The sequence below is a fragment of the Ralstonia edaphi genome, from assembly GCF_958350185.1.
Taxonomy (GTDB): Bacteria; Pseudomonadota; Gammaproteobacteria; order Burkholderiales; family Burkholderiaceae; genus Ralstonia; species Ralstonia edaphi.
Genome location: NZ_CATWHI010000003.1, coordinates 57,672 through 113,591 on the forward strand (window position 1 = coordinate 57,672; position 55,920 = coordinate 113,591).

Here is a 55,920-nt window from a genome sequence, read left to right on the forward strand (position 1 = left end):
GAACGGGCGATCTGCGCGACTTCGTCTTGGCCATCCGACGGCAGACGCTTGGTGAGGTCACCGCTGCCCGAGCCGATGTCGTCCATCGCATCGCGGATCATCGACAGGCGGCGGAACGCGCGTGCCGTCATCGCACCAACGATGAGTGCCGCAACGATGGCCACGCCCACCAGCGCGCCAATCGACGTCATGACCAGCGAGCGCATGCCGGCCGTGGCGTCAGACTTGTCCAGCGCCACAACCAGGCCCCAGTCGGTGCCCTTCACGCCCTGGCGGTAGAGCAGCTTGGCCGCGCCATCCACCGACACTTCCACCGGCTTCTCCGCCTGCGCCAGCGATGCCAGCGTGGCCTCGTTCAGACCGGCCGACAGATCGGTCGCCGGCTTGAGGGTGAGCTTGTCATTCGGATGCGCCACGATCTTGCCGGCCGCATTGACCAGGAAGCCGAAGCTCGCCTGCGTCGGATGAATGGCCTTGACGTTGGCGATCACGCTGTCCATCGCCACGTCGCCGCCGATCACGCCCTTGAGCGTGCTGCCTTGCAGAATGGGCACGGCGAAGGTCACCACGAGCTGGCCGGTGCTGGCGCTCACGTACGGCGGCGTCACCACGGGCTTCCCCGCATCCACCGCTTGCTTGTACCAGGGGCGGGCGGTCGGATCGTACGTGGGCGGAATTCCTTCGGGATTGGAGAATTTGTACGACTTGTCGGGGTAGCCGACATAGACGTTGATGAAGCCGCCCGCCTTGTGCACAGCCTTGAAGACCGGGATCGGATCGGCAGACACTGCCACGTCTTGCAGCGACACCATCATCTGCGTCTTCGATGCCACCCAGTCGTCGATGCCGGCGATGTGGCCGCGCGCGACGGACTGCAGGTTCTGGCGGATGGACTCGTCGTTGTACGAACGCGTCACGAGATAGTTGAGGCCGCCAGCGAAGGTCAATGCGCCGACCACGATGGCAACGCAGGTCAGCAAAATGCGAGTACGGATGGATGCAAGCACAGTATCGTTTCCTACGAAGTCCACGGCGGCGGTTCCGCCATGTAAGGCACGCGGCACATGGCCCTATCGGCCTGCCGTCGCACAAGAAACGGCCGTCATAAGGAAATCTGAAGTCTGATGTGCATGACATGACTTCGCTATCACGTTGCCGCAGCAGGCAACGTTCTACAATCGCCCTCCCTACGCTGCCCACGTCGGGCAGGCTCCACTTCAAGAAAAGGAATGCGCATGAAAACCAAAGCCGCCATCGCCTGGAAAGCCGGTGCTCCGCTCACCGTGGAAGAGGTCGACGTGCAAGGCCCGCGTGCCGGCGAAGTGCTCGTCGAGATCAAGGCGACCGGCATCTGCCATACCGACTACTACACGCTCTCGGGCGCCGACCCGGAAGGCATCTTCCCGGCGATCCTTGGCCATGAAGGCGCGGGCGTCGTGCTTGAGGTTGGCGCGGGCGTAACGTCATTGAAGGCAGGCGACCACGTGATTCCGCTCTACACGCCGGAATGCCGCCAGTGCAAGTTTTGCCTGTCGCGCAAGACGAACCTCTGCCAGGCGATTCGCGCCACGCAAGGCAAGGGCTTGATGCCGGATGGCACGTCGCGCTTCTCGCTCGATGGCAAGCCGCTGTTCCACTACATGGGTACGTCAACGTTTGCGAATCACATCGTGGTGCCAGAGATTGCGCTGGCGAAGATCCGCCCCGACGCGCCGTTCGACAAGGTCTGCTACATCGGCTGCGGCGTGACGACAGGCGTGGGCGCGGTGGTCTACACGGCCAAGGTGGAAGCCGGCGCCAACGTGGTCGTGTTCGGCCTGGGCGGCATCGGGCTGAACGTGATCCAGGGCGCCAAGATGGTCGGTGCCGACAAGATCATCGGCGTGGACCTGAACCCTGCGCGCGAGGCGATGGCACGCAAGTTCGGCATGACGCACTTCATCAACCCGAACGATGTGGAGAACGTGGTCGACCACATCATCCAGCTGACCGATGGCGGCGCGGATTACTCGTTCGAGTGCATCGGCAACACGAAGGTCATGCGCCAGGCGCTGGAGTGCACGCACAAGGGCTGGGGCCAGTCGATCATCATCGGCGTGGCGGAGGCCGGCGCGGAGATCAGCACACGCCCGTTCCAGCTCGTCACGGGGCGTGAGTGGAAGGGCTCCGCATTCGGCGGCGCGCGCGGCCGCACGGACGTGCCGAAGATCGTCGACTGGTACATGGAAGGCAAGCTCAACATCGACGACCTGATCACGCACACGCTGCCGCTGGAACGCATCAACGAGGGCTTCGAGCTGATGAAGCGCGGTGAGTCGATCCGCTCAGTCGTTTTGTATTGAACGTTGAAGACGGAGCCCAGCGATGACGATTCCCGTACCGCCACTTGAACTGCTCTCCGAGCATGCCTGCTTTGGCGGCGTGCAGCGCTTCTATCGGCATGCCTCGGCTGTGATCGGGCTGCCGATGCGCTTCTCGGTCTACCTGCCGCCGCAGGCGCTGGTCGCTACGCGGTGCCCTGCGCTGTTCTATCTGGCAGGTCTGACGTCTACGGAAGAGACGTTTGCCATCAAGGCCGGCGCGCAACGCGTGGCCGCCCGCGAGGGGCTCATCCTGATCGCCCCAGACACCAGCCCGCGCGACGCAAACATCCCCGGCGAAGCCGACCACTGGGATTTCGGCATCGCCGCCGGTTTTTATCTGGACGCGACGCAGGCCCCGTGGCGCGAGCACTACCGCATGGAAAGCTACATTGCCGACGAGCTGCACCACATCGCGCGCGTGGCGTTTCCCGTGGCAGCCGGACGCATCGGAATCTTTGGGCATTCGATGGGCGGCCACGGCGCGTTGACGCTGGCCCTGCGCCATCGAGAGCGCTTTGCTTCGGTGTCGGCGTTTGCGCCCATCGCGCATCCGTCGGTGTGCCCGTGGGGCATCAAGGCGTTTACCGGGTATCTCGGGGAGGACCGCACCGCCTGGGCGGCGCACGACGCTACGCAACTGATGCGGCTGGCCTCATGCCCGTTTCCGGGCGGCATCCTGATCGATCAGGGCGAAGCCGACAAAATCCTCGCCGAGCAGCTGTATCCGGAAGACTTTGCCGCCGCGTGCGCCGCAGCCGGGCAGCCGCTGCAACTGCGCCGCCACCCCGGCTACGACCACGGCTACTACTTCATCGAGACCTTCATCGAAGATCACCTGCTGCATCACGCAGCGCAACTGCGTTAGCAGCAGGTTAGCGGGCGGTTAGCGGCCGCACCCACCGCCGCTGCCGCCCGCGGCCCCGCCAGCGCCCCCGCTGCCTGCTCCGCCACCGACGCCGCCACCGACACCGCCCGAGCCGGCAGCACCGCCGCCATTACCACCGCCCGGCGCGCCCACCGAGCCGCCAGCACCAGGGGCGCCGACCCCGACCCCGCCCGACCCGCCGCCGGTCGTGCTGCCGGTCGAATCGTTTGCACTGCCGCCATAGCCGCCACTGGAACCCGAGCGCGACGATGTATTGCCGGAGCGCCCTTGCTTGCCGGTGGCATTGCGATTACGGGTGGCATCCCGGCCGCTGCCCGTCGAGCCGCCATTGACGGCAGCGCCCCCCGTGCCCGTGCCCGTGGCCGTTGCGTCGGTGCTGTTACCGCCGGCCGGAGACATGGTGCTGCCCCCCGCCGTGCTGTTGGATTGGGCCGCCCCCGTCTGGGCATACGCCGCCGCCGTACCGCCTGCCAGCGCCAGCGCGACTACAAGAGAAGATGCACGGAGATACGTCATGAATGGCTCCTTTGAGGTTGAGGATGTGCCCCTCCAACTCAGCAAGGGCCGTTCCGCCATCACCCGGCGCCATCGTCGAGCGCGCTGATTGGCGGGATATTTGCTTGTGACCGTGCGTCAAAATGCGGAAGGCGGCACTCAGCTATACATTCAACCCTGTATGTATAATCGCCTGCCCGACTGTCGGCGCCCCGCCGCGCCCTCAGCCACGATGGAGCTGTTAACGTGAAATTGCCCTTCCCGCTGCCCCGGTCATGGCGCGCAGCGGGTGACCACCTCGACGCCAAGGCTGCCCCGGTCGCCCAGCCGCTGCCGGGCGATCCGGATGCCTGGATCGCCTGCGAGCATTGCGACACCCTGCATCGCCACGAAGTCATTGCGCTGGATGAAGAGGCGCACTGCACGCGCTGCGGCGTCAAGCTGTACCGCAACCAGAGCGAGCGGCTCTCGGTGCTGCTGCCGCTGGTGTTGACGGGCCTCATCGTCTACATCGTCGCCAACATCTTTCCGATTGCCGAGATGAACGGCGGCGGCAACCGGCACGCCACCACGCTGTGGGGTGCCATCGTGGCGCTGTATGACTACGACATGCTGTTCGCTGCCGTGCTGGTGGCGCTCACCACGGTGTTTTTCCCGCTGATGTACATGTCGGTGCTGGCGCCGCTGCTCATCGCGCGATGGCGCGGGCGGCAGCATCCGGCCGCAGCGCTGGTGCTCCGCGCGGCGGCGTTGATTCGCCCGTGGGCGATGGTCGAGATCTTCATGCTGGGCGTGGTGGTGGCGCTCATCAAAGTCGCGCGCATGGTGTCGCTGGAAGCCGATGCGGGCTTGTGGGCGTTTGCCGCGCTCACCGTGTTCCTGACGGTGGCGTTGTCGATCGACCTGCGACCGTTCTGGCGCGAGATCGGACTGACGCTGCCGCCGGGCTCGCAAGTCGACGCGCCCACCGGCGTGGATGCCGCCGCCCGCCCCGGCGAGGACCGCCCGTGAACAGCGCCACCACGCCTGCCTCTGCACAGCCGGCGCAACAGGCCCGCCCGCTGCGCGCCGCCGCGCACGGCCTGGTGACATGCGAGCGCTGCGGCCTGCTGGCACGCATGCCCAAATCAGAGGCCGCCACGCAAGCGGTGCTCACCCACGCAGACGCGCCTGATGAAGCCACCGCAGCACCGGTCTGCCCGCGCTGCATGACGCCCTTGCACGTGCGCAAGCCCGACAGCCTAGCGCGCTGCTGGGCGCTGCTGATTGCGGCGGCCGCCATGTACCTGCCGGCCAACCTGCTGCCCGTGATGATTACCGACACCCTCCTGGGCACGCAGCAGGACACCATCATGAGCGGGATCGTCTACCTGTGGACGTCGGGCTCGTGGCACCTGGCCATCATCGTGTTCATCGCAAGCTTCCTGGTGCCGCTGGCCAAGCTCGGCATCCTGGCGGTGCTGTGCCTTTCGGTGCAGCAACGCTGGCACTGGAACCCGCGATTGCGCACGCGCCTGTATGCGCTGGTCGAGATCATCGGCAGGTGGTCGATGCTCGACGTGTTTGTGGTGACGCTGCTCGCAGGTCTTGTGCACCTGTCGACGCTCGCCATCATCAAGCCCGGCCCTGGTGTCGGCCCGTTTGCCGCCGTGGTGGTGCTGACCATGTTCGCCGCCCGCTGTTTTGATCCCCGCCTGATCTGGGACGTCATCGACGAGCCCGATCCCGAAGAGACCGATGTATGACTGCCCCCGTCGATAACGAAAACATTCCCGGGCCGCGCCGCACGAAGCGCAAGCGCTGGCTGCCCTCGCTGATCTGGCTGGTGCCGATCGTGGCGCTGTTGGTGGGCGCCACGCTCATGGCGCGCGTGATCCTGGCGCGCGGCGCGCAGGTCACCGTCACGTTCAGCTCAGCCGAGGGCATCGAGGCAGGCAAGACGCGCGTCAAATACAAGAGCGTCGATATCGGCGTGGTCAAGGCGGTGGGGCTGACCGACGACCGCTCCGGCGCCGTGGTGCTGATCGAACTCACGCATGACGGCAAGGCGTTTGCCGCATCGGACACACGCTTCTGGGTGGTGCGCCCGCGCGTGGCCGCCGGCAGCATTTCGGGGCTCGGCACGCTGCTCTCCGGTGCCTATATCGGCGTGGACGGCGGCCGTTCGCAGGAGAAGAAATCGACCTTCAAGGGCCTCGACACGCCCCCGGCCATCTCGGCCGATGCGCCCGGCAAACAATTCACGCTGCACGCACCCGACCTGGGCTCGCTCGACATCGGTGCGCCGGTGTATTTCCGCCGCGTGCGCGTGGGCCAAGTGACGGCCTACGACATCGACGCCGACGGCAAGGGCGTGACGTTGCACATCTTCGTCAACGCGCCGTTCGACAAATTTGTGGCACGCGGCACGCGGTTCTGGAACGCCAGCGGCATCGACCTCAAGCTCGACGCCAATGGGCTGAAGGTCGATACGCAATCGCTGCTGACCGTGGCGCTCGGCGGCATTGCGTTCCAGACGCCCGAAGAAGCCGATCACGAACCGGCTGCCTCCGATGCGCAGTTCCAGCTCGTGCGCAACGAAACTGCAGCGCTGAAGGATCCGGAACACCTGTCGCAGACCGTGGTGATGTACTTCCACCGCTCCCTGCGCGGGCTCAACGTGGGGGCGCCGGTGGAGTTCAAGGGCATCAACGTGGGCGAGATCAAATCGATCGGCATCCACTACAGCAAGAAGCGCCACGAGTTCGTGCTGCCCGTGACGGCCACGCTGTACCCCACGCGCTTCGGCATGGACATCCGCGACGACAATCCGCAGCACGCCGCCGAAGACGTCCGCACGCAGTTCGACGTGCTGGTGAAGAACGGCATGCGCGCGCAGCTGAAGAGCGCAAGCCTGCTGACGGGCCAGCAGTTCGTGAACCTCGACTTCATCGACGCAGCGGACCGCGACAAGACCCCGCCGCGCTTTGGCATGCGAGATCGTGACGGTGCGTACGTCTTCCCGACCGCCGACAACCCGACCGACGACATCGAAGCGCAGATTGCCGGCATCGCCAAGAAGCTCAACAAGGTGCCGTTCGAACAGATCGGGCAGGACGTCCACCGCACGCTGACCACGCTCGACGCCACGCTCAAGCAGACCGAGCAACTGGCCAAGACCGTCAACAGCGATCTGGCTCCGCAGATGAAGGAAACGCTGGCCGAGGCGCGCCGCACGCTGGATTCTGCACGCCAGGTCTTCTCTGACGATGCCCCGCTGCAACGCAATGCGCGCGACACGCTGGAACAGGTCGCCAAGGCCGCCGCGTCCGTGCGCGTGCTGACCGACTATCTGGACCGCCACCCGGAAGCGCTGATCCGCGGCAAGGCAAAGGACGCGCAATGATGCCGATGCAAACGACGATGTTGTCTTCCTCTCTTCGCCTGGCGAGCGCCGCTGCCGTTGCTCTGCTGCTTGCGGCTTGCGCTTCGCCCGAGCCGACGTTGCATACGCTGTCGGTGCGCCCCGAAATCACGGACACCGGCCGCTTCCAACGCGCCTTCCGCCTCTCGGGCGTGCGGGTGCCCGACCGTCTGGACAAGCCGCAGATCGTTTTGCGTACGTCCGATAGCGAAGTGGTGGCGCTTGAACAGCAGCGCTGGGCCGCGCCGTTCGGTTCGGAACTGCGCGATGCGCTGTCTGCGAACCTCGCGACGACGCTGTCTGCGGTGGACGTGGGGAGTGCAGCGGCCCCGGCGGGCGTGCCGCTCTACCGGATCGGTGCCGAGATGCGCAGCTATGACGCGCGGCCCGGACAAGGCGTGACGGCGCTGGTGACGTGGCGCGTATCGCGCGACGCGGCAAACCAAGGGGCGGCGCCCGCAGCCCTGACCTGTCAGACGACGCTGGCCCTGCCCGTCAATGGGCAAGCCGCGGGTACGGATTCAGAGGCTGGCGTGAACGCGGTGGTGTCGTCCACGCAACGCCTCGTACAGCAGTGGTCGCAACAGATTGCGCAGAGCGTGCAAGGTCTGGAAACACCTTCCGCTGTGCCGGCGTGGTGCCGGTAAGCTGATGCGTCAGCGCTCGGCCAGTTCCTGCGTGAGCCGACCGAGCGTGGCCAGCGCCGCTTCAAGATTGGCCGAAGGCGCCAGCCCGAAGCAGATGCGGAAGAAATGATCGAAGCGGTTCAGGTTCGAGAACATCGTCCCTGGCGCAATCCGGATGCCCTGTGCCAGCGCCGCATCGAACAGCTCCATCGACGACACGTTCGTGGGCAACTCCACCCACATCGCCAATCCGCCTGACGGCACCGACAACCGCGTGCCGGCGGGGAAACACCCGGCGATCGATTCGGCCATGCGCTCGCGTTGTTCGCGCAACGTCTGGCGCAGCGTGCGCAGGTGACGGTCGTACGCGCCGGACGCGATAAAGCGCCCCGCCAGCACCTGCGACCACGAATCGTTCGGCCGCGACTGGGCAAACTTCAGCATCTGCACCCGCCCCTGCCAGCGGCCGGCGGCCATCCAGCCCAGGCGCAGGCCGGGTGCCAGCACCTTGCTCAACGACGCGCAATAGATGACGTTGCCCGTGCGGTCCCATGCCTTGAGCGCCTTGAGCGGCGTGGGACTGTCGCCCAGGGCGCTGTAGGTATCGTCTTCAATGAGCGCGATGCGGTTGGCGTCACAAAAGGCGGCCATGCGACGCTTGGCGGCGTCCGGCATGATGCTGCCGAGCGGGTTCTGCAGATTCGGCACGACCACCACCGCGCGGATGTTGCCGTAGGCCTGCACCGCCATCTCGAGCGCTTCAAGCGACATGCCGGTGCGCGGGCTTGTAGGAATTTCCACCGCGCGCATGCCGAGGCTCTCCAGCACCTGCAGCAGCCCGTAGTAAGTCGGTGATTCCACGGCCACCGTATCGCCCGGCTGGGCCACGGCGCGCAATGCCAAGTTGACCGCCTCGATACAACCGTGGGTGACGATCACATCGTCCGGTGCAACCTGCACGCCCATGTCCAGCGCACGGCGCGCCACGGCGGTCTGCAATTCAGGATGACCGTTCGGGATGACGGCCTGCGTCAGCAGCAACGGATACCGCCGCAACACCTGCGATGCGATCCGATTGAGCGCCGCTGCCGGATACAACGCAGCCGCCCCGCTTGCGCCGGACAGATCGACATGCACAGTGGCTTGCTGCCCGCGCGCCACGATGGCCGACACGCGCGCGTGCACGCCCACGTAGGCGGCGGGATCCGGCGTCGACACTTCGGGTTCCTTGACGGGCGCCAGCAAGGCGCGGCGGGGCTGGCGAACAAAGTAGCCGGAACGCTCGCGCGCTTCGAGCCAGCCTTCCGTCTCCAGATGCCGACATACCTGCAGCGCGGTCGACAGGCTGACGGCGTGCGTGCGCATTAACGTGCGCACTGACGGCATGCGCTCCCCAGGCGCCAACACCCCGCTGCGGATCGCGCCGAGGTAATGATCGGCAAGCGTCCGATACAGCGGCTGCGCGGGCGGTGGAGTCAACTCGGTGACGGACATGGCGGCGAGGGGCGGCGGGGGCGGCAACAAGCGGCAAGGAAACGTGTCCAGCACATCATGCCGGCAAGACCGCGACCGCAACAGATACAGACAACGTCAAACTGTACCGCAACAGATTGTCACGAACGCAGCGGTGTTGCGGCTCATGTTGCGTCGCTCTGTGTCTGTTGGGGCGGGCGTGAGGTGCCTACGCTGGAGCCATGTTCAGGAGATCGACATGACTGCGACGACACCTACTTCCGAACCCGAATGGTTGGCGCTGGGCTCTGGCCAGACAGGCCTGCATTGGCTGGGCGCCAGAACCACGCTCGTGGCACTGGAAGGGACCTTGCGCCTTGAGCCACCGTCGCGTTGGGGTGCCGTGGTGCGCTATACGCTCGGCGCAGGCCACGCGCATGTGGTGGAAACCTCGGGGTGGTGGCGCCTGCATGCCGATGCCGGCATCGACGCGCACTTGCGCATCGTCGTGCCGCCGCTTCGCACGCACCGCCGTCCGTGGCTGGGAATGTGGCGGTGGCTGGCACATTGGATTCAGCCGCGCCAGACATCTCACGGCTGAATCCACGCCGGAGCTGTCAGCCTCGCTCGCTAGGCTTTCGGTGCGGGGCGCCGGGCGGCTTCCCGTCGTCCGGGCGAATTGAAGCGTTCTCGAAGTCGCCCGGGTCTTCCTCGCCTACGCCGCTTTCACTGGGGATGGCTGGCGCAACGGGCCGGGCGGCGTCGCCCGAAGGCGCCTTGGCTTTGTCGTTATCACGCGGTGAATGGGTGCCGCTCATGGCTGTTTCCGGCTGTTCTGGTGCTGCCCCAGGCGCTGCTGGTTTTGCGGCATTTGCCCCTCTTGTGCAGCGGAACGGCCATCCTCGGCCGGCACCGGCATCGGGCGCTTTGCGGACTGGTCGGTGCCGTACTGCATGGAAGTGCGCTCGGCGCGGTCCGATTCAGCGCGCTCGCGGGTGCCGCTGCGCTCTTGCTGGGCTTGCGCGTTGTCCTCGCTCTTCTTGCTTTCGCCCTTTCGTTCCCCCGCCTTTTCTCTCGCCTGTGCAGCGGGCTTGTGCGGTTGCTGTGCGTGTTGCTTCATCGTCAGCCTCCTGGTTTCGGTTACGGGCAGCTCGCCCGCGTCGAAGAGGGTCGCAACGAGCGTGCCGCAAACTGCTGCGCGCGCGCAGGTATCTGCCTTGCTGCATTCACTGTGTCGCGCCTTGGCGCACAAGCACGCATGGAGAATCCACATGGCAACGAGCAACCTGTATCGCACCGGCGAAGCACCCGCACAAACCGGCAAGGGGCACGGCACCGATGCACTCGGCCCCTCCGACAGTTCGGACTCGGGCAGCGACGTGGTCGGCGGCCCGGGCCTGGGCAGCGACGTTGAAGACCGCTTTGACGACGATCCCGCGGTCCACCCGCACGGCAACGCCGCCAACCGCACAGCGGGCGCGGACCTCGGCGACGTCAACCTCGACAGCGACACCGATTCGACCGGCACGGGCGAGCGCCGCGCAGCGGGGCACGAACCTGTCGTACGCGAAGGCGGCGACCTGATGCCCGACGCTGTCCACGACATACACGACCCCGACGTCGACACGCCCATCGACGATGAGAACTTCGAACACGCCACGGGCCTGGCCGGTGAAAACGACGATGCCGACGCGCCGGACGCCGTCGACCTGGACGAAGCGCCGATCGATCCGCAGCCCGGCAGCCGTGACGTGCCGGTGCACTCGCCAACGGGTGGCGGCACGGATTGGTCCGACAACATGCGCCGCAGCCGCCCGACGTACAAGGGCAAGCGCGTGCCAGGCCAGCATCGGAGCTAGGCATCGTCGAGATCAGGACGGCGTCTGCACGCAAGCGTGCTCCCGTCTAGACTGGTGGCGGGCCGCGCATCACGCACCCGTGAACCGCGCAGGCCCGCCGCCCCTTTTGTCGAGCGAACTTCACGCCCCTACCCCATGATCCGACTACGCCTTTCTGCCCGTACCGCCGCAGTTGTCACTGTCGCCGCAGCGCTCTTTCCTCTGGCTGCCTCTGCGCAAAGTACCGCTGCGCCCACGCGCGTGCGGGCCACCATCAACGCGGTACACAGCACCGCGGTCGACGTGACCGACACGTCCGGCAACAAGGCCACCGTGACGCTGCCGGTCGACCTCAACGTCACGCAAGTTGCGCCGATCGAGCCGTCAGCCATTCGCGCCGGCAGCTATATCGGCACGGCGGCGGTCAAGCAGCCGGATGGCACGCTGCGCGCACTGGAAGTCCACGTATTTCCGGAAGCCATGCGCGGCACCGGCGACGGCCACCGCCCCTACGACATGGGGCCGAACAGCAGCATGACGAACGGCACCGTCGAACAGGCAGGTGCCGTCACCGGCGCGCAGGGCCGCACGCTGTCGGTCAAATACAAGGATGGGGAGCAGCGCATCGTGGTGCCGCCGCAAGTACCGATCGTCACCTTCGAGCCGGGTCGGCGCGATGACCTGAAAGCCGGCGCGCACGTCGTCATGTTCGTGCGCGCGGATGCGCAGGGCACGCTGGTCGCACAACGCGTGCTGGTCGGCAAGGACGGAATGGTCCCGCCCATGTGAAGACGATTTGATGGATGGGACATCGGGCCAGCCACATGTGCTGGCCCGATTTGCTTAGAACGGCTTGCTGACCGACAACAGGAACGTACGGCGCGGCGCAAACTGCGGCGCTCCCACGCCAATGCCCGTGCCATCACGCAGCTGGTAGCTGCGATCGAAGATGTTCAGCACGGTCAGGCGCGTCTTGAACTTGCCCAGCGTAGGCAGGTTGAAGTCGCGCGCCGCGCCCACGTTCATCTGCCAGTAGGCCGGCAGGTGCTCCGTGTTGGCAAAGCCGTTGCGCAGGCCCGTTCCGAACAGCACGTCGCTCGTATACGTTGTGCCCCAATACCGGTACGACACGCCTGCCGACGCGGTCAGGCGCTGGTCGTGATCGAGGTTGACCCAATGGTTGTTGATATAGGCCAGCTCGTCGGCGCCGAAGTTGAACTGGCCGGTCTCGATGCCCTTGCCCTGCGCGCGCGACACGGCCAGGTTCAGATACGCCCCGAAGTTGCCGTTGCGATAGTTCGCGCTGCCTTCCAGGCCGTAGATGCGGCCACGCTCGTAGTTGAACGCCGAGTACAGCAGCGCGTTGCCGAACTGACCTTCGTCCTGCAGATGGCGCACGTCGCGGTAATACGCGTCCAGACCCAACGTCAGGTGCGGTGTGAGCTGGTGCGAAATCCCCAGGTCAAAGTAGTTCGAACGCTCCGACTTGACGGCCGTGTTGGCGTCCGACGGCAACGCGTTGGTCGTGCCGGCAAAGGCCTGCACCGACGTGGTGTCGAACTTCTCCGTGGGCGGCGGCGTGAAGTAGCGCGCGTAGCCGGCATGCAGGCGGGTGCGCGGCGTCAGGTCGTACGTCAGGCCCAGGCGCGGGCTCAGTTGCTGCTCGCTGACGACGGTGTTGACGCGGTCGTAGCGTGCGCCGTAGTTGACGGTGAGCTTGTCGGTGGGCTTCCACTCGTCCTGCAGGTAGACGCCCAGGGTCGTGCCGCTGCCGCTGTGGTTGTCGACGATGGTGAACGGCGTGGTGCTGGTCTGGGCGCCGGAGTCGTCGGCGGCAAACACGCTGGCGGTGTTGTTGGCCACATAGCGCTCGCGCTGGACGAACACGCCGGCACGCAGCGTGTGCTTGTCGGTCAGCTTGTAGCTCGCATCGCCCTGCAGGCCGTAGGCCTCGTTGCGGCGCGTGATGTCGGCGGCCACGCCGTTGTAGACCAGATCGCCGATCGGATCGGGCATGTAATCGATGCGGCTTGCGCGGCGGAACACCGACACCTGGTAGTCGAGCTTGGGCGACACCTTCTGCTGATACGTCAGGATCTGGAAGTCAGTCTTCTCACGCTGATTGGCGTTGAGCGCTTCCGACGCCGGCGGCACCGCGCCATCGAGCGTGAATTGCGGCGTCAGGCCCGGACGCGTCGGAATCTGGAACCGGCCGTTCGACGTGCCGAACATGAAGCTCACGCGGCTGTCGTTGTCGAGCAGGTACGACAGCATGCCGAACGACTTGTTTTGCATGGTGTGGTCGTGCGTGGCGTTGCGGTTGCCCGTCGGGTTCTCAATGCCGAGGTTGTTTTCCAGGAACACGCCCGACAGGTAATAGCTGAAGCGGTCTTTCGTGCCCTGGATCTGCGCATTGACCTCGTGCGTGGCATTGCTGCCCAGCACCGTGCCGATCTCGCCGCCAAAGGCCTTCGGCTCGCCGTCCTCGTCGGCAGACGCACCCTTGGTGGTGATGTCGACAATCCCGGCTGTGCGGTAGCCGTATTGCGCGGGCAGTGCGCCGGTCAGCACGTTGATCTGGTTGGCGAAGCGCGTATCCAGCATCTGCCCGAAGCCGCTGATCGGCTCGGGAACGATCACGCCATTGATGCGGTATTGCAGGTTCGAGTGGTCTCCGCGCACGTGCAGTTGCCCGTAGGAATCCTGCACCACGCCCGGGGCCTGCAGCAGCACCTGGTTCAGCGGCGTCGCATCGCCCAGCGGCAGGCGGGCGATGTCATCGGTGTCGAACTTGTAGACGGAGCTGCCAGTGTCCGGTGACAGCGCATTGCGTGCGGCGTCCAGGCGCTTGGCCGTGACGCGGGTTTCGCTGAGGTCGCGCACGTTGGTGGCGGGTGCCGTCGTAGTGGGCGTGGAAGGCGTAGCGGCCGGCGGTGTGGCCTCCTGAGCCAGGGCGGAAACCGAGGCGACGGACGGCAGGACGGCGGCAAGCGCCATCACCAGCTTGCGGGGCTGGAACGGAATCATGAAAAAACCTTTGAATCGAGCGGATGCGTTAAACAGCGGCTCGCGCATGCGTCAACACAAGCGCGCGCCGACGGGCAAGGCGGGAATCAAAGGCGGAATGGAGGATCGCGCGAACACACGGCCACCGGAAAGACCGGCGCGCCCGCATGAAAGCCGATGCGCGGAAAGTGCCAGCGCCGCGTATGCGCCAGGCGCAGCGCCACCAGCATCGGCAAGGCCGCCGCCAGCGCGGCATAGGCCGCGCACTGCAAGCACGCGGCGTGCTCCTGCGCGGGCTGACTGCGCTCGGCACTGGTCGGCTTGGCCGTGGTGGCGGCATTGAACTCGACGCCGGTCGCTTCGCTGAATTCACTCCAATGCGAGAGCGCATGCCGCAGCGCGCCCTGCTGACCAAACAGCAGGAACACGGCCAGCAGGCAAGCCAGCCAACGCAGATGGAGGGAGGAGGAGCGGAAGGAACGCAAAGTCGGGCGCTAGGTGCCGGCGCACAATATCACCCGACATTGTGCGCCCCAATGCAACTAAGTTGCGAATTCTGACACCAGCCGCCTGATTCAGCAATCCGTCAGGTGGAGGGGCAGAACAACCCGCGAGCGTAGCGCCGCAGTATTACAAACGCGTGTGCGCAAAGCCCGGCATGAGACCCGTCGGCACGCCCAGAGTCGGCACCGGCACGCGTTTCCAGTTGGAGCGCGTCTTGCGGGCGGCCTCAGCGCGTTGCGCGGGGGCGCCCACCTCGGTGGCATCGTGCAGGCTGGCGAGCCAGGCGCCATAGTCGAACCAGCCGTCGCGCACGAGCTGTTCGCCCACGCAGTTGGCAAAGCGATCGGACTTGGGCAGGAAGCACAGCTCGAAGCCTTCGGCCTCGCGGCGGCCGTGCATCCAGCGATGCGGCACCTGGTGGCTGGCCAGCGCTTCCGACAAACGCGTGCCGTAGCGCTGCTGTCCTTGCCGCCGGGCGCCAATCACGTAGAAGCCGTCAAGCAGACGGCGCAGCCCCAGCGCAGAACGCGCATGACGCACTTCTGCATCGACCAGCAGTTCACGGTTCTGCGTACGCGCCTGCAACGCCAATGCGGCGAAATGGTGCGCGCCCCATTCGTTCATGTAGAAGAGTTCACCGCCGGCAAAGTCGTAGGCGCGAAACACATTGGCCTGATCTGCGTAGCGGAACACGTGGCGCCGGTTGGCGGCAAAGTCGGCGTCCGTGCTGTGCGGAATACGGCGGCAGTGCTGATGCGCAAACACCAGCATGCTCGGAAACGAATGCACCGAGCACGGCGACTGCGCCAGCCCTGTCACCGCGCGGATATCGATCTTGCAGTGCTCGCGGCGCACGCCCACCAACTGGCTGAGATGGTGGTGCAGCTCGTCCACCCAGTCGGCATGCGCAAGATGCTTGGGAAACAGCTGGTGCGCGGGTTCGGCAAGGCCGCCCTCGAGCAGGAACGGCACGCTCTTGTGCCAGATATCGAGTTTCCAGTGCGACAGCGCATCGGTGGGCGTGCGATGGTGCGCGACCGATTGCGTGACATTGAAGGCGCGCGACTGGACGACCCAGTTCGACGCCGCATGCAGCAGGTTGGAAACGTTCATGTCACCCCCCGGAAGACTGAATCGTTTGTTTGGCGGACTGCCGACGTCGCTCTGAATGTGTGGCGATTGTTCAGCAATGTAAAAACCAACGACTCAAACGTACCCCACTTTAGAGGGGTGTGCCATGAAGTTTGTTGAAGTCCGTGTTAAGAAAAATACACATGAAACGTGGGGACTTGTCAGGCCCGCGACATGCTGGAAGAGAGGCATCCGCCGATCAGGAGACCGCGATGCCCACCCAGCCAGGCCGTTCCGACACCGATACGACGCAGCCCGAAAGCCCGAAAGCGCAGCCACAGCCCGCCAAGCGCAAGCCCGGCGAGCCGCTGGTGCCACGCGACACCCGTCCAAATCCGGCGGAGCAGAAAGAGCCGCCCGTGGAAGACTTCTGACGCCGTCTGGCGCTGGGCCGCCGCCTCAGACCAGGCACATGTCGGACACTTCCTCGTCCGACAAACCCCAGGTGGTGGCGTCTTCCACGGTCACGATGGAATCATCTGACTTGCTCAGGCTGATGCGCTCGGGGCGCACGCGCGTCTTGGTGTTGCCCGAATAGAAAACAACCACATCCGGCTTGAGCGCAGACGCCTCGTTCTGGTGCACCACGACGCCCAAGCGGTTGGTCCGCAGCTTGACCAGCGTGCCGACCGGGTAGATGCCCACGCTGCGCGTGAAGGCCTGGAAAACGGTGCGGTCGAACTGCGTATCGGTGCGCGCCATCATGTATTTCAGCGCCTGCGCCGGAGACCACGCATGGTGATACGGGCTGCTCGACGTGAGCGTGTCGTACACGTCGCAGATGGCGCCCATCTTGGCCCACAGGCTGATGCCGTCGGCCTTCAGCGCGTCGGGGTAACCGCTGCCGTCGATGCGCTCGTGATGGTGCAGGCAGATCTCGCGCGCAATCTCGCTGAACTGCCCGGTACCCTGCAGCAGGTGATGGCCGCCCACGGCGTGGGTCTGCAGCAGCGCCAGTTCGTCCTTGGTGAGCGCGGTGCTCTTGTCGAGCAGCGTGCGCGGCATGGCCGATTTGCCGATGTCGTGCACCAGCCCGCCCAGCCCGCATTCGCGAATCTCCTCTTCGGGCAGGCCCAGCGTCTTGGCCAGCGCCACCATCAGCGCGCAAACCGCAAACGAATGCAGGTAGGTGTAATCGTCCTTGTTCTTCAGCCGCGCCAGGGCAATCAGCGCGTACGAGTTGCGTGCCAGGGAATTCGACACGTCGTCCACCAGCAGCAGCGCCTTTTCGGTTTCCAGCGCGCGGCCCATGCGCGCTTCGGAAAACATGTGGCCAAGCGTCGCCTTGCCGTTCTGCATCAGCTGCTGGGCGTGCTTCCACTCTTCCTTGAGCGACGTGGGCGTGATCGGCGGCCGCGCTGCCAGCGTCTCGCGCGTAAGCGGCTCGGGCGCGGGCGCCGGGGCCGGAGCGGGCATCAGCGTTTCCGACATGACGTCTTCGCCGCGCTCAGGGTCGATCCAGATTTCGGTGATACCCGCGCGGCGGATGTCGTCGATCTGGCCCTGGTGCGACAACTGGAATTGCGCACGCCAGAACGGATGCTTGAGCCAGGACCCCCCCAGCTTCATCACAAACATGCCGACACGCAATTGGCTCGCATCGATTCGCTTCATACCCTGCCTACCTCGGCTCAACGTCCGGTTTTTTGATTGAATTAGGGGAGCGGCGTGCCAGCCGACACTGGCTCGTGTATCGCAGTCTAGGCGTTTTACGCCGGTGGATGCTCTGGTCCGTCAGCGCGCCAAACCGCGCTTGGCTTATCGGCAAGCCTGGGCAAAACTTGAGGCGAATGTGGATTGGGCGGCGCGCGGCATATCCCGGCCTTGGCAAGCAACCGGCGGGACACCGGCTGTGGCGGCGGTCGAATCAAACAGGTGATGCGTCAAGACCCTCGCCTGTCGGGCTGGCAGCCCGGCGCGGGAGGGGTACACTAGACTTCAAGGATGCGCATCCGATATGACTCAAGATCCCACCTCTCAACGTAAGCAGCAGAACGCCGATGACTTCGCGCTCAACCGCGACGCCATCCGGTGGCTCGCATCCCTGCCCGACGAGGTACGGCCGATCGAACTCGGCCGGAAGTTTCCGCGCATCATCAACACGATCGCCGCCAAGTGGGCCGATTTCATCGGCTGCCGGCGCTACCTGAACAGCCTGCAGATTGACGAACGCGGTGGCCGCCAGGGCTTTCCGTTCGAGATCGTCCAGGAAATCTGCGCGCTGCGCGAGTATTTCGACTCGCTGTATCCGCCGGACAAAGACCTCTGGCAGAAGGCCATCGACGCGAACAAGCGCTGAAGCGCGCGCAGCCTGCACCAAAGCAAAGCGGCCCAATGTCGGGCCGCTTGTCATTTGCGCACGCACGCTGCAGGTCACGAAGCGGAATCCGGCCCCGATGCCAGCTTGTTGAGCAGCGCCAGCAGCGTCTGCCGCTCATCCTTGGAAAGATGCGCTGTCACGCGGGCATCGTGCGCGGTGACGGCCCGGGTGATGTCGTCCAGGGTGGTCGCGCCCTTGGCGGTCAGCACGAGCCGGAACGCGCGCTTGTCCTTGGGCGACGGCTGGCGTTCCACCATGCCCATGTCTTCGAGCGTATCGACCAGCAGCACCGCTCCCGAGCGCGCCACGCCCAGGATGTTCGCCAGCTCCGTCAGCTTCAGGTTCGGGTTGTGCGCGATCACGGTCATGGCCGAGAAGCGCGGCGGCGTGATGTTCCACGTCTGCAGCGAGCGCACGAAATCTTCGTAGATGTGCAGCTGCGCGCGGCGCACCGCATAGCCGACGAGGCCGTCAAGCGCGCCATACTCGACGTCCGCCAGATGCGGGTTGAAGTGGCCCGAGGGGGCCACGGCGGGATACAGGTCGTCAGCTTTGGGCGTGCGCGGCATGGCGGTGTCGATGGTGAAAGACCCCTCGATTATCGTCGCCGATGCGCCCGCCGGCCACGCACCCGCGCGCGTTTCAGTTCAACAATTTCCACTTGCCGTGGTCGATGGTCAGCAGCACGCGCCCGCGCGCGTCAAAGCCGAAATGATCCGTGGCCGTGTAGTTGAGGACGCCATGCGAAACGACGATGTCGCGCTCCGATTCCAGCGCGTTCTTCAGCGCCTGGCGGAAATCCGGCGTGCCGGGCTTGGCCTTCTTGAGCGCCACCGGCACGATTCGCTGGAGCACCTGCAGCGCATCCCACGTGTGGGCACCGAACTGCGTGCGCGTGTCGGGGCCGTTGGCTTTCTCATAGCGCGTCACGTATTCAAGCGCGGTCTTTTTGCTCGGGTGGCTGTCGGGCAATTGCTCGGCCACGATCACCGGGCCGGCCGGAAGGATGGCCCCGTCGACCGTCTTGCCGCCGATGCGGATCAGGTCTTTCGTCGCCGCGCCGTGCGTCTGGTAGATCGGCCCCGTGTAACCGCGATCGCGCAATGCGGTGTGCGGCAGCGCGGCGCCCGTGCCCGCACCGGCCACCAGGATCGCATCGGGCTTGATGCTGACCAGCTTGGCGACCTGCCCCGTCACGCTGGTGTCTGCGCGGGCGTAGCGCTCCACGTCGACGATCTTGATGCCGCGCGGCGTGGCGGCAGCAGTGAAGTCCTTCAGCCAGCTCTCGCCGTACGCATCCGAGAAGCCGATGAAGCCCACGTTCTTGACGCCGGACGCCGCCATGCGCTTGGCAATCGCCTCGGCCATCAGCGAGATGGGCTGCGCAAGCCGGTAGGTCCAATCGCCCTTGCCCGGCTTCAGCTCCACCGGCGCCAGCGCCAGTTGCGGCGTGTGCGACTCGGTGGCGACTTCGGCAATCGCAATCGACGGTGCCACCGCCGATGAACCGACGATGATGTCGACGTGGTCTTCCGTCACCAGCTTGCGTGCCAGGCGCGTGCCGGTGCTCGGGTCGGAGGCGTCATCCACGACCACGAGGCGCAGCTTTTCTCCGGCGATGGTGTCGGGATAGAACGCCAGCGAATTCTTCTGCGTGATGCCGAGCGACGCTGACGGCCCTGTCGTCGAGAGGCTCACGCCAACGACGATGTCGGCGTGGGCGGCGGTGGCAAGCAACAGCGCAGCAGCGGCGCAGATGGTGCGGCGGATGGTCATGGGTCCCCTCTTTTTTTCTGGCGTTTGAACGTACGGGTGTTTCAGGCGCGGCCCGGCATGGGCGGCTGATCGCGCAGCGATTGCGGATCGAAGCCGGCCAGTTTTTTATAGCGCATCGCAATCCCTTCCAGCTCGGAGCGCGGGATGACATCGTCGATGCGCGAGAAGCCTTGGGGCGCGCGTTCATGCGCGAGCTGCATGACCTGCTCCGGCCCGTTCAGGCGGTTGCGCAGCACGATGCCCGCGGTGCGCGGCAGGCGATCGGCCTCGTACTCGCGCAGGACAACGCCGGTGTCGCGCGTGGCGAGCAGGCAATCGACCAATGCGCGCGCATCGAGAATCGCCTGGGCGCTTCCGTTCGAGCCGATCGGATACATCGGGTGTGCCGCATCGCCCAACAGCGTGACGCGGCCGAAGGTCCAGCGCGGCAGCGGATCTTTGTCAACGAGCGGGAATTCGTACACGGCCTGGGCGCCGTCGATCAAGGCGGGAATGTCGATCCAGTCCCATTTCCAGTCGGCGAAGGCGCTGCGGAAGATCGCGCGGTCGACCTCGCGGTTCCAGTCGCTGCGCGGCGGCGCCTCGTCGGGCACGCGCAGCTCGGCAATCCAGTTGATGCGCGAGCGGCCCTGCTGGCGCAGCGTTTCGGAGATCGGATAGGCGACGAACTTCTGGTCCTGATGGCCGGCCATGAACATGGTTCGGCCATCGAGATACGGCGCGGCCTCGGTGACGGCGCGCCACAGCATGCGGCCCGCAAAGCGCGGTGCATCGCCCGTCGGGTAAAAGTGCCGGCGCACGGCAGAGTGGATGCCATCGGCGCCGATCAGCACGTCCGCCGAGGATTCGACAACCGTGTCGTTGGTGCGATCGCGCAGCGTGAAGCGCACGGGGCCGCCCTTCTCGCCCGTCGATTGGACCGCCTCAAAGCTGTGACCCAGGCGGATGCAATCCGCGCCGAGCCGTTCAATCACGGCATCGGCCAGGGCCATCTGGAATTCGCCGCGATGGATCGAGAACTGCGGCCAGTCGTACCCGGCGGCCAACCCGCGCGGCTCGTGCCAGATCGGCTGGCCGAAACGGTTGTAGTAAGCCAGCGCGGACGTCCGAATCGCCAGCGCGCTCAGCGTGTCTTCCAGGCCGAGTTCGCACAACTGGCGCGCAGCGTGCGGCAGCAGATTGATGCCCACGCCCAGCGGCCGCAGCGTCTGCACGGCCTCCCACACTTCGACCTCAAAGCCTTGGCGCTCGGCCATCAACGCGAGCGTCAGGCCGCCGATGCCCGCCCCGATGATGGCGATCTTCATGGCTGTCTCCCTGAAATTTGTTGCAGTCTATAACGAATCGCGACGCCATCCCGCCGGGGACATATCAGGGCAAATACCTAGACGAAGGCGGCTGAATGCGGCGCGTTGACCGCTTGACGCTCTGTGAGATATCACAATACCATCACTCGACTTTTACGAGATTCGAGGCCGCTCCCATGTCGCGTCCCATCAAGCTGGTTTCCGGCACCGCCAAACCCGCGCCCGCACCGTTTGCCGTTGAGCCCGCAGCGCATGCGCCCAAAGGCGCCGCCATGCGTGAACTCGCCTACAACGAGATCAAGCGCCGCATCATGGCGTGCGAGTTCCGCCCCGGCGAGCCGCTCAACGAAGCGCAGCTCGGCACGATTCTGGGATTGGGCCGCACGCCGATCCACCAGGCGCTGCATCGTCTGGAGGTGGAAGGGCTGGTGCAGATCCTGCCGCGCAAGGGCGTGCTGGTGACGCCGCTGTCGCTCAACGACGTGCTCGACATGATCGAGGTGCGCGCCACCAACGAGATCCTGTGCGTGACGCTGGCCGCCGAGCGTGCCCATCCGGCGGATTTCGAGGCCATGCGCGCCATCGTCGATGCATCGCCCGCGCTGATCGAGCACCGCGACATTGCCGCGCTGGCCGCGCTCGACCTCAAGTTCCACCTCGCCATTTCCGCCGCCTCGCGCAACCGCGTGCTGGCCGAATTGCTCCGCGGCCTGCACGAGAAGCAGGCGCGCTTCTGGTTCCTCTCGCTGTCGGAGCCGCAACACCTGCAGAACGTGTACGACGAGCACCTCGCCGTGCTCGATGCGCTGGAGCGCCGCGACGTGCCCGCTGCGCGCGAAGCGATTCGCGAGCACATCGACGAGTTCCGCCGCACGATCATCCGAACGCTCTGATCCCGATTTCCCCCCGTTCGTTTTTCCCGCTTCTTCCGGATTCCGCATGACCACGCTGCACCTGAACCTGATCGGCCACGGCCCCATCGACGTGACCGTGGACCACCTTGTCATTGCCGGCTGGACCGGCCGCGATGCCGAAGCCGTTGAACACCACATCGCCGAGCTTGAAGCGATCGGCGTGGCGCGTCCGGCGCGCGTGCCGTGCTTCTACCGCGTGTCGGCTTCGCTGCTGACGACCGACGCCACCGTTGAGATTCCCGGCGCCGATTCGTCGGGCGAAGCCGAGTTCGTGCTGTATTCCACGCCGATGGGCCTGCTGGTCGGCATTGGTTCCGACCACACCGACCGCAAGGTCGAAGCCTATGGTGTGACGGTCTCCAAGCAGATGTGCGCCAAGCCCGTCAGCCGCGACGTGTGGCGCTTTGAAGCGCTGGCCGACCATTGGGACAGCCTGCAGATGAAAACCTGGCGCACCCGCGACGGCCAGACCGCGCTGTACCAGGAAGGCGGCGTCACGCGCATGCTCGACCCGCGCGACCTTATCCGCCGCTACACCGGCAACGACACGCTGCCCCTCGGCACCGCTATGTTCTGCGGCACGCAGCCCATCATCGGCGAACTCGGTTTTGGCGAGGCCTTCGACATGGCCCTGATCGACCCGGTGTCGGGCACCGAGTTGCGCCATCGCTATGCTGTCGACACGCTGCCTGTTGAAGGCTGAAGCGCCCCACCTCACGGAGACCACCGCATGATGACGCCCCGCCCGAACATGATCCGCGCGCTGGCCGCTGACCTGGCTGCCGGCCGCACCACCAGCGTCGCGCTGACAGAGGCTGCCCTGGAGCACGCCGAATCGCACCGCGCCGCCGGCGGTGCCGCCTACGTGAGCATCGACGTGCAAGCCGCGCTGGCCATGGCGCGCGCCGCCGATGCCGCACGTGCGGCAGGCAACGTGCCCTCGCCGCTGGCGGGGCTGCCGGTGTCCATCAAGGACCTGTTTGACGTAGCCGGCCAAGTGACCGCAGCCGGTTCGCGCGCCCTGGCCGACCAGCCGCACGCCACCGCCGATGCCGCCGCCGTGGCGCGCCTGCGTGCAGCCGGCGCCGTGCTGCTCGGCCGCACCAACATGAGCGAATTTGCGTTCTCGGGGCTGGGCCTGAACCCGCATTACGGCACACCGCGCACGCCGGCCGATGGCGCACGCGCGGCAGGCGGTTCCACGTCGGGCGGTGCCGTCACCGTTGCGGGCGGCATGGCCGTGGCGGCCCTGGGCACAGACACCGGCGGCTCGATCCGCATTCCGTCGGCGTTCTGCAATCTGACGGGCTTCAAGCCCACCGCGCGCCGTGTGCCGATGACGGGCGCCGTGCCGCTGTCCACGTCGCTCGATTCCGGCGGCCCGCTCGCCAACTCGGTTGACTGCTGCGCCATCGTCGATGCCGTGTTGAGCGGCGAGTCCGGCAACGATGCGTTCGACACCACCGCAGTACCGCTGGCCGGATTGCGCTTCGGCATCACGCAGGACTTTGTCGGCGCGGATCTCGACAACACAGTCGCCGTTGCGTTCGAGCGCGCTGTCGAGCGGCTGGAACGTGCCGGCGCGCACATCGTGCGTTTCGAATTTCCCGAGCTGCTGCAACTGCCGGACATCAACAGCGGCGGCGGCTTCTCGGCGGCGGAATCCTGGGCATGGCATCGCGCGCTGCTCGCGCGTGCCGAAGCGCAGTACGACCCGCGCGTCGCCACGCGCATCCGCCGTGGCGAACAGATGAGCGCAGCCGCCTACATCGACGTGATCAACGCACGCGTGCGCATGATTGCCGCCGCACGCAAGCGCCTGGGCAACTTCGATGCATGGCTGATGCCGACGGTGGCCATCGTGCCGCCCGAAGTCGCCCCCCTTGAAGCCGACGACGCAGCGTTCTTCCGCGTCAATGCCCTCGCGCTGCGCAATCCGAGCGTGATCAATTTCCTGGACGGCTGCGCGTTGACGCTGCCGGTACACGCTGCCGGCGAACTGCCGGTCGGCCTGTCGCTCTGCGGTCTCGCCAACGACGACGCGCGCATCCTGCGCGTCGGCCGGGCGGTGGAGGCTGCCCTGCGTTGATCGACTAGCCAGAACATTTGCCGCCGGCGTCCGGGCCACGCAGGCGGTTCCCCAAGCCAAGCCGAAAAAAGAAAAGGCGCGCTGTAGACGCGCCAGGCCCAACGCATGCCTGCGTTTCGTAAAACACAGCAGCACACGAAGCGCCGGCGCCCTCACACGCTATTGGAGGAAACCATGTCGCAAACCCAAGCCCTGCCGGCCAACCCGACCGACCCGGCCAGTCGTCCGCTTCCCAGCACCGAGCTGGATGCCACCTACCGCCGCATTGCGTATCGCCTGGTGCCGTTCCTGGTCGTGCTGTTCATCCTCGCGTGGATCGACCGCGTCAATGTCGGCTTCGCGAAGCTGTCGATGCTGCAGGATCTGCAGTTCAGCGAAGCGGTGTACGGCCTGGGCGCCGGCATCTTCTTCATCGGCTACTTCCTGTTCGAAGTGCCGAGCAACCTGCTGCTCGAAAAGATCGGCGCACGCAAGACGCTCGCCCGCATCACCATCCTGTGGGGCCTGGCCTCGATGGCGATGATCTATGTAAAGACGCCGACCTCGTTCTACGTGATGCGCTTTCTGCTGGGCATCTTTGAAGCGGGCTTCTTCCCGGGCGTGGTGCTGTACCTGACGTACTGGTTTCCCTCCGCACACCGCGCGCGCATCAACGGCCTGTTCATGACTTCGTTTGCGATTGCGGGCGTGGTGGGCGGCCCGATTGCCGGTTTCATCATGAGCCGCATGGAAGGCGTGGGCCACCTCGCCAACTGGCAATGGCTGTTCCTGCTCGAGGGCATTCCGTCCGTGCTGGCCGGCTTTGCCGTGTTGGCGTGGCTGCCCGAAACGCCGCGTCAGGCCAAGTGGCTTACCGCTGCCGAGCAAGACGCCGTCGTGCGCGCCGTTGAAGTGGAGAACCGCGACCCCGCCAAGCACGCCTCGTTTGGCGCCGCGCTGGCCAACGCCCGCGTGTGGATCTGCGCAGCCATCTATTTCTGCGTGGTCAGCGGCAACGCCACCATCGCGTTCTGGACGCCGTCGATCATCAAGGAGCTGGGCGTGCAGGGCAATTTCCAGATCGGGCTGATCGCGGCCATTCCGTTCATCGCCGGCACGATTGCGATGGTCTGGAACGGCGCGCATTCCGATCGCACGGGCGAGCGCCGCATGCACTGCGCCATCGCCGCCGTCATCGCAGCCGCCGGCCTGGTCGCAACAGGCGCACTGCTCGGCTCGCCCGCGCTTGCGCTGATCTCGCTCACCGTCGCCGCCATCGGCATCCTCGCCGCGTTCCCGGTGTTCTGGTCGATCCCCGCCGTCTTCCTGGCCGGCACCGCAGCCGCAGGCGGCATCGCCCTCATCAACTCCATCGGCAACCTCGCCGGCTTCGTCGCGCCGTACATGATCGGCTGGCTGAAGACCAGCACCGGCCACCTCTCCGCCGGCCTCTACTTCGTAGCCGCGCTGGAGCTAGGCGCCGCCGTCCTGGTCATCCTGGGCACCCGCAAACACTAAGCACGTAGACGAACCATCGTGGCGCCACCCCCCGCGCCGCGACGGTTTGGCCGTACCCTGCCCTAGATGGCGCCTTGAATTTCTGTAAGCGGGCGGAAAAAAGAAGGAGGCCTGTCTGAGCGAAGCGAGTTTGCCTCCTTCTCCGCACGGTTACAGAAATTCAAGGGGAAGTCGCCATCTCGGGCGCGCCTTTCTTTGCTTGCCTTTCTTTGGCAAGACAAAGAAAGTAAGTCGGCCCCGCCAGGGGACGAAACAAGGGACGCACCATCAACACCAAAACCCCACCCGCAAGGTCCCAAACCCCACCCACGAAGTTCCAAACCCCACCCCTAGACGTCCCGAACCCCATCAAAGCAGTCCCGAACCCCACCAATGAGGTTCCGAACCCGCCCAAAGCAGTCCCAAACCCCATTCAAGACGTTCCAAACGCCAAGAGCGCCAAGGTCCGACCCAGCAAATGCCGTTCTGAACAACACGGATGGAGTTCCGAACCTCAGCAATGCCGTTCCGAACCCCATTAAAGAAGTTCGGAACCCCACCCCCGGCGTTACGGACCTTAACCGGCCACCTTGTACCCCATCCGCACGCCGCCCCAGTGCCGGCCCTTGACGTAAATCGGCGCCGACACATCCTTCATCATCACAAACGTCCCGTTCCCCATATCGCGACGATACGTCTGCAACAAGAATGCCTCGGTATTGCGCGCCGCCCCCAGCCCCGTGCGGTCGGTAAAGAGCCGGCGGTTCCGGCTGTTGGCCGCGTTCCAGGCAGGATCACTGCCCTGCGGCTGCGAGAACTTCAGGTTGTGTGTCGGCAGATAGCCATTGGTATCGACCGCCGCACAGAACACCACGCGCGGATCCAGCTGGAGCAAAGGCTCCTGCACCGGAGGCAACACGCGATCCGTGAACGCCGTAAACCGCGTCATGTGCTGCGGCGGATCGGTATTCGGGACCGGCGCATAGGTGCGGTCGAACAGATCGCCCTCGCTGATATCGCCGCGCGCCAGCGCCGATTCAAACAGCGCGCTGATCTTGCCGGCCGCCGCTTGCACCGCTTCGATGAACGGCGTATCGGCACTCTGCACACCGGTTGAAGCCGTCAAGCGGATCAACGTTTCCGACGCGCCCAGCAAGCCCGATAGCTGCCGCTGGGCGTTGTCGATGTTGTGGCTCGATTGCTTCACGCCCTCGGCCATGGCATCCACCTCACGCGCGAGCGACGCGCATTCGCCTTCAATGGCGGCGGTGGATTCTGCAATGCTCGTCGCCTCGACATCGAAGCGCGCGATGGCTTCGCCCGCTACGCCGATCACCGCACCAATCGCCTGCGTGCCGGCATCCACGCGCTGCGCGCGCGCCACGTTGGCGCTGCTGTCGCCGATCAGCTTGTCGGTCTGGCCGGACAAATCGGCCAGGGTGGTTTCGATCCGCTGCGTCGCTTCGGCGGTCTGCCCGGCGAGCTGCTTCACCGCGCCTGCAACGACGGCAAAGCTGCGGCCCGATTCCCCGGCGCGTGCGGCTTCAATGGCCGCGTTGATCGCCAGCAGATTGGTCTGCTTGGCAATCTGCGAAATCTGCTCGGACGCCTGCGCCACCTGGATCAGCGCTTCACGCAGTGCAGCAATCTGCTGCTCCATGCTCGCCACGCCAACGGCCAGTTCGCGAATGTCGCGCAGCGATGCATCGACCGTTGCGCGTGAGCCGCTCACTTCTTCGCTGGCGTGCGATGCGACTTCGCGCGCATGCCGCGCCGCCACGGCGATGTCGTGGTTGCCGCGCATCGTCACGTCGGCTGCGTTGCGCAACTGGTCGAACACGTCGGCCTGCCGGCGCAGGCGCACGGCCACGTCTTCGACGTTGCCGGAGACCTCGCAGATGCCCATGCCGACGCGGCCGGCCTCTTCGGCAATGCGGGCGACAAGGTCGGGAGAGGCTTTCGGGCCGCGGGCCCAGGTGAACGGCTTCACGTGCGGTTGTCTCCAGATGTCGTTGTTGTTTGTGTGCTCGCGCCGATGGCAAAGCAAACCCTCTACGGGGAATATCGGCGCGGGCGGTGCGCGCTTGAGCGACGCTACGCGCACCGGCTTACGCGGGCATTACATGCGCCTTGCGCAGCACTACGCCTGCGCGGAACGGTCGCGGCGCAGCCGTGCCTCGTAGGCGCCAGCCGTCATGGGGGGGCCAAACAGGAAACCCTGCAACTTGTCGCACCCGGCGGCTTGCAGGAACTCGGCCTGCTCCAGCGTCTCGACACCTTCCGCCGTGACGGTCATGTCCAGCGACGCGGCCATCGCGACCACGGCGCGCGAGATCACCACCGAATCGCGATGGCGCGGAATGCCCGAGACGAACGAGCGATCCACTTTCAGGTTGTCGATCGGGAAGCGCTGCAGATACGACAGCGACGAATAGCCCGTGCCGAAATCATCGATCGAGATGCGAATGCCCAGCGCCGTGAGCGCGTCGAGCATCGGCATCACGGCGGCGGTGTCGCGCATGAGCAAGCCTTCGGTGATCTCCATCTCCAGCGCGCAGGCGGGCAAGCCGGCCTCGGTCAGGCAGCGCGAGATGGTCGGCACCAGGCCTTCGCCAAACTGGCGCGGCGACAGGTTCACGGCGACAAAGAACTCGGGCATGCACGTGGCACGCCAATGCGCGGCCTGATGGCACGCCTGCGCCAGCACCCATTCGCCGATGTCGCCGATGAGCCCGGCGTCTTCGGCCACGGGGATGAACTCGGCGGGCGACACTTCGCCCAGTTCCGTGCTGTGCCAGCGCAGCAGCACTTCAGCGCCGACGATGTCCATCGATGTGGCATCGACGATCGGCTGGAAGCGCAACGACAGCTCGCCCGCCGCCAGGGCACGGCGCAGGTGGTATTCCAGCTGGAAGCGCCGCTGCGCGCGCTGCGACAGGCGCGCCGTGTACACGCGATGCTGGTTGCGGCCGTTCTGCTTGGCGTTGTACATGGCGGCATCCGCACAGCGCAGCAGCGTGGCGGCATCGTTGCCATGCTCGGGGTACACCGCGATGCCGATGGACGCGCCCAGGTAGTACTCCGTGCCGCTCGTTGAAAACGGTTGCGCGATGGAATGGACGATGCGCTTGGCCAGGCGCTCCGCCTCGCCCAGCGAGCGGACGTTGTCGAGCAGCACGACGAACTCGTCGCCGCCCAGGCGCGCCAGCGTATCGCTCTGCCGCACACAGGCCGACAGGCGTTGCGCCACGATGCGCAGCAGGTGGTCGCCGGCTTCGTGCCCGGCCGTGTCGTTCACCTTCTTGAAGCCATCCAGATCGAGAAACAGCACCGCAACCTGGCGCGCCTCGTTGGGCTGGCTGGCGGCCTGCTCCATCACGGCCTGCATCCGCTGCGAGAAATACGCGCGGTTGTACAAACCGGTGAGCGCATCGCGCTGCGCGAGGAACGTGAGCTGCTGCTGCGCCGCGCGTGCCGGCCCGATGTCGTTGAACGAGATCAGCACCGCCGAGGGGGCATCGTCCCCGGGGCGCACGATGGGCAGCACGTTTTCGTGCACCCACACCACATCGCCGTTCACCAGTTCCAGGCCGACGGTCAAGCCGAGCAAGGGCCGGCCGGTGGCCAGCACCACGCGCGTGGGGCGCTCATTGAGCGGGATCTCGCTGCCGTCTTCGCGCAGCGAGCGGCGCATCAACGCCAGGTGGCTGGTGCCGACCGGCGACACGTTGCCCGCCCGCAGAATGCGCCGCGCGCTCGGGTTGCACGCGAGGATGGTGCCGTCGGCTGCCTGCACGACGATGCCTTCGGTCAGGTTGTCGACGGCCAGGCGGTAGCGTTCTTCGCTTTCCTGCAGATCGCGCGCGATATGGGCCTTCTGCACCGCCACGCCGATGATGTCGGTAATGCCGTCCAGCAATCCCATGGCGTCGCGGGTGGGCGCACGCGGCGTGTCGTAGTAGATGCCCATCGCGCCGATCATCTGCGCGTTGTCACCGCGGATGGGCGTTGACCAGCACGCGCGCAGGCCCAGCGGCGCGACGATGTCGCGGTAGCCGTCCCAGAGCGGGTCGGCGTCGATGTCTTCCACCACCACGGTCTTGTTCAGGAACATGGCCGTGCCGCACGAACCGACCGCAGGGCCGATCGCTATTCCCACCAGCAACTGCGAGAGGATGAACGGCAGCGACGGCGCCACGGCCTGCGTGATGTGCTCGCCGTCGCTGCTCAGCAGGACCGAGCACATGGCGCCATCGTCGAGCAGTGCTTCGACGAGCCGGCAGACTTCGGCCAGCAGGTCAGGCAGTGGCACGTTGCGCGAGCTGAGTTCGAGCACGGTCTTTTCGCAGCGCAGCAATTCCTTGGCGCGTGCGGTTTCAGCGGCCAGCGCCCGGTAATTGGCTTCAGATTCGCGCAGGGCCTGTTCGGCCTGCTTGCGCTGCGTGATGTCGCGCGCCACGACCTGGATGGCGGTGCGCCAGCCGAGCTGCACCGGCGCTGAGAGCACTTCGACTTCCACGGGCGTGCCATCGCAGCGCAGCAACGTCTGCTCGACGGGCGGCAAGCCCGCACCGTGCGTGACCATCCACTCGCGGCGCTGGCGGGCGAGGTGCAGCGAGTTGTCGTGCACGAACTCGTCCAGCTCGTGACCGACGATGTCGCGCGCCGTCTGGGCGCCAAACAGCCGCACGCCCGCCTCGTTGACGAAAACGATGATGTCGTCCGCCACGATGTACAGCGCATCCGGCATTTGCCGGACGAGCGCCTCGTAGCGGTCGTCAGCGAGCGGCAGCGGCCTGGGGCTGTCCTGGTCGATTACATCCGGTTCGGGACGGTCAGGCCGCCCAGCAGAGGTGGCGTCCATATCTGGGTTGTTTTTCACGATATCGACCATCGTGTCGGGAAAGTTAAGGCGTTTGACTGCCTCTCCCTACTTCAGGGTGGGGCAAATGGCCGATGTGCGGTCAAGCGGCACGTCAGTTGCGGCACAATGCCCGCACGACGTTCCTGCGCAACTGTTCGCACCTGGGCCTTATGCAATCGTTTTCGTCTTCCGTCGGCCACGTAGCCGGCCTGATTTCGCGGCGTACCCTCCTGCCCGGCGGGCTGGTGGAAGCCGCCGTGCACTTTCGCGATGGGCAGATCGCCGCGTGTGATGCCCAGCCGACGCGCGGGATGATGGACTGCGGCGACCTGCTGGTCCTGCCCGGCATCGTCGACCTGCACGGCGATGCCTTCGAACGCGCCGTCATGCCGCGCCCCGGCGTGGCCTTTCCGTACGAGACCGCCCTCGCTGACGTTGACGGCCAATTGCTTGCCAGCGGCATCACCACCGAATTCCACGGCGTGACGTATTCGTGGGAAGGCGGCCTGCGCGGGCGCACCTATGCGCAGCGCATGCTCGATACCCTTGATGCGATGCGGCCGCACCTGGGCGCGCAGCACCTGATGCACCTGCGCTTCGAGTTGCATCACGCCGACGGCGTTGCCGATGCGCTGGCCTGGATGGATGCCGGCCGCGTGCACCTTCTGTCGTTCAACGATCACCTGCCGGGGATGCGCGACAAGCTGGGCGACGCGCGCAAGCTCGCACAATACGCCGATCGCGCCGAGTGCGACATCGACACGTTCCTCGCACGTCTGCATGCCGCCGCAGTCAATGCCACGCGGCTCGGCGAAGTGACCGGCACGCTCGCGCGGGCGGCGCAGCAACGCGGCATTCGCATGGCTTCACACGATGAACCCGACATTGCCACGCGCAACACCTTTCACGCGCACGGCTGCACCGTCACCGAATTTCCGTTGACCGAGGATGTTGCGCGGGCGGCGCGCGCTCATGGGGGGCATATCGTCTTCGGGGCGCCCAACGTGGTGCGCGGCGGCAGTCACAACGGCGCGCCGAATGCGGCGGCCATGGTGGCGGCCGGCCTGGGCACCGTGCTGGCATCCGACTATTACTACCCGGCGCTGCTGGCCGCGCCATTCAAGCTGGCCGAGCGCGGCGTGGTGCCGCTGGACAAGGCGTGGGCGCTGGTGGCCGCCAACCCCGCTGAAGCCGCAGGGCTGACGGATCGCGGCACGCTGGCAACCGGCCTGCGCGCTGACGCCATCGTGGTGGATGACCGCCGCCCAGGCCTGCCGCGCGTGGTGGCCGCCGTGGTCGGCGGGCGGCTGCGCCATGCCGCGGCCCAGCTGCCTCTGATCGGCTGAACAACGCCATGGAGCCGGTGCGGGCCTCCCTGTCGCGGCCGATACCGACTGCGTGGCGATACGCTCTGTACCTGCTGCCGCCCGAGCCCTGGTACGGGCTGGGCACACGCTGGCTCGGCCGCTGCGCGCGTACCGGCGCCGCAGTCTCCGCAAGTCAACGCGAGGTGTTTGTCCGCGAAGCCGGCGTCGACCTTGCCACGCTCGACCGCTGGACGGAAGCGCCACGCCAGTACGGCCTGCACGCCACGTTCAAACCGCCGTTCCGCCTGGCAAGCGATCGCACGGTCGAGGAACTGGACACCGCGCTACGCCGCTTCGCACAGCAGCAGCACGCCTTCACGATCGAACCGGCCCTGCAGACGCTGCGCGGCTTCGTGGCGTGGAGGCTGCGTCATGGCGATCCTGCCCGCGACACGCTTCACCGGCTCGCCGACGCGTGCGTCAGCGAATTCGACGGCTTCCGCGCACCGCCACCGCCCGCTGAACTCGCGCGGCGCCGTCGCGCCGGGCTGTCGGATGCGCAGGAGCGTCATCTGCAGCGCTGGGGCTATCCGTATGTGTTTGGCACATTCACGTTTCACATCACGCTGACGGGACGGCTTGACTCTGCCGAGCAGCTTGCCTGCTATCGCGCGCTGGAAGCCACGCCCGTGGCCCTGCCAGCCGCCATGCCCGTCGACCACATTGCGTTGTTCTCGCAGGCTGCGCCGGGAGCGCCGTTCAACGTGGCACGCGTGTACCGGTTTGATGGCAGCACCGAAGACTTCGACGCGGCGCAAAGCACGTTCAGCGCTTGAGTTCGACCACGTCGATCACCTGTGTCTGGCCGTGCTGCTCGACCTCCTGGCGCATCACGACGGCTGCCTCGGGGCAATACCAATCGGTGATGTGCGCAACGGTGGAATCGGGCTCGAGCGTTTCATTGCCCAGCCGCAGCACACCGAGGCGGGCCGTGCGCGTGTAGCGGATCGGCCGGCACTGCAGCTCACCCACCACCGTGTTCATCGGCTGCGATGGCCCGACCTCGCGCTCCGACACCTCCACCTTGGCGCGCTCGGCCCGCATGCGCCCCACGGAGATCCCCAGCCGCGGCGACACCACATCGAAATCGAAGCTGGACTCGTACGTGTCGCCAGGCAGCATCTCGGCTTCGGGCGCCAGGCCGGCGCCGTACAGGAACATGCCGGAAATGGCTGTACTCACAGTGCCAATCAGATCGGCATGCTCGCTTTGCGCAAATACGCGACCGTTGATGCTGACGATGCGCGTGACCACGCCGGCTTCGTCCACAAGCAGCTGGTGCTCCTGGACCGTTTCGATGGGCCGGCCGCCGAGTGCCACCAGGCCGGATTTGGCGTAGATGTGCAGGCCGATCTCGCAGCCGTCCTGCATGTCGCGATTGACGTCGTGCAGCGTGAACTCGACGATCATCGGCGTCTTGCCGTTGCCGTCCAGGCGCACGCGGCTGCCGTCGTGCACCCACGGCGCGGAGCACAGCCCCGCCGCATGCGCGGGTAGCGCCAACGCAAACGCCGCCACGGCTGCGGCGGCGTTCCACAAAGAAAAACGCCGATGCATCGGGCGATGCATCAGCGTCTTCATGAACCCGCTCGGCACGGGCTTACTGCTTGGGCGCGTCCTTCTTGTTGGCGCCTTCGCTGTACGGGTCAAACTTGCCGCCCGCCTTGGCGCCCTGGCTATACGGATCGAACTTTTCACCGGCCTTGGCGCCCTGGGTGTATGTGTCGTACTTGCCCTTCTCGACATTGGCCGGCTGGGCGCCGGGGTTGAGCGCGCTGGCGGTGCTGTCGTTCTTGTTGGCGCCTTGCGAATACGGGTCGAACTTGTCGCCGGCCTTCGCGCCTTGTTGGTACGGGTCAAACTTGTCGCCGACCTTTGCGCCTTGGCTATAGGGGTCGAACTTCTTCTGGTCAGTCTGCGCGTGGGCTACGGTGCCGATGGCTGCTACGGCAGCGACCGCTGCCACGAGGGTAAGACGTTTGTACGGCATCTGAAGCTCCTTTCCTATGGGTCGTTTGGGCTGGCTGACAGCACAGCCTCGTTTTGAACGCATCCCGGTGTCATGCGCACTGGCATGTTGGCGACGGCGCCGGGAAACCCCCTCTCCTCGTCGTACGCTATGGCAAGCGCACAGGAAAGTCAACGCACAGAAACTGCATATTTTTTGGGCAATTTGCGTGCTGAAGCGCAGGCGGATCAGTGGCGTTCCGGCACGCGGATCGCACGCGGGCCCATCGCCGCAATCAACGCCATGGTGAGCGCCACCACGGAGAGCCCCCAGCGCAGGTCGGAGCGGTGCGCGATCAACCCGATGATGACCGGGCCGATCAGCAAGCCCACGTAGGCAAAGCGCGCCACGGCGGCAATGCCTTCGGCCGCCGGCACGCCAGGCAGGCGCGACGCGGTGATGAAGAAGATCGGCACCATGTTGGCGGCGCCCACACCCATCAGCGCAAAGCCTGTCAGGACAGCCATCGGTGCGGGCCACAACAGCGCAAGCAGGATCCCGCCCGTTGCCAGCACGCCACTGGCGCCGAGCACGCGCATGTTGCCCCAGCGCCCGCGTGCGAAATCGCCCCCAAAACGCGCCAGCGCCATCCCGCCCGAAAACGCTGCGTATCCGGCACTGGCAACGGCCTCGGGCGATTGCGCGATCTCGCGCATGTACACGGTCGTCCAGTCGTACATCGCGCCTTCGCCGACCAGCCCCAGGAAGGCCAGCACGCCGAGCAGAAACAGCGTACGACCCGTGGTCGGATGTGCGGATTCGCCTTCAGCATGCACGTGGTCGGGCAGCATGAACGGGCCGGCACACAGCGCCGTCGCCATGGTGACGAGCGCCATGCCGCCGCAATGCACGGCCGGCGGCACGCCCAGTTCCAGCAGCACGCCGCCCACCGCCGCCCCCACCATGCCGCCCAGGCTGAACATGCCGTGCAGCGAGGAAATGATCGGCTTGTGATGATTGGCCTCGACCGTGGCCGCTTGCGCATTCATGGCGACATCGAAACCGGCGTTCGTGATGCCGAACAGCAGCAGCACGGCCAGCAGTGCCGGGTAGCTCGGCATCAGCATGATGAGAGCCGTCATGACACCAAATGCCACGCCGGCCTGCACGCTTGCGCGCCGCGTGCCGACGCGCGCCGCCCACTGGCCCGCAAACTTCATCGCGACGATGGCACCGGCGGCCACCATGAACATCGCCAACGACAGCGACGCCTCGGACAGCCCGAAGCGCGCCTTCACCGTCGGAATGTGAATGCCCCACGTCGCAAACGTTGCACCGTTGGCGAAAAAGAGAGCCATCGTCGCCGCGCGGGCCGACAGGGGAAGCCGGCGGGGCCGCAGCGCGCCGGCAGATTGGACGTATTCGGAAGACATGAAGGACAGCTGGGAAAAACGCGCAGCGCAAGCGGGTCGCGCCGCAAAGGCACCATGCTACCGCGCCCGGCTGATGAACGTATGACGCCGCCCCGCGCCACGCAGGTATGCGGCTTGCGTCACCACGCTCGAATCCACCGCATCGGGAGACCTGCCATGCCCCGCGTGATCTGGAAGGGCGCCGTGAGTTTCGGCCTCGTCCATATTCCCGTTGCGCTGTATCCGGCCACCCGCAGCGACGACCTCGACTTCGACTGGCTCGACCGTCGCACCATGGACCGCGTCGGCTACAAGCGCATCAACAAGACCACCGGCAAAGAAGTGCCGCGCGAGCAGATCGTGCGCGGCTATGCCTACGAGAAAGACCGCTACGTGATCCTGACCGACGAGGACATCCGCGCCGCCAACCCGGTCTCGACGCAGACGGTCGATTTGCTGACCTTCGTGGATGCCGCGGAGATTCCGTTTCTCTATCTCGATACGCCGTACTTTCTTGCGCCCGACCGGCGCGGGGAAAAGGTCTACGCGCTGCTGCGCGAGGCGTTGACGCGCTCACAGAAAATTGGTGTCGCCAACGTCGTGCTGCACACCAAGCAGCATCTGGCCGCGCTGATCCCGATGGGGCCGGTGCTCGTGCTGCATACGCTGCGCTGGTCCAACGAAGTGCGCGACTGGTCCGAACTCGACTTGCCGGAAGAAGGCACGAAGGCCGCCAAGCTCACGGCCAAAGAAATCGACATGGCCGAAAAGCTGATCGACGACATGAGCGGCACCTGGGACCCTGCCGAGTATCACGACACCTTCCGCGACGACATTCTCACGCTGGTCGATCGCAAGGTGCGCGAAGGCCGCACGGAGTCGGTCGAGCCGATGGAAGCCGAAACCGCCGCACCGCGCTCCGGCAACGTGATCGACCTGACCGACCTGCTGCGGCAGAGCCTTGCCAAGCGCGGCAAGGGCAAAGGGGCGTCTAACGACGACGATGCGGAAGACGAACCTGCTCCGCGCAAGCGTGCACCGCGCAAGGCCGCCGCCAAGACGGCGCGCAAGACCGCCACACGCAAGCGCGCATAACACGACGGAGCCGACGCCATGCCACGCCATCTCGCCGACTACCGCCGCAAGCGCGATTTCACGCAGACCCAGGAACCTGCCGGCGCGCGCCGCAAAGCCGATGAGCGGCGTGACAACGACGCCCTGCACTTCGTGATCCAGAAGCACGACGCGACGCGGCTGCATTACGACTTCCGGCTGGAGCTTGACGGCACGCTCAAGAGTTGGGCCGTTCCCAAGGGCCCGAGCCTGGACCCGGCCGACAAGCGCCTCGCCGTGCATGTTGAAGACCACCCGCTGGACTACGCCGATTTCGAAGGCCACATCCCCGAAGGCCAATACGGCGGTGGCGATGTGATCGTGTGGGACCGCGGTACGTGGCACCCGCATGGCGATCCGCGCAAGGCGTACCGAGACGGCAAGCTCAAGTTCGATCTCGACGGCGAGAAACTGCACGGCGCGTGGGCGCTGGTGCGCACGCATTTGCACGGCACCGGGCGGCAACCGAAAGAACAGTGGCTGCTGATCAAGGAGCGCGACGATCAGGTTCGGCCATCCAGCGACTACGACGTGACGCAGGCCTTGCCCGCAAGCGTGATCACCGGAGAGAACGTCGGCGCGAAACCCAAGGCCAAAGGAAAGGCCAAGGCCGATGATGGCAAGACGGAGCGCTCGGAACCGGCGCAAGTCCAACCGCCCGCCGGCGCCGTGCCCGCCACGTTGCCCAGGACGCTGGAGCCCCAACTCGCCACGCTAGTCGACGGGCCCCCCACACACGGCGAGTGGGATTACGAAGTGAAGTTCGACGGCTACCGCATCCTCGCGCGCATCGACGGCAACACCGTGCGCCTGTTCAGCCGCAACGGCCGCGACTGGACGGCGAAGCTGCCCCGTCAGGCACGCACGCTGCAGGCGCTGGGCCTACGTGAGGCGTGGCTCGACGGCGAAGTTGTGGTGATGGGCGAGCGCGGCGTACCCGACTTCCAGGCACTGCAGAACGCCTTCGAAACCGCGCATGCCGAACACATTGCCTACTACCTGTTCGACATTCCGTTCTGCAACGGCATGGATTTGCGCGGCGTGCCGTTGCGCGAGCGGCGCGCGCTGCTGCAACGCATTCTCGAGGCAGCTCCGGGCGATCTCGACCGGGAAGCGGTGCTGTTCTCGGGCACGTTCAACGCGGCACCCGAAGACCTGTTGTCTTCCGCATGCAGCATGTCGCTCGAAGGCGTGATAGGCAAGCGCGCCGATGCGCCGTACCGCGCCGGCCGAAGCCCCGCATGGATCAAGCTCAAATGTGGGCAGCGGCAGGAATTCGTGATCGGCGGTTACAGCGCGCCCAAGGGCAGCCGCAGCGGCTTCGGCGCGTTGTTGCTCGGCGTCTATGACGACGCGGGCAAGCTGCGCTATGCGGGGCGCGTCGGCACCGGCTTCAATGAGACGAGCTTGCACGCGTTGCATCACGAACTGACGGGTCTGACCGTCGACACGCCGCCCTTTGCGAACCCGCCCACCGGCAGCGACGCGCGCGACGTGCAATGGGTCAAGCCAGAGCGCGTGGCCGAAATCGCCTTTGCCGAATGGACGCGCGAAGGCATCGTGCGGCAAGCCGTCTTCCAAGGTTTGCGCGACGACAAACCTGCGCGCAACATCGTGCGTGAACAAGCCAAGCCGCCCAGCGCCGCTGCACGCAAGGAGACCCGCGCCGTGAATGCTGCCGAACGCAAGGTGCGCCCCGGTGCCGAACGCATCGCCGATGTGGACGTCACGCATCCGGATCGCGTGATCGAGAAAGCCAGCGGCACCACCAAGGCCGACCTCGCACGCTATTACGCGAGCGTGGCCGAGTGGATGCTGCCGCATCTGCACAACCGGCCGACGTCGCTGGTGCGGGCGCCCGATGGCATCGACGGCGAGCGCTTCTTTCAAAAACATTCCGCGGCGCTCAAGCTGCAGGGCATCACGCAGCTGGACCCATCGCTCGACCCGGGCCATCCGTCGCTGCTGGCCATCAACTCGGCCGAAGCGCTGGTCGGCGCAGTGCAGATGGGCACGGTGGAATTCCACACGTGGAATGCGCTGGCCGACCGCATCGAACAGCCCGACCGCATCGTCTTCGACATCGACCCGGACCCGGCGCTTCCTTTCGCGCGCGTGATCGAAGCCACGCAACTCATGCTGGCCATGCTGGATGAACTTGGCCTGAAAGCCTTCCTGAAAACCAGCGGCGGCCACGGCATGCATGTGGTGGTGCCACTCACGCGCCGCGAGTCTTCCGGTTGGGACACGCTCAAGACGTTCGCGCAAGCCGTGGTGCAGCACATGGCTGCGACCTTCCCCGACCGCTTTGTCGCCAAGATGGGGCCGCAGAACCGCGTGGGAAAGATCTTCATCGACTACCTGCGCAACAACCGCGGCGCGAGCACGGTAGCCGCCTATTCGGTGCGCGCGCGGACGGGGTTGCCGGTGTCGGTGCCGATCCGCCATGACGAACTCGAAGGGCTGCAGTCGTCTGCCCAGTGGACGCTGCGCACGCTGCCGGATCGGTTGGCCAAGCTCAAGGGCGACCCCTGGGCGGACTATGCCGGCACACGCCAGTCGGTGACCGCCGACATGCGCAAACGCGTCGGCGCCCATGACTGAACCGTCACACAGAGGCGACTCCGAAAGAATTGGGCGGTGAACGCCCCATTGCTTGTCGGCCGAAGTGCGGGGCCGCTGCGTTAACATGCCTGCGTCTGCACTTGGCGCACGTGTGTGCGCCCCACTCTGCCCCCCGCCGATGGCCCGAATTCGCCCGACCCGTTTGCTCAACCTGCCGCGCAGCGCGCTTGCCTGCGCGGTGCTCCTCGCCATTGCGGCCTCGCCGCTGGCGCATGCCAAGAAAGCCAAGGCCAACGCGGCGCCGCGCGCCAGCGCCGCGCAGGCACGCCAGGCGGCGCACAACCCTGCCGGGCTGCCTGCCAACGTGGCGCTGGCCTTTGCGCGCGCGCATATCCCGCTGGATGCGGTGAGCGTGTTCGTGATCCGCACCGGCACCGCCACGCCCATCCTGCAATGGAATGCCGACGCTGGAATGAACCCGGCGTCGACCATGAAGCTGCTGACCACCTTCGCGGGGCTGGACCTGCTCGGCCCGGACTTTCGCTGGAAGACCACGGCCTATGCCGACAGCGCTCCCGTCAACGGCACGCTCAACGGCAACCTGTACCTGCGTGGCCAGGGCGATCCGAAGCTGATTCCAGAAGAACTCGTCAAGCTGGTGAGCGACGTGCGCCGCGCCGGCGTGGACGAACTGGCGGGCAACATCGTGCTGGATCGCACCTATTTCGAAAGCGGCCTCTCAGAAGCGCCGCCGCTGGACGGCGACAGCGCGCGTGCCTACAACGTCGCGCCCGACGCGCTGCTGTATTCCTTCAAGACACTGACGTTCACGCTGTCGCCGGATGCCGGCAATGGCGCGGTCAACATCGATGTCTCTCCGCCGCTCGCGCAGTTGCAGATCGACAACCAGTTGCGTACCACGCGCGGCGGCTGCGGCGACTGGAAGACAAGCTCCGGCGCGAACATCTCCACGCAAACCGACGGGCATGTACTCGCCAGCTTCGACGGCCGCTACGCCGCCGCGTGCGGGGAACGCGTCTTCAATATCGCCGCGCTCACGCATGCCGACTTCATCTGGGGCGGCTTCCTCGCACTGTGGCAGCAGGCCGGTGGTACGACGCGTTTCACGCCGGGCTTGCGCGAAGGCAAGGTGCCGCGCCAGGCCGTTCTGCTGGCCACGCACTACGGCCCGCCGTTGTCGGAAGTCGTGCACGACATCGACAAGTATTCGAACAACGTGATGGCGCGGCAGCTCTTCCTGACCATCGGCGCGGAAATCGGCCGCAAGCCGGCATCGGTGCGGCAATCCACCGAGGTCATCAACCGCTGGCTCGCCAAACAGAACCTGACGATGCCGGAGCTGGTGCTGGAAAACGGTTCCGGCCTGTCGCGTGTGGAGCGCATCAGCGCACGCAACATGGGGCGCCTGCTGCAGCAGGCTGACGCCAACCCGAACGGCGGCGTGCTGCGCGATGCGCTGCCCGTTGTCGGCGTGGACGGCACCATGCGCAACCGCCTGACACGTGCCGGGGTGGCGGGCAACGCCGAGATCAAGACCGGCACGCTCAACGACGTGCGCGCCATCGCGGGGTATGTGGAAGGCGAAGGCGGCCAGCGCTTCGTGGTGGTCAGCATGATCAACCACCCAAACGCCAGCGCCGGCCAGGCCGCACACGATGCGCTGCTGCAATGGATCTACCAGGGCGCACAGCGATGAGTTCCCGCAAGGCCCTGCTGGGCATCACCGGCACGTCGGGCAGCGGCAAGACCACGCTCGTCGAACAGCTCATCGCCCGCTTCGTGCGCGATGGGCGCCGCGTTGCGGCCATCAAGCACACGCATCACGGCTTCGATCTCGATTCGCCCGGCAAGGATTCGCACCGCATGCGCGAAGCCGGCAGCGCCGAAGTCGTGCTCGTGGGCGGTGAACGCCTCGTGCTGATGCGCGAATACGCCAACGCCGTGGAACCTGAACTCGACGACGTGCTGGCGCTGCTTTCTCCCGCCACCGACCTCGTCATCGTTGAAGGCTACAAGCGCAGCACCTTCCCAAAAATCGAAGTGTTCCGCCCTTCGCTGGGCCGCCCGCCGCTGTGGCCAGAGATTGGCGGCGTGGTGGCCGTCGCGACCGATACCCCCGATGCCGTGCAGGCACCGGAAGGCGTGGCCGTGCTGGATTTGAACGACATCGACGCGGTCTACGCGTTTGCCGTACAACAACTCGCCGGCGCTGCCATATGAAGCACTCTTAACATCCGGGCAAGGCAGCTTGGCTATGATGGGGCCATCCGGTTTTTCCGCCAGCCCCCACCCAACAACATGCTTTCCCGTCTATCGGCCGCGCTGCTTGGCGCGGCATTTTTTTGCGCCGCCTTCCCAGCCACTGCGCGCGATTGGGTCGCCCCGAATGCCACGCTCGGGCGCGGCGCGCAGGTCCACCAGTTCGTGCTCGTCGACCCGGCGACCGGGCGCCCGATGCCCAACGCGCGCTACCGCCTGTTCCTGCCCGACCACACCATCGCCGGGAAGCCGCCGCGCGAGGGCGAAACCAACAGCGTGATCTTCGGCACCACTGACAGCGCCGGGCGCACCGCCAAGGTCCGGCTGCCGAAGCGTTATGCAGCGGCTCGCTGGGTGCTCAATCCGGTGGTCGGCCATGGTGAGCTTGGCGAATCGTTCCGCTTGGTCGATTCCCTCGGCGGCACGCCGATCGAGGGCCACCCCTATTTGGTCGATGTGGTGGGCGAATACCTGTTCTGCGGGCGCTCCAACGCCGGCGGGTATACCGCCTACGTGCAATCACGCGAGTCGCGCACCGTGCAGCTTGAAAACACCGTGACCTTCACGCGGGCCGACGACGCATGGTGTGCAGGCGAAGCCCGCGCGATCGCCGACAGCGGCAACACGCCCGGCGCACCCGATCTCTACACGCAGTACCTCGGCACGCTCTCCGCCAACGCGGCCACACTCAGCGAAGACTTACAGAGCCGCATCGCGCGCAAGCTGATGTCGCTGGCGATTGCCGAACGCGACGACGCGCGCATCGACCTCGCCCTCGATCTGCAACCGGTGCCGGAAGATCGCCTCAACAGCTACGGCTATGAACTCGTCGATGCTGGCGTGCGCGTGGAACGCGGCCTGTCGATGATCGAGGCCTATCTGGCCAAGCACCCGAACGACCCATTCGCCCTCGACAGCAAAGGCTGGGCGCTCTACCGGCTCGGCCGCAACGACGAAGCGCTGACGTGGTTCGACCGCTCCATCGCCGTCTTCGCACAACCGGGCGCCGACTACGAAGCGAGCGATGAGGCGGTACGCGAAGCACGCGCTGAAGGCCTCGCGCACAAGGGCGAAGTGCTGTGGAAGCTGGGTCGTGCAGACGAAGCGCAGGATTGCTTCAAGCAGGGGCTCGCCATCTCGCCGCAAAACGATGTGCTCAAGGCCACGCTAGCCCGCCTGGCGGTGACTTTGCCGACGGCCGATGCAAAGTAACGCGACCATCGCTGCAAACAAAAACGCCCGCGTAAAGCGGGCGTTTTGCCAAGCGCGATGCGCAGCGTTAATGCACCAGATTGTCTGCAAGCAGGCGCTGCAGCACATTGCTTGCAATCAGGCGATGGCCGCCCGTGGTGGGATGCACGCCGTCGGCAAACAGGTAGGAGGTATCGGCGCCCGTGGCCACCAACGTGTTGGCCGAGCAGAACAGCGAGCTGCCGCCCGCGCCCGGCACGAGCGCGTTGATCTTGGTGGCATCACACGCCGGCACGCTGGTATTGCTGAACCCGAACGTCGCGCCATTCTGGATCACGGCAGTCAACTGCGAGTTGAAGTCGATCACGCGCGCGCTGGTACCTGCCAAGCCAGCTTGCAGTGTGGCGTTGAACGCGCCCACCAGCGCATGCAGCAATGCCTGGCCGGTCGCGCCGCCCGCCACGCCCTGCGGCGTCAGGCTGCTGTCGGGCAGGTTGAACACGTAGAGCTGCGTCGCGTTCTTGCTGATCATGTCCTTGACGTAACCGACCAGTTCAGTCGCGGCCTGCTGCACCTGTGCGGTGGCGATGGCGGGCGTCACTCCCGAATTGGGTGTCGCCACGGCGGCAGCCCAGTAGAAGATGTCGTTGTTGCCGCCAAAGACGAACACCACATCGTTGTTGCCATTGAACGTGTTGTTGCTGGCCGCGTAGAAGTTGGCGAGCTGCTGCTTGACCGGGTACGTGAGCGCCCCGGCGCCACCGTTGTGACCGATACCGTTCGGGTCGGTCACGCGCGAACCGCCTTGCGCGTAGTCGAAGCAACCGGGTTTCGGGCAGCTCTGCACCGAGTTGGCATAACCCATCACGGCCGGTGTGAGCGCCACACCGAGTTGCGCCGCCACCGTTTCCGCCCAGACCGGGCCGGGGTTGGTGGTGAACTTGCCGCCGCCCACGGCAGCCGCTGCCGGGGTGTAGGTACCAGCGTCGCTCAGGCTGTCACCGAACACCACCATGCGCTGCACCTTGGCGACGTTGGGGTTGCCGCTCTGATCGCTTTCACCACCGCCGCAAGCGGCCAGGCTCAAGGCCAGGGTCGCCGATGCGACGACGCCCATCCATTGACGCAACTTCATGATGTCTGTCTCCGTGTGGAATTTTTATGGTTTGTGGTGCCGCGGTGCGTAACCTCGCCGTGCGCGTTTGAAGCACGCGGAACGACACAACGCCCAAGTGTAGCGAGGTTGCCGGGCGCACGGCGAACGCGCGGCCCGTAAGAATTAGAGGTCCGACTCGAACTACGCGGTGAACGCGGCGGCCGCGCGACGCAGGCGATCGTTGACCGCAGCCCAGGCGGGCGTGTCGGCTAGGGTTTCCACCCAGATGGCGTCGTAACCGCCGCGATCGAGTTCGCGCAAGAGCGCGTAGAGCGCATTGGCATAGGCGGCGGGCGTGGCCGGAGCGACGCGTTGGTCGCAACCGTCGCGCAGTGCCACGGGGGCACCGAGCCACACGACGCGCTTGTCCGCGGGCAGTGCAGCGAGGCGCGCAGGCACCTCGGCGGCCGACAGCAGATACAACGGCGTGCGCGGCGCGTAGTGCGCCTTCAACGTGCCGGAAGCACGTGGTGCAGCGGCATCAGGAAGCGCAGGCAATTCGCCTGTCACACGCTCGATGTCTTCGGGCGTGATGGCGCCCGGGCGCAGCAGCACGGGGCCGATGCCCTGATCCAGCCGAGACAGATCGATGATGGTCGATTCGATGCCAACGTCCACGCCGTCACCTTCGAGCACGAAGACGGCATCGCCGAATTCATCGCGCACATGCTGCGCGGTGGTCGGGCTGACCTGGCCGAACTTGTTGGCCGACGGCGCCGCAATGCCGCCGCGCCCCCGCTTGAAGCGCGAGAGCAACGCCTGCGCCACCGGGTGCGAGGGGCAGCGCAGCCCGATGCTGTCCTGCCCGCCTGCCACGGCGGCCGGGATGTGCGGCGCACGCTTCAGGATCAGCGTCAGCGGCCCCGGCCAGAAGGCTTCGATGAGCTGCAACGCGATGCCGGGCACATCGTCGGTCCAGTACGAAATATCGGCACCATCCACCACGTGCACGATGACGGGGTGATTGGACGGGCGCCCCTTGGCCGCATAGATCTTGGCGATGGCCTGCGGGCTTTCGGCGTCTGCGCCGAGGCCGTACACGGTCTCGGTCGGGAAGGCGACCAGTTCGCCGGCCTCCAGCCTGCGCGCGGCCTCATCAAGGCGTTGAGCGGAAGGCATGGTGTAGGGCGTTTTGGTCCGATGCGGCATGGGCGACTCGTCTTCAGTCGGGCTGCAAACCGAGCACGTGCGCGGCATGGCGGAACGCCTCGTCCACCACTTCCGGCGAGGTGCCGACGCAGTTCACGTGGCCCATCTTGCGGCCCGGGCGTGCATCGGCCTTGCCATACAGGTGGACCTTCGCACCGCTGTGGCCCATCACTTCGTGCCACGCGGGCGTACGTTCCAGGCCGTATTCGAACCAGACGTCGCCCAGCACATTCAGCATGCGCCCCGGGGAGTGCTGGCGCGTGCTGCCCAGCGGCAGGCGGGCCATGGCGCGCACCTGCTGCTCGAACTGGCTGGTCTCGCACACATCCATGGTGATGTGGCCGGAGTTGTGCGGGCGCGGCGCCATTTCGTTGGCGACGAGCGAGCCGTCCTGCAGCACGAAGAACTCGATGCACAGCACGCCGACGTAGCCCATTTCTTCGGCGATCATCGCGGCGGCGGCGCGGGTGCGCGTGGCAATGTCGTCCGACACGCTGCGCGACGGCATGATCGTCGAAAAGAGGATGCCGTCACGGTGCGCGTTCTCTGCCAGGGGCCACGTGGCCGTGCTGCCATCGGCGCCGCGCGCGGCGAGCACGGACACCTCGTACGCCAGCGGCAACATCTTCTCCAGCACGCACGGCACGTGCTGCATGGCGGCCCAGGCTGCGCGCAACTCGTCAACCGTCGAGACACGCGCCTGGCCCTTTCCGTCGTAGCCCATGCGGGCAATCTTCAGGATGCCGGGCAGCAGGTCGGCCGGCAGTTGTTCGATGTCGGCTTCGTGCTCGATCACCCAGCTCGGTGCGGGATGGATGCCGGTGCGTGCGGCGCACAACGCGAAGAATTTCTTCTCGGCGATGCGGTTCTGCGCGATCGATACGCAGTTGGCGCGCGGCGCCACAAACGCGCCGAGTTGCTCCAGGCGGTCGAGCGCCATGGCCGGCACATTCTCGAATTCGGTGGTGACGGCCGGACACAGCGCAGCCATCTCGGCCAGTGCGGCTTCGTCGGTATAGCCCGCGCACAGATGGCGCTCGGCGATGGTGCCGGCGGGGCTGTTCGGGTCCGGGTCGAGCACGCAGACCTTGTAGCCCATGGCCTGCGCGGCGTGCGTGAACATGCGGCCGAGCTGGCCGCCGCCGAGCATGCCAAGCCAGGCATCGGGCAGGATCGCGTTGGGAACGTTCAGCGCGCGGGATTCCGCGGTGTGGGCTTGCGCCAGGCGCGGGTTCAGGTCGTCGGCCATGAATCGGGTCGTAGGTTGCTTAGGCGCCGTGCACAGGGAGCGTCATGCCGCGTGCGACTTCCGTCTGCTGGGCGCGGAACGCTTCGAGCTTGTCGGCCAGGGCCGCGTCGGTGGTGGCGATGGTCGCGATGGCAGCCAGCGCTGCGTTGGCCGCACCGGCTTCGCCAATCGCGAATGTCGACACCGGAATGCCCTTGGGCATCTGCACGATGGAAAGCAGCGAGTCTTCGCCGCGCAGGTACTTGGACGGCACCGGCACGCCGAACACCGGCACGATCGTCTTTGCGGCGATCATGCCCGGCAGGTGCGCTGCCCCGCCCGCGCCGGCGATGATGGCGCGCAAACCGCGGCCGCGTGCGGCTTCGGCGTAACGGAACATGTCGTCCGGCATGCGGTGCGCCGAGACGACCTGCGCCTCGAACGGAATGCCGAACTGCGTGAGCATGTCGACAGCGTGGCGCATCACTTCCCAGTCGGAGCTGGAGCCCATCACCACGCCAACGAGCGGAGCGGATTGCTGTGCGGTCATTGTCATCGCTCCGGTTTAACGCAGGGATTCACCGGTCAGGCGGGTCAGCGCTTCGCGGTATTTGTCAGCGGTTTTTTCGATCACGTCGGCAGGCAGCTGCGGCGCCGGCGCGGTCTTCGGCCACGGCTTGCCGTCAATGCGCACGGCTTCGAGCCAGTCGCGCACGAACTGCTTGTCGAACGACGGCGGGTTCGTGCCGACCTGGTACGAATCGGCCGGCCAGAAGCGCGACGAGTCAGCGGTCAGCGCCTCGTCCATCAGCGTGAGCGTGCCGTTTTCATCCAGGCCAAACTCGAACTTGGTGTCGGCGATGATGATGCCGCGCGTGGCGGCAAAGTCGGAGGCTTCCTTGTACAGGCGGATGCTCACGTCGCGGATCTGCGCGGCGAGGTCCGGGCCGATGCGGCGCTCGACTTCGTCGAACGAGATGTTCTCGTCGTGCTCGCCCATCTCGGCCTTGGCGGCGGGGGTGAAGATCGGCTCGGGAAGCTTCTGCGCGTTCTGCAGGCCAGGGGCCAGATGCACGCCGCAGACAGCGCCGGTCGCTTGGTAATCCTTCCAGCCGCTGCCGGCCAGGTAGCCGCGCACCACGGCTTCCACCAGGATCGGCTTCAGCCGCTTGACCACGATCGCGCGGCCGCGCACCTGGTCGACTTCATTCGGGGCCACCACGGTCTCCGGGGCGATGCCGGTCTCGTGCGTCGGCACAATGTGGCGCAGCTTGTTGAACCAGAAATCCGACATCTGCGCCAGCACACGTCCCTTGTCCGGAATCGGCTGGCTGAGAATCACGTCAAACGCCGAAAGACGGTCGGTCGTGACCATCAGCAGCTTGTCGTCACCGACAGCGTAGTTCTCGCGCACCTTGCCACGGCCGAGCAACGGCAGGCTGGTGATCGACGATTCGTAAAGGGCGGAGGATGCAGCGGGGTTGTTGGATGCGGCGGACACGGCAGAACCCGGAGGAGATAAGAAAACGTGGAAGGCCAGCATTATACGTGGCCCATGCAATGCAAAACGGCTGGCGCAGTGCCAGCCGTTTGCTAAATGTGACGCAAAATGCTTATTGCACCACTTGCGCCAGATCGCCGCTTTGGTACTTCTGCGCCATCACCGACAGGCCGATCGGCTTGATCTTGCCAGCCTGACCTTCGCAGCCGAACTGGATATAGCGCGCCTTGCAGATTTGCTTGGCGGCTTCGCGCGCCGGCTTGAGCCATTCGCGGGCGTCGAACTTGTCCGGGTTTTCGGCCAGGAACTTGCGCACCGCGCCCGTCATGGCCAGGCGGATGTCGGTGTCGATGTTGATCTTGCGCACGCCGTACTTGATGGCTTCCTGGATTTCCTCGACGGGCACGCCGTAGGTTTCCTTCATCTTGCCGCCGTACTGGTTGATGATGGCCAGCAGCTCTTGCGGCACGCTCGACGAACCGTGCATCACCAGGTGGGTGTTCGGGATGCGGGCGTGGATTTCCTTCACGCGGCTGATCGCCAGGATGTCGCCGGTCGGCTTGCGCGTGAACTTGTAGGCGCCGTGGCTTGTGCCGATGGCGATCGCCAGCGCGTCCAGTTGCGTCGCCTTGACGAACTGGGCAGCCTCTTCCGGGTCGGTCAGCAGGGACGAGTGGTCGAGCTTGCCTTCCGCGCCGTGGCCGTCTTCCTCGCCAGCCATGCCGGTTTCCAGCGAGCCCAGGCAGCCGAGTTCGCCTTCAACGGTCACGCCAACCTTGTGGGCCATCTCGACCACGCGGCGGGTGACGTCGACGTTGTAATCGAAATCGGCCGGCGTCTTGCCGTCTTCGCGCAGCGAGCCGTCCATCATGACCGAGCCGAAGCCCAGGTCGATGGCGCCCTGGCAGATGGCCGGGCTTTGGCCGTGATCCTGATGCATGACCAGCGGGATCTCCGGATAAGCCTCGACAGCGGCCTGGATCAGGTGCTTGATGAACGATTCGCCGGCGTATTTGCGGGCGCCTGCGCTGGCTTGCAGGATGACGGGTGCGCCGGCTTCCTTGGCAGCTTCCATCACGGCCTGGACTTGCTCCAGGTTGTTCACGTTGAATGCCGGTAGACCGTAGCCGTTTTCAGCGGCGTGGTCCAGCAATTGGCGCATCGAGACGAGTGGCATGGTTTTCTCCTATGGATCGATCTGTATTCAGTCTCAGGAACGCGTCTGGTCGATCTAGACGACGTAGCAAACGGCGTTCCGTCGTGGGCGTCAGTGCATGCCGACGCGAACAATCTTGAGCGTATTGGTGCCACCGGCCTGGCCCATCGGCTCGCCGACGGTCAGGACGATGAAGTCGCCGCGCTGCACGACGCCGCGCGCGACCAGCAGTTCTTCGGCCTGGTGCAGCGCTTCGTCGCGATCAGTGCTGTTGGCCAGCGGCAGCGACTGCACGTTGCGGTACAGGGCCATCTTGCGCTGCGAGGCCACGTTCGGCGTCATCGCATAAATGGGAATGTTGATGCCGTGGCGGCTCATCCAGAGCGCCGTGGCGCCCGAATCGGTGAGCGCGGCAATCGCCTTGACCTGCAGGTGGTGCGCCGTGAACAGCGCGCCCATGGCGATCGACTGGTCGATGCGGCTGAAAGTCTGGTCAAGGAAGTCTGCATCCAGATGTACGGATTGCGACTTTTCGGCTTCCACGCAGATGGCAGCCATGGCTTCGATGGTCTCGACCGGGTAGCGGCCGGCGGCCGTTTCCGCCGACAGCATCACCGCGTCGGTGCCGTCGAGCACAGCGTTGGCGACGTCCGACACCTCGGCGCGCGTCGGCACGGGGTTGACGATCATCGATTCCATCATCTGCGTGGCGGTGATGGCGAGCTTATTGTTTTCGCGAGCCAGCTTGATCATGCGCTTCTGCAGCGCCGGCACGGCCGCATTGCCGACTTCCACCGCGAGGTCGCCACGCGCGACCATGATGCCGTCTGAGGCGGCCAGGATCTCTTCGAGCACGCCTGGGCGAATGGCCTCGGCACGCTCGATCTTGGCGATCATGCGGGTCTTGTGGTTATGCGGCGCGCCGGCCACGGCGGCCAGTTGGCGCGCCATTTCCATGTCGGTCGCGTTCTTCGGGAAGCTCACCGCGACGTAATCGGCGCCCAGCGCCATCGCGGTCTTGATGTCGTCCATGTCCTTGGCTGTCAGCGCCGGCGCCGACAGCCCGCCGCCCTGGCGGTTGATGCCCTTGTTGTTGGACAGGTCGCCGCCGATCTTGACGATGGTCTCGATCTCCTCACCCACCACGCGCTCCACCTGCAGCACGATCAGGCCGTCGTTGAGCAGCAGCAGATCGCCGGGACCCACATCGCGCGGCAGTTCCTTGTAGTCCAGGCCGACGCGCTCCTGGTTGCCCAGTTCGCAGCGGGCGTCGAGCGTAAAGCGATCGCCCGGCTCGAGCGTAATCTTGCCGTTCTCGAACTTGCCGACGCGGATCTTCGGACCCTGCAGGTCGGCCATGATGGCCACCTCGCGGCCCACGGAGCGCGCCACTTCGCGCACCAGCTGCGCGCGATCGATGTGATCCTGCGCCGCCCCGTGCGAGAAGTTCAACCGCACCACGTCGACCCCCGCGGCGATCATGCGGGTCAGGACTTCCTGCGTGCTGGACGCGGGGCCGAGCGTTGCGACGATCTTGGTAGCGCGGGTCATGGGCGGCGGTGTCTCGTTGTTGTGGTGGGGATGTTCGCGGCGTTTGCGTCAGGCGACAGCGGCCGGGTTCTGCGCGCGTTGCTCCAGGATTTCGACGGCCGGCAGCGTCTTGCCTTCCAGGAATTCGAGGAACGCACCGCCGCCGGTGGAGATGTAGCCCACCTTGTCGGCAATGTTGTACTTGGCGATGGCAGCCAGCGTGTCGCCGCCGCCGGCAATCGAGAAACCCGACGAGGCAGCAATCGCCTCGGCCAGCACCTTCGTGCCATTGCCGAACTGGTCGAACTCGAATACGCCGACCGGGCCGTTCCAGACGATGGTGCCGGCAGTTTTCAGTTGCTCGGCCAGTTGCGCGGCCGTCTTCGGACCGATGTCGAGAATCATGTCGTCGTCGGCCACATCGGCGACGTCCTTGACGGTAGCGACCGCGGTGGCGCTGAATTCCTTGGCGCACACCACGTCGACAGGGATGGGCACCGACGCGCCGCGTGCCGCCAGCATCTCGATGATGGCCTTGGCATCTCCCACGAGGTCGGCTTCCGCCAGCGATTTGCCGATCTTCAGGCCGGCAGCCAGCATGAACGTGTTGGCAATACCGCCGCCCACGATCAGGTTGTCGACCTTGTCGGCCAGCGATTTCAGGATGGTCAGCTTGGTCGACACCTTCGAGCCGGCCACGATGGCCACCAGAGGACGGGCCGGCTGGCCCAGCGCCTTGCCCAGCGCATCCAGCTCGGCAGCCAGCAGCGGGCCCGCGCAAGCGACGGGAGCAAACTTGGCGATGCCGTGCGTGGTGGCTTCCGCGCGGTGGGCGGTGCCGAAGGCGTCGTTGACGTACACGTCGCAGAGCTTGGCCATCTTCTGGGCCAACTCGTCGCTGTTCTTCTTCTCGCCCTTGTTCACGCGGCAGTTTTCCAGCAGCACGACCTGGCCGGGCGCGACATCCACGCCATCCACCCAGTTCTGGACGAGCTTCACGTCACGGCCGAGCAGTTCGGACAGGCGCTTGGCAACCGGTGCCAGCGAATCTTCCGGCTTGAATTCGCCCTCGGTCGGACGGCCCAGGTGCGAGGTCACCATGACGGCGGCACCGGCGTCCAGGGCAGCCTTGACGGCCGGGACGGATGCGCGGATGCGCGTGTCTTCGGTGATGTTGCCGGCATCGTCTTGCGGCACGTTGAGGTCGGCGCGGATGAACACGCGCTTACCGGCAAGCTTTCCTTCGGAGATGAGATCGGACAGACGCAGGACGTGAGGCATGGCAGCTTCGGAAGAAATCGCGGAAAACAGCGATTTTACCCGATGCGCCTGGTCAAAACGTGCGTTTCTCGGCGGAGTCCCCCGGGCTCGACCGTCTTGCCGAGGTCGATTGGCGGGGACTACGCCGGCAGCAGCGTGCGGCGGCGCAGTTGCATCCAGCTTTCGGCCGAATACACGGCCAGACCTGCCCAGATCAGCACATAGCCGGCCACCTTGGGGCCCGCAAACGGCTCGTTGTAAAGCCAGACGCCCAGCAGCAGCTGCAGCGTCGGGCTGACGTATTGCAGCAAACCCAGTAGCGACAGCGGAATACGCCGCGCCCCGGCGCCAAACAGCAGCAGCGGCAGCGCCGTCAGCGGGCCGGCCAGCGCCAGGAGCAGCTGCGTGCCCGGCGATGCGGCCAGGAAGGCGTTCTGATGCTGCGAAGCCAGCCAGCCGAGGTAGGCCAGCGCCAGCGGAAACAGCAGCAGCGTTTCCAGCGTCAGCCCTTCCAGCGCGCCCAGCGGCGAAGTCTTGCGCAGCAGACCGTAGAACCCGAACGAAGACGCCAGCGCCAGGGCGATCCACGGCAGCGTGCCCGCCTGCCACGTCAGCCACGCCACGCCCGCGGCGGCCAGCGCCACTGAAACCCACTGCACCGGCCGCAGCCGCTCGCCCAGCACCAGCGCGGCCAGCATCACCACCACGAGCGGGTTGATGAAATAGCCCAGGCTGGCTTCCAGCACATGGTCGTGGTTGACGGCCCAGATGTAAGTCAGCCAGTTGGCGGCCAACAGGCTGGTGCTGGCTGCGTAGCGCCCCACCACGCGCGGTTGCGTCCGCAACGCCCACAGCCACGCCCAATGCCGCTTCACGAGCAGGATCACCACCATCACCGCCAATGACCAGATCACCCGGTGCGAAAGAATCTCGACCGGCGACACCGCCTTGAGCAGCTTGAAGTACAGCGGAAACAGGCCCCACATCGTGTAGGCCAGAAACGCGAAGATCACGCCGTTGCGATTGGAAGCCGACATGTTCATCCCCAGAGGCGCAGCACGGTAAAGACGCCCATGCCGACGAAGATCATGCCGAGCATGCGCCGCGTGGCGACGTAGAACGCGGTGGCGGCAATGCCGGCCATCAGGCGCGGGTTGGTCCAGCTCGCGTCGAAGTGCCCGTGATTCCAGAGCAGATCGGGCAGAACGATGGCGACGAGCGCGGCAGCCGGCGCAAAGCGCAGCGCGTGCTGCACGCGCGTGGGCAGAGTCAGGCGGTTGCCCACGATCAGGAACAGTGAGCGCGTGACGATCGTCACCACGGTCATCCCCGCAATGACGAGCCAGATTTCGACTGCGCTCATGCTTCGTCCTCTTCGACCGCGGCGCGGGCAGCGTGGCGCCGTTGCCATTGCAGGCGCGCAGCCGCTTCGTCTGCAGCCAGGCCGGCGGCCATCGCGCCGGTCACGGCAATGACGAGGCTCAATCGATACGGCAGCTTGAAGGCAACCAACGCCAGCACCGCCGCCACAGCCACCGCCATGAGCGTGGCACGGCTACGAATGGTCGACACCATGACAGGAATGAGCGCAAGCGTCCCGGCCAGCGCCAGGCCCCACGCATCAGGAAACAGGCTCGCCGCGACGATGCCCAGGATGGACGACACCTGCCAGCCCACGAAGCTCAGCAGGACCATGCCCCAGTAATAGCCCTCCTTACCCGCCTGCGGCGCGGCCGAGGGGTACTGCTGAGTGAACAGCACGAACGGCAGATCGCCGTTGAACACACCCAGAACCACGCGCCGCATGAACGGCAGATGCCCGAAATGCTGCATCAGCCCGGCGCTGAAGATGATGAAGCGCACGTTCACGATGAAGGCCGTCAGCAGCGCCGTCCAGATCGGCAACCCCGCCGCCAACAGCGGCAGCACCGCCAGCTGCGACGACCCGGCATACACGAAGATCGTCATGCCGATGGCCTGCGGGATTGTCAGCACCGATTTGCTCATCGCCACGCCGGTCACGAGCCCCCAGGCCAGCACCGGAGGCATCGACGGCATATAGGCACGCACGCCGGCAAAGAAGCCCGCGCGTTCTGCTGGATCGATCGCCTCCCAGCGGCGCTGCAATGCCGCCGCCCAGCGGACTAACGGCATGGCGCCCCCAAAAGTGGGGAATAAGACTCTTTTTGAGGCGGCGGGCAGGGGCAGCCGGCAGCGCGGGCGCGCAGGAACGTCGGGGGCGACATGGGTGGCTCGTAGGAAACACACGATTATACTTTTGATGTTAAGCATCCGCTTAACGGCAAAGCGCGCGCGTCCCACCGATCGAACGATTCATGCCGGGCGCCACGCACTGCAACAATCGGCGTTGGCGCGCCTGCGCCCACCCCTTACAATTTCGCCTTTGTCGGTTCTTGAACCTGCGGCCCATATCACGGCGTGGCTGACCTGCTCAGACCGCGCCGGCATTCCTCACTCACCATGACCACGCAAACCGCACCCACGATCGAAATCGGCGCAGACGACCTGCCGCTGCACTGCCCGACCGCCAAAACGCCAGCCTGGAACTACCACCCGCGCGTGTTCCTCGACATCGCCGACACCGGCGAAGCCAAGTGCCCGTACTGCGGCACCGTCTACAAGCTGGCCCCCGGCGTTGAACTGAAGGGCCACCATTGAGCCCGATTCACCTGGAGTACACCGGTCGCCGCACCCGCCTGGCGATTCGATGATGCGCAAGATTCTCGTCGTCGCCCCCAACTGGATCGGTGATGCGCTGATGGCGCAGCCGCTGTTCGCGCAACTCAAGGCGCGGCATCCGCGCGCGCAGATCCACGCGATCGCCCCGAAATGGGTGGCGCCCGTGCTCGCGCGCATGCCGGAAATCGCCCGCGTGCTGCCCACCGAACTCGCCCACGGCAAGCTGCAGCTCGGCAGCCGCACGATGTTCGCCCAGCAGCTCAAGGGCGAGACCTTCGATGCAGCGTACGTGCTGCCCAATTCGTTCAAGAGCGCGCTGATCCCGTGGCTGGCCGGCATTCCGCTGCGCATCGGCTACAAGGGCGAGTCGCGCCTGGGCGTGCTGAACGTGCGGTACCCGAATCCGCCCAAAGACGCGCGTCCGCCCATGGTGCAGCACTACGCGGCGCTGGCTTTCAAGCCGCACGCCAAGCTGCCCGACACGCTGCCCGATCCGAAGCTGGACGTTGATGTGCAGCGCGTGGCCACCACGTCCGCCAAGTTCGGCATTCCGGGCAACGCGCGGCTGATTGCCTTCTGCCCCGGCGCGGAATACGGCCCGGCCAAGCGCTGGCCGGCCGAGCATTTCGCAGAGCTGGCGCAGATGCTCCGCCGTTCCTTCCCGTACGCGCAGATCGTCGCGCTCGGTTCGGGCAAGGACCGCGACATGGCCAACGCCATCGTCGAGCGCGCGCCGTTCGTGCGCAACCTGTGCGGCGAGACCTCGCTCGACGAGGCGATCGAACTGCTTGCCCGCGCCGAAGCCGCCATCTGCAACGACTCCGGCCTGATGCACGTGACGGCTGCCCTGGGACGCCCGCAGGTGGCCGTATTCGGCTCCAGCGACCCCCGCCACACGCCGCCGCTGTCGCCCGCTGCGAGTATCATGTGGCTCCATCTGGAGTGCAGCCCGTGCTTTGCACGCGAATGCCCGCTGGGCCACTTGCGCTGCCTGCGCGACATCGGCCCCGAGATGGTGTTTCATGAATTGCGCCGGCTGCTGCAGCCGCAGTAACACGCTCTCCTCAACTTTCATCGCCATGCCACGATTTGCCCGCCTGTTCGAAGCCGCCGAGGACATCCTCGAAGCCTATCGCGATGCGCTCAAGCGCCGCGATGCCGATGGCGCGCTCAAGCTGTGGCTCGACGAGGATTCGGTGAGCTTCATCCTGCCCGACGGCCAGCGCCTGCACGGCCACGAGCAGCTGCGCGGCTGCCTCGATGCGCTGGTCGAGAAGAACCCGGTCTGGATCGAATGCCTCTCGCAGCAGGTGCATTCGTCCCTGGGCGTGTCGATCTTCGAAGCCACCGAAGCGCTGCGCTTCTCGGCCACCGCCACCGAGGCCGATCTGTACGTGCATACGACTTACGTGCTGATGCAGAACCACGAAGGCTGGCGCATCGCCCACGTGCATTCCAGCCAGGCCGCCGAAGAACGCGTGGCGGCGTCCATCGCCAGCGTCACGCACTCTTTGCACTAAGCTGCCGCGCTTGGCGTGGCCGCCGTCTCTTTCGATGACCCATCCGTCTCGCCACGCCACTCCCCTTGAACTGAATCTGAGCGCCCTGCTTGCTGGGCCGTTCGAGCCGCACGCGTTCCGTTCGCCGTGGTGGCTGATCGGCGGCAATGCACAGACGATCGTGCCCGCGCGCCTGTGGCGCTTTCCGCGGATTGCGTATCGGCGCGAACGCTGGAACACGCCCGACCACGACTTCATCGACCTCGACTGGACCACGCACGAAACCGACGCGCACGCGCCGCTCGTCGTCATGTTCCACGGTCTGGAGGGCGATTCACGCAGCCATTACGCGCGGCTGCTGATGGACACGCTGCGCGGCCGCCGCTGGCAGGGCGTGATTCCGCACTTTCGCGGG

Annotated in this window: 53 protein-coding genes (2 of these 53 running past the window's edge); 26 read left to right on the forward strand and 27 right to left on the reverse strand. The window is 66.0% G+C overall.

What is annotated here, in order from left to right; genetic code table 11:
- On the reverse strand, positions 1–1,007 hold the 5' portion of the coding sequence (locus tag R2669_RS10670; RefSeq protein ID WP_316888430.1) for a methyl-accepting chemotaxis protein. The gene continues 796 nt to the left of window position 1, outside the view; the window shows 1,007 of its 1,803 coding nt (coding positions 1–1,007); its start codon is at positions 1,005–1,007; the stop codon falls past the left edge of the window.
- Between the two features lie 228 nt (positions 1,008–1,235).
- On the opposite strand from R2669_RS10670, the gene R2669_RS10675 reads away from it, so the two are divergent.
- Together R2669_RS10675 and fghA are read left to right on the forward strand one after the other, a co-directional pair.
- Positions 1,236–2,342 (forward strand): S-(hydroxymethyl)glutathione dehydrogenase/class III alcohol dehydrogenase, encoded by a 1,107-nt coding sequence (locus R2669_RS10675; protein ID WP_316888434.1) that lies wholly within the window; start codon positions 1,236–1,238, stop codon positions 2,340–2,342.
- 22 nt (positions 2,343–2,364) lie between these two features.
- Entirely contained in the window at positions 2,365–3,228 is an 864-nt protein-coding gene (gene fghA, locus R2669_RS10680; RefSeq protein WP_316900028.1) for an S-formylglutathione hydrolase, read from the forward strand.
- Between the two features lie 18 nt (positions 3,229–3,246).
- Here fghA and R2669_RS10685 read toward each other — a convergent pair whose 3' ends face one another.
- Complete coding sequence (locus tag R2669_RS10685) at positions 3,247–3,765, reverse strand: hypothetical protein (protein WP_316900031.1); 519 nt, start codon at positions 3,763–3,765, stop codon at positions 3,247–3,249.
- Positions 3,766–3,945: 180 nt separating this feature from the next.
- On the opposite strand from R2669_RS10685, the gene R2669_RS10690 reads away from it, so the two are divergent.
- From R2669_RS10690 to R2669_RS10705, 4 genes are read left to right on the forward strand one after another with little or no spacing between them, the layout of a single operon-like run.
- Complete coding sequence (locus R2669_RS10690) at positions 3,946–4,755, forward strand: paraquat-inducible protein A (RefSeq protein WP_316874284.1); 810 nt, start codon at positions 3,946–3,948, stop codon at positions 4,753–4,755.
- Positions 4,752–5,489: a paraquat-inducible protein A gene (locus tag R2669_RS10695; RefSeq protein ID WP_316900032.1), complete on the forward strand. Its 738-nt coding sequence runs from the start codon at positions 4,752–4,754 to the stop codon at positions 5,487–5,489. The genes R2669_RS10690 and R2669_RS10695 overlap by 4 nt, the downstream gene beginning before the upstream one ends.
- Complete coding sequence (locus R2669_RS10700) at positions 5,486–7,129, forward strand: PqiB family protein (RefSeq protein ID WP_316888439.1); 1,644 nt, start codon at positions 5,486–5,488, stop codon at positions 7,127–7,129. The genes R2669_RS10695 and R2669_RS10700 overlap by 4 nt, the downstream gene beginning before the upstream one ends.
- Complete coding sequence (locus tag R2669_RS10705) at positions 7,126–7,794, forward strand: PqiC family protein (protein ID WP_316900034.1); 669 nt, start codon at positions 7,126–7,128, stop codon at positions 7,792–7,794. Before R2669_RS10700 ends, R2669_RS10705 begins: the two co-directional genes overlap by 4 nt.
- Positions 7,795–7,803: 9 nt before the next feature.
- Here the strand turns inward: R2669_RS10705 and R2669_RS10710 are convergent, their stop codons facing one another.
- On the reverse strand, positions 7,804–9,267 hold the full coding sequence (locus R2669_RS10710; protein WP_316900036.1) for an aminotransferase-like domain-containing protein: 1,464 nt from the start codon (positions 9,265–9,267) through the stop codon (positions 7,804–7,806).
- A gap of 217 nt (positions 9,268–9,484) precedes the next feature.
- On the opposite strand from R2669_RS10710, the gene R2669_RS10715 reads away from it, so the two are divergent.
- On the forward strand, positions 9,485–9,826 hold the full coding sequence (locus R2669_RS10715; protein ID WP_316900038.1) for a hypothetical protein: 342 nt from the start codon (positions 9,485–9,487) through the stop codon (positions 9,824–9,826).
- A gap of 213 nt (positions 9,827–10,039) precedes the next feature.
- Here R2669_RS10715 and R2669_RS10720 read toward each other — a convergent pair whose 3' ends face one another.
- Entirely contained in the window at positions 10,040–10,498 is a 459-nt protein-coding gene (locus tag R2669_RS10720; RefSeq protein ID WP_316900040.1) for a hypothetical protein, read from the reverse strand.
- Between R2669_RS10720 and R2669_RS10725 the strand changes: the two genes are divergently transcribed.
- Both R2669_RS10725 and R2669_RS10730 read left to right on the forward strand, forming a co-directional pair.
- A complete protein-coding gene (locus R2669_RS10725) occupies positions 10,497–11,084 on the forward strand; it encodes a hypothetical protein (protein WP_316888444.1) in 588 nt (195 codons plus the stop codon). The two genes, R2669_RS10720 and R2669_RS10725, sit on opposite strands and share 2 nt — an antisense overlap.
- A gap of 135 nt (positions 11,085–11,219) precedes the next feature.
- Positions 11,220–11,852 carry a hypothetical protein gene (locus R2669_RS10730; RefSeq protein WP_316900041.1) on the forward strand — a complete coding sequence of 211 codons (633 nt, stop codon included), beginning with the start codon at positions 11,220–11,222 and terminating at the stop codon, positions 11,850–11,852.
- 54 nt (positions 11,853–11,906) lie between these two features.
- Here R2669_RS10730 and R2669_RS10735 read toward each other — a convergent pair whose 3' ends face one another.
- From R2669_RS10735 to R2669_RS10745, 3 genes are all read right to left on the reverse strand, one after another.
- Positions 11,907–14,090: a TonB-dependent receptor gene (locus tag R2669_RS10735; protein ID WP_316900043.1), complete on the reverse strand. Its 2,184-nt coding sequence runs from the start codon at positions 14,088–14,090 to the stop codon at positions 11,907–11,909.
- A gap of 86 nt (positions 14,091–14,176) precedes the next feature.
- On the reverse strand, positions 14,177–14,554 hold the full coding sequence (locus R2669_RS10740) for a hypothetical protein (RefSeq protein WP_316900045.1): 378 nt from the start codon (positions 14,552–14,554) through the stop codon (positions 14,177–14,179).
- 145 nt (positions 14,555–14,699) lie between these two features.
- The gene (locus tag R2669_RS10745) at positions 14,700–15,686 is read right to left on the reverse strand and encodes a DUF6685 family protein (RefSeq protein WP_316888450.1); all 987 of its coding nucleotides are present in this window, start codon (positions 15,684–15,686) and stop codon (positions 14,700–14,702) included.
- Positions 15,687–15,916: 230 nt separating this feature from the next.
- Between R2669_RS10745 and R2669_RS10750 the strand changes: the two genes are divergently transcribed.
- On the forward strand, positions 15,917–16,078 hold the full coding sequence (locus R2669_RS10750; RefSeq protein WP_186829318.1) for a hypothetical protein: 162 nt from the start codon (positions 15,917–15,919) through the stop codon (positions 16,076–16,078).
- Positions 16,079–16,103: 25 nt separating this feature from the next.
- Here the strand turns inward: R2669_RS10750 and R2669_RS10755 are convergent, their stop codons facing one another.
- Positions 16,104–17,318, reverse strand: coding sequence for a cyclic di-GMP phosphodiesterase (locus R2669_RS10755; protein WP_316873889.1), 1,215 nt, complete (start codon positions 17,316–17,318; stop codon positions 16,104–16,106).
- Between the two features lie 343 nt (positions 17,319–17,661).
- Here R2669_RS10755 and R2669_RS10760 point away from each other — a divergent pair, with 343 nt between their 5' ends.
- Positions 17,662–18,003, forward strand: a complete 342-nt coding sequence (locus tag R2669_RS10760; RefSeq protein WP_316888451.1) for a hypothetical protein — start codon at positions 17,662–17,664, stop codon at positions 18,001–18,003.
- 74 nt (positions 18,004–18,077) lie between these two features.
- Here the strand turns inward: R2669_RS10760 and R2669_RS10765 are convergent, their stop codons facing one another.
- The 3 genes from R2669_RS10765 to R2669_RS10775 all read right to left on the reverse strand — a co-directional run bounded on the left by R2669_RS10765 (position 18,078) and on the right by R2669_RS10775 (position 21,107).
- Positions 18,078–18,593, reverse strand: coding sequence for a MarR family winged helix-turn-helix transcriptional regulator (locus tag R2669_RS10765; protein WP_147216426.1), 516 nt, complete (start codon positions 18,591–18,593; stop codon positions 18,078–18,080).
- 73 nt (positions 18,594–18,666) lie between these two features.
- A complete protein-coding gene (locus tag R2669_RS10770; RefSeq protein WP_316900047.1) occupies positions 18,667–19,800 on the reverse strand; it encodes an ABC transporter substrate-binding protein in 1,134 nt (377 codons plus the stop codon).
- 41 nt (positions 19,801–19,841) lie between these two features.
- A complete protein-coding gene (locus tag R2669_RS10775; protein ID WP_316900049.1) occupies positions 19,842–21,107 on the reverse strand; it encodes a flavin-dependent oxidoreductase in 1,266 nt (421 codons plus the stop codon).
- Positions 21,108–21,283: 176 nt separating this feature from the next.
- On the opposite strand from R2669_RS10775, the gene R2669_RS10780 reads away from it, so the two are divergent.
- The 4 genes from R2669_RS10780 to R2669_RS10795 all read left to right on the forward strand — a co-directional run bounded on the left by R2669_RS10780 (position 21,284) and on the right by R2669_RS10795 (position 25,607).
- The gene (locus R2669_RS10780) at positions 21,284–22,000 is read left to right on the forward strand and encodes a GntR family transcriptional regulator (RefSeq protein ID WP_316873883.1); all 717 of its coding nucleotides are present in this window, start codon (positions 21,284–21,286) and stop codon (positions 21,998–22,000) included.
- Positions 22,001–22,046: 46 nt separating this feature from the next.
- Positions 22,047–22,724 carry a DUF2848 domain-containing protein gene (locus R2669_RS10785; RefSeq protein WP_316900051.1) on the forward strand — a complete coding sequence of 226 codons (678 nt, stop codon included), beginning with the start codon at positions 22,047–22,049 and terminating at the stop codon, positions 22,722–22,724.
- Between the two features lie 27 nt (positions 22,725–22,751).
- Positions 22,752–24,110, forward strand: coding sequence for an amidase (locus R2669_RS10790; protein WP_316900052.1), 1,359 nt, complete (start codon positions 22,752–22,754; stop codon positions 24,108–24,110).
- Positions 24,111–24,284: 174 nt separating this feature from the next.
- Positions 24,285–25,607, forward strand: a complete 1,323-nt coding sequence (locus R2669_RS10795; protein ID WP_316900053.1) for an MFS transporter — start codon at positions 24,285–24,287, stop codon at positions 25,605–25,607.
- A 556-nt stretch (positions 25,608–26,163) separates the two neighbouring features.
- On the opposite strand, the gene R2669_RS10800 is transcribed toward R2669_RS10795, so the two are convergent.
- Positions 26,164–27,576 (reverse strand): methyl-accepting chemotaxis protein, encoded by a 1,413-nt coding sequence (locus R2669_RS10800; RefSeq protein WP_316888458.1) that lies wholly within the window; start codon positions 27,574–27,576, stop codon positions 26,164–26,166.
- 150 nt (positions 27,577–27,726) lie between these two features.
- Positions 27,727–30,450, reverse strand: coding sequence for a sensor domain-containing protein (locus R2669_RS10805; protein WP_316900055.1), 2,724 nt, complete (start codon positions 30,448–30,450; stop codon positions 27,727–27,729).
- A gap of 170 nt (positions 30,451–30,620) precedes the next feature.
- Between R2669_RS10805 and R2669_RS10810 the strand changes: the two genes are divergently transcribed.
- Together R2669_RS10810 and R2669_RS10815 are read left to right on the forward strand one after the other, a co-directional pair.
- A complete protein-coding gene (locus R2669_RS10810) occupies positions 30,621–31,796 on the forward strand; it encodes an alpha-D-ribose 1-methylphosphonate 5-triphosphate diphosphatase (RefSeq protein WP_316900057.1) in 1,176 nt (391 codons plus the stop codon).
- Positions 31,797–31,804: 8 nt separating this feature from the next.
- The gene (locus R2669_RS10815) at positions 31,805–32,593 is read left to right on the forward strand and encodes a DUF1045 domain-containing protein (protein WP_316900059.1); all 789 of its coding nucleotides are present in this window, start codon (positions 31,805–31,807) and stop codon (positions 32,591–32,593) included.
- Here the strand turns inward: R2669_RS10815 and R2669_RS10820 are convergent.
- The 3 genes from R2669_RS10820 to R2669_RS10830 all read right to left on the reverse strand — a co-directional run bounded on the left by R2669_RS10820 (position 32,583) and on the right by R2669_RS10830 (position 35,198).
- Positions 32,583–33,398 carry a hypothetical protein gene (locus tag R2669_RS10820; RefSeq protein ID WP_316888465.1) on the reverse strand — a complete coding sequence of 272 codons (816 nt, stop codon included), beginning with the start codon at positions 33,396–33,398 and terminating at the stop codon, positions 32,583–32,585. The genes R2669_RS10815 and R2669_RS10820 overlap by 11 nt on opposite strands.
- 19 nt (positions 33,399–33,417) lie before the next feature.
- Complete coding sequence (locus R2669_RS10825; RefSeq protein WP_147214439.1) at positions 33,418–33,807, reverse strand: hypothetical protein; 390 nt, start codon at positions 33,805–33,807, stop codon at positions 33,418–33,420.
- Between the two features lie 206 nt (positions 33,808–34,013).
- The gene (locus R2669_RS10830) at positions 34,014–35,198 is read right to left on the reverse strand and encodes an MFS transporter (protein WP_147214438.1); all 1,185 of its coding nucleotides are present in this window, start codon (positions 35,196–35,198) and stop codon (positions 34,014–34,016) included.
- 156 nt (positions 35,199–35,354) lie between these two features.
- On the opposite strand from R2669_RS10830, the gene ku reads away from it, so the two are divergent.
- The 5 genes from ku (at position 35,355) to R2669_RS10855 (ending at position 42,347) form a co-directional block, all read left to right on the forward strand.
- A complete protein-coding gene (gene ku / locus R2669_RS10835; RefSeq protein ID WP_316900061.1) occupies positions 35,355–36,272 on the forward strand; it encodes a non-homologous end joining protein Ku in 918 nt (305 codons plus the stop codon).
- Between the two features lie 18 nt (positions 36,273–36,290).
- Positions 36,291–38,894: a DNA ligase D gene (gene ligD, locus R2669_RS10840; RefSeq protein WP_316900063.1), complete on the forward strand. Its 2,604-nt coding sequence runs from the start codon at positions 36,291–36,293 to the stop codon at positions 38,892–38,894.
- 139 nt (positions 38,895–39,033) lie between these two features.
- Positions 39,034–40,572, forward strand: coding sequence for a D-alanyl-D-alanine carboxypeptidase/D-alanyl-D-alanine endopeptidase (gene dacB / locus R2669_RS10845; protein ID WP_316900065.1), 1,539 nt, complete (start codon positions 39,034–39,036; stop codon positions 40,570–40,572).
- Positions 40,569–41,096 (forward strand): molybdopterin-guanine dinucleotide biosynthesis protein B, encoded by a 528-nt coding sequence (gene mobB / locus R2669_RS10850; RefSeq protein WP_147214436.1) that lies wholly within the window; start codon positions 40,569–40,571, stop codon positions 41,094–41,096. The genes dacB and mobB overlap by 4 nt, the downstream gene beginning before the upstream one ends.
- Before the next feature lie 78 nt (positions 41,097–41,174).
- On the forward strand, positions 41,175–42,347 hold the full coding sequence (locus tag R2669_RS10855) for a tetratricopeptide repeat protein (protein ID WP_316900067.1): 1,173 nt from the start codon (positions 41,175–41,177) through the stop codon (positions 42,345–42,347).
- A gap of 67 nt (positions 42,348–42,414) precedes the next feature.
- Here R2669_RS10855 and R2669_RS10860 read toward each other — a convergent pair whose 3' ends face one another.
- From R2669_RS10860 to R2669_RS10910, 11 genes are all read right to left on the reverse strand, one after another.
- Positions 42,415–43,461, reverse strand: coding sequence for an SGNH/GDSL hydrolase family protein (locus R2669_RS10860; protein ID WP_316900069.1), 1,047 nt, complete (start codon positions 43,459–43,461; stop codon positions 42,415–42,417).
- 162 nt (positions 43,462–43,623) lie between these two features.
- Positions 43,624–44,631: an L-threonylcarbamoyladenylate synthase gene (locus tag R2669_RS10865; RefSeq protein ID WP_316900071.1), complete on the reverse strand. Its 1,008-nt coding sequence runs from the start codon at positions 44,629–44,631 to the stop codon at positions 43,624–43,626.
- Positions 44,632–44,644: 13 nt separating this feature from the next.
- Entirely contained in the window at positions 44,645–45,880 is a 1,236-nt protein-coding gene (locus R2669_RS10870) for a 5-(carboxyamino)imidazole ribonucleotide synthase (RefSeq protein ID WP_102064588.1), read from the reverse strand.
- 19 nt (positions 45,881–45,899) lie between these two features.
- Positions 45,900–46,409 (reverse strand): 5-(carboxyamino)imidazole ribonucleotide mutase, encoded by a 510-nt coding sequence (purE, locus tag R2669_RS10875; protein ID WP_147214432.1) that lies wholly within the window; start codon positions 46,407–46,409, stop codon positions 45,900–45,902.
- A gap of 15 nt (positions 46,410–46,424) precedes the next feature.
- The gene (locus R2669_RS10880; RefSeq protein ID WP_316888479.1) at positions 46,425–47,402 is read right to left on the reverse strand and encodes a phosphoribosylaminoimidazolesuccinocarboxamide synthase; all 978 of its coding nucleotides are present in this window, start codon (positions 47,400–47,402) and stop codon (positions 46,425–46,427) included.
- Positions 47,403–47,472: 70 nt separating this feature from the next.
- Positions 47,473–48,537: a class II fructose-bisphosphate aldolase gene (fba, locus tag R2669_RS10885; RefSeq protein WP_004636117.1), complete on the reverse strand. Its 1,065-nt coding sequence runs from the start codon at positions 48,535–48,537 to the stop codon at positions 47,473–47,475.
- A gap of 90 nt (positions 48,538–48,627) precedes the next feature.
- Positions 48,628–50,067 carry a pyruvate kinase gene (gene pyk, locus R2669_RS10890; RefSeq protein ID WP_316888480.1) on the reverse strand — a complete coding sequence of 480 codons (1,440 nt, stop codon included), beginning with the start codon at positions 50,065–50,067 and terminating at the stop codon, positions 48,628–48,630.
- Positions 50,068–50,115: 48 nt separating this feature from the next.
- On the reverse strand, positions 50,116–51,327 hold the full coding sequence (locus R2669_RS10895; RefSeq protein ID WP_316900073.1) for a phosphoglycerate kinase: 1,212 nt from the start codon (positions 51,325–51,327) through the stop codon (positions 50,116–50,118).
- 119 nt (positions 51,328–51,446) lie between these two features.
- Complete coding sequence (rarD, locus tag R2669_RS10900) at positions 51,447–52,343, reverse strand: EamA family transporter RarD (RefSeq protein ID WP_316900075.1); 897 nt, start codon at positions 52,341–52,343, stop codon at positions 51,447–51,449.
- A 2-nt stretch (positions 52,344–52,345) separates the two neighbouring features.
- Positions 52,346–52,669 carry an AzlD domain-containing protein gene (locus R2669_RS10905; protein ID WP_316888485.1) on the reverse strand — a complete coding sequence of 108 codons (324 nt, stop codon included), beginning with the start codon at positions 52,667–52,669 and terminating at the stop codon, positions 52,346–52,348.
- On the reverse strand, positions 52,666–53,460 hold the full coding sequence (locus tag R2669_RS10910; RefSeq protein WP_316888486.1) for an AzlC family ABC transporter permease: 795 nt from the start codon (positions 53,458–53,460) through the stop codon (positions 52,666–52,668). Before R2669_RS10910 ends, R2669_RS10905 begins: the two co-directional genes overlap by 4 nt.
- A gap of 327 nt (positions 53,461–53,787) precedes the next feature.
- On the opposite strand from R2669_RS10910, the gene R2669_RS10915 reads away from it, so the two are divergent.
- The 4 genes in view from R2669_RS10915 to R2669_RS10930 are tightly spaced (at most 49 nt apart) and all read left to right on the forward strand, a layout consistent with a single transcriptional unit that may run on beyond the window.
- Positions 53,788–53,985, forward strand: a complete 198-nt coding sequence (locus R2669_RS10915; protein WP_004636130.1) for a zinc-finger domain-containing protein — start codon at positions 53,788–53,790, stop codon at positions 53,983–53,985.
- Between the two features lie 49 nt (positions 53,986–54,034).
- The gene (gene waaF / locus R2669_RS10920; RefSeq protein WP_316900077.1) at positions 54,035–55,060 is read left to right on the forward strand and encodes a lipopolysaccharide heptosyltransferase II; all 1,026 of its coding nucleotides are present in this window, start codon (positions 54,035–54,037) and stop codon (positions 55,058–55,060) included.
- Between the two features lie 25 nt (positions 55,061–55,085).
- Positions 55,086–55,526, forward strand: a complete 441-nt coding sequence (locus R2669_RS10925; protein WP_009239042.1) for a YybH family protein — start codon at positions 55,086–55,088, stop codon at positions 55,524–55,526.
- A gap of 34 nt (positions 55,527–55,560) precedes the next feature.
- Positions 55,561–55,920: the start of a YheT family hydrolase gene (locus R2669_RS10930; protein ID WP_316900079.1), read on the forward strand. Its footprint extends 717 nt past the window's final position; only the first 360 of its 1,077 coding nucleotides appear in the window; the start codon lies at positions 55,561–55,563; its stop codon lies beyond the right edge, outside the window.

What these genes read in the sequence shown, in the direction of transcription:
- R2669_RS10745 (WP_316888450.1), bottom strand. Translation starts at nt 15,686, where the DNA reads ATGAACGTTTCCAACCTGCTGCATGCGGCGTCGAACTGGGTCGTCCAG.
- fghA (WP_316900028.1), top strand. Translation starts at nt 2,365, where the DNA reads ATGACGATTCCCGTACCGCCACTTGAACTGCTCTCCGAGCATGCCTGC.
- R2669_RS10825 (WP_147214439.1), bottom strand. Translation starts at nt 33,807, where the DNA reads ATGCCGTACAAACGTCTTACCCTCGTGGCAGCGGTCGCTGCCGTAGCA.
- R2669_RS10925 (WP_009239042.1), top strand. Translation starts at nt 55,086, where the DNA reads ATGCCACGATTTGCCCGCCTGTTCGAAGCCGCCGAGGACATCCTCGAA.
- R2669_RS10685 (WP_316900031.1), bottom strand. Translation starts at nt 3,765, where the DNA reads ATGACGTATCTCCGTGCATCTTCTCTTGTAGTCGCGCTGGCGCTGGCA.
- R2669_RS10720 (WP_316900040.1), bottom strand. Translation starts at nt 10,498, where the DNA reads ATGTGGATTCTCCATGCGTGCTTGTGCGCCAAGGCGCGACACAGTGAA.
- R2669_RS10775 (WP_316900049.1), bottom strand. Translation starts at nt 21,107, where the DNA reads ATGAAGATCGCCATCATCGGGGCGGGCATCGGCGGCCTGACGCTCGCG.
- R2669_RS10735 (WP_316900043.1), bottom strand. Translation starts at nt 14,090, where the DNA reads ATGATTCCGTTCCAGCCCCGCAAGCTGGTGATGGCGCTTGCCGCCGTC.
- R2669_RS10815 (WP_316900059.1), top strand. Translation starts at nt 31,805, where the DNA reads ATGGAGCCGGTGCGGGCCTCCCTGTCGCGGCCGATACCGACTGCGTGG.
- R2669_RS10715 (WP_316900038.1), top strand. Translation starts at nt 9,485, where the DNA reads ATGACTGCGACGACACCTACTTCCGAACCCGAATGGTTGGCGCTGGGC.
- dacB (WP_316900065.1), top strand. Translation starts at nt 39,034, where the DNA reads ATGGCCCGAATTCGCCCGACCCGTTTGCTCAACCTGCCGCGCAGCGCG.
- R2669_RS10700 (WP_316888439.1), top strand. Translation starts at nt 5,486, where the DNA reads ATGACTGCCCCCGTCGATAACGAAAACATTCCCGGGCCGCGCCGCACG.
- R2669_RS10865 (WP_316900071.1), bottom strand. Translation starts at nt 44,631, where the DNA reads ATGCCGCATCGGACCAAAACGCCCTACACCATGCCTTCCGCTCAACGC.
- R2669_RS10830 (WP_147214438.1), bottom strand. Translation starts at nt 35,198, where the DNA reads ATGTCTTCCGAATACGTCCAATCTGCCGGCGCGCTGCGGCCCCGCCGG.
- R2669_RS10880 (WP_316888479.1), bottom strand. Translation starts at nt 47,402, where the DNA reads ATGCTGGCCTTCCACGTTTTCTTATCTCCTCCGGGTTCTGCCGTGTCC.
- R2669_RS10760 (WP_316888451.1), top strand. Translation starts at nt 17,662, where the DNA reads ATGACTCAAGATCCCACCTCTCAACGTAAGCAGCAGAACGCCGATGAC.
- mobB (WP_147214436.1), top strand. Translation starts at nt 40,569, where the DNA reads ATGAGTTCCCGCAAGGCCCTGCTGGGCATCACCGGCACGTCGGGCAGC.
- waaF (WP_316900077.1), top strand. Translation starts at nt 54,035, where the DNA reads ATGATGCGCAAGATTCTCGTCGTCGCCCCCAACTGGATCGGTGATGCG.
- R2669_RS10820 (WP_316888465.1), bottom strand. Translation starts at nt 33,398, where the DNA reads ATGAAGACGCTGATGCATCGCCCGATGCATCGGCGTTTTTCTTTGTGG.
- pyk (WP_316888480.1), bottom strand. Translation starts at nt 50,067, where the DNA reads ATGACCCGCGCTACCAAGATCGTCGCAACGCTCGGCCCCGCGTCCAGC.
- R2669_RS10915 (WP_004636130.1), top strand. Translation starts at nt 53,788, where the DNA reads ATGACCACGCAAACCGCACCCACGATCGAAATCGGCGCAGACGACCTG.
- ligD (WP_316900063.1), top strand. Translation starts at nt 36,291, where the DNA reads ATGCCACGCCATCTCGCCGACTACCGCCGCAAGCGCGATTTCACGCAG.
- R2669_RS10805 (WP_316900055.1), bottom strand. Translation starts at nt 30,450, where the DNA reads ATGGACGCCACCTCTGCTGGGCGGCCTGACCGTCCCGAACCGGATGTA.
- R2669_RS10705 (WP_316900034.1), top strand. Translation starts at nt 7,126, where the DNA reads ATGATGCCGATGCAAACGACGATGTTGTCTTCCTCTCTTCGCCTGGCG.
- purE (WP_147214432.1), bottom strand. Translation starts at nt 46,409, where the DNA reads ATGACCGCACAGCAATCCGCTCCGCTCGTTGGCGTGGTGATGGGCTCC.
- R2669_RS10860 (WP_316900069.1), bottom strand. Translation starts at nt 43,461, where the DNA reads ATGAAGTTGCGTCAATGGATGGGCGTCGTCGCATCGGCGACCCTGGCC.
- R2669_RS10710 (WP_316900036.1), bottom strand. Translation starts at nt 9,267, where the DNA reads ATGTCCGTCACCGAGTTGACTCCACCGCCCGCGCAGCCGCTGTATCGG.
- fba (WP_004636117.1), bottom strand. Translation starts at nt 48,537, where the DNA reads ATGCCACTCGTCTCGATGCGCCAATTGCTGGACCACGCCGCTGAAAAC.
- R2669_RS10675 (WP_316888434.1), top strand. Translation starts at nt 1,236, where the DNA reads ATGAAAACCAAAGCCGCCATCGCCTGGAAAGCCGGTGCTCCGCTCACC.
- R2669_RS10810 (WP_316900057.1), top strand. Translation starts at nt 30,621, where the DNA reads ATGCAATCGTTTTCGTCTTCCGTCGGCCACGTAGCCGGCCTGATTTCG.
- R2669_RS10905 (WP_316888485.1), bottom strand. Translation starts at nt 52,669, where the DNA reads ATGAGCGCAGTCGAAATCTGGCTCGTCATTGCGGGGATGACCGTGGTG.
- R2669_RS10780 (WP_316873883.1), top strand. Translation starts at nt 21,284, where the DNA reads ATGTCGCGTCCCATCAAGCTGGTTTCCGGCACCGCCAAACCCGCGCCC.
- ku (WP_316900061.1), top strand. Translation starts at nt 35,355, where the DNA reads ATGCCCCGCGTGATCTGGAAGGGCGCCGTGAGTTTCGGCCTCGTCCAT.
- R2669_RS10895 (WP_316900073.1), bottom strand. Translation starts at nt 51,327, where the DNA reads ATGCCTCACGTCCTGCGTCTGTCCGATCTCATCTCCGAAGGAAAGCTT.
- R2669_RS10765 (WP_147216426.1), bottom strand. Translation starts at nt 18,593, where the DNA reads ATGCCGCGCACGCCCAAAGCTGACGACCTGTATCCCGCCGTGGCCCCC.
- R2669_RS10755 (WP_316873889.1), bottom strand. Translation starts at nt 17,318, where the DNA reads ATGAAGCGAATCGATGCGAGCCAATTGCGTGTCGGCATGTTTGTGATG.
- R2669_RS10750 (WP_186829318.1), top strand. Translation starts at nt 15,917, where the DNA reads ATGCCCACCCAGCCAGGCCGTTCCGACACCGATACGACGCAGCCCGAA.
- R2669_RS10730 (WP_316900041.1), top strand. Translation starts at nt 11,220, where the DNA reads ATGATCCGACTACGCCTTTCTGCCCGTACCGCCGCAGTTGTCACTGTC.
- R2669_RS10855 (WP_316900067.1), top strand. Translation starts at nt 41,175, where the DNA reads ATGCTTTCCCGTCTATCGGCCGCGCTGCTTGGCGCGGCATTTTTTTGC.
- R2669_RS10785 (WP_316900051.1), top strand. Translation starts at nt 22,047, where the DNA reads ATGACCACGCTGCACCTGAACCTGATCGGCCACGGCCCCATCGACGTG.
- R2669_RS10790 (WP_316900052.1), top strand. Translation starts at nt 22,752, where the DNA reads ATGATGACGCCCCGCCCGAACATGATCCGCGCGCTGGCCGCTGACCTG.
- R2669_RS10870 (WP_102064588.1), bottom strand. Translation starts at nt 45,880, where the DNA reads ATGGCCGACGACCTGAACCCGCGCCTGGCGCAAGCCCACACCGCGGAA.
- R2669_RS10770 (WP_316900047.1), bottom strand. Translation starts at nt 19,800, where the DNA reads ATGACCATCCGCCGCACCATCTGCGCCGCTGCTGCGCTGTTGCTTGCC.
- R2669_RS10910 (WP_316888486.1), bottom strand. Translation starts at nt 53,460, where the DNA reads ATGCCGTTAGTCCGCTGGGCGGCGGCATTGCAGCGCCGCTGGGAGGCG.
- R2669_RS10795 (WP_316900053.1), top strand. Translation starts at nt 24,285, where the DNA reads ATGTCGCAAACCCAAGCCCTGCCGGCCAACCCGACCGACCCGGCCAGT.
- rarD (WP_316900075.1), bottom strand. Translation starts at nt 52,343, where the DNA reads ATGTCGGCTTCCAATCGCAACGGCGTGATCTTCGCGTTTCTGGCCTAC.
- R2669_RS10725 (WP_316888444.1), top strand. Translation starts at nt 10,497, where the DNA reads ATGGCAACGAGCAACCTGTATCGCACCGGCGAAGCACCCGCACAAACC.